This window comes from Empedobacter sp. UBA7620 (assembly GCF_002484185.1).
In the GTDB taxonomy this organism is placed as follows: Bacteria; Bacteroidota; Bacteroidia; order Flavobacteriales; family Weeksellaceae; genus Empedobacter; species Empedobacter falsenii_C.
In genome coordinates this window covers 58,419-112,132 of the sequence record NZ_DLJI01000022.1, presented here as the reverse complement: position 1 = coordinate 112,132, position 53,714 = coordinate 58,419, and the positions used below count along the sequence as shown (strand labels likewise).

Sequence of the window (53,714 nt, the reverse complement as noted above, 5' to 3'; positions counted from 1 at the left end):
GAAGGATAAACCAAGGTTAATTCCGATTAAATTAATACGAATTTTTCTTCCTTTTTATAAATTCCAAGATTGGAGATTTATGATGAAGTATTATTTGAAATATTTTAAGCGAAATTATTCTGCTTCTTGTTTACTGTTACAAAAGAAATAAAAAAAAGCCGTTTCGAAATATGAAACGGCTTGTATATAAAGATTGAGGATTCTTACTTAATCACTCCTAATTCTTTACCAACTTTTGTAAAAGCAGCAATTGTATGATCTAATTGCTCTTTTGTATGTGCAGCAGATAATTGTACACGAATACGTGCTTTATCACGAGGAACAACAGGGAAAAAGAATCCGATTACATAAACACCTTCATCTAATAATTTGTCAGCCATTACTTGAGATAATTTTGCATCATACAACATAACAGGTACAATTGCAGCATCACCTTCTGGAATATCAAAACCAGCAGCAACCATCTCTTTGCGGAAATATTCAGCATTCCACATTACTTTATCACGTAAAGTTGTATCATTTTCTAACATTTCTAACACTTGTAAAGCAGCACCAACAATTCCAGGAGCTAAAGAGTTAGAGAATAAATATGGACGAGATTTTTGACGTAACATTTCGATTACTTCTTTTTTACCAGAAGTAAATCCACCCATTGCACCACCTAAAGCTTTTCCTAAAGTAGATGTAATGATGTCTACACGTCCCATTACTTCGTTGTGCTCATGTGTTCCACGTCCAGTTTTTCCAATAAAACCAGTTGCGTGAGAATCATCAACCATTACCAAAGCATCGTATTTATCAGCTAAATCACAAACACCTTTTAAGTCTGCAACGATACCATCCATAGAGAAAACTCCGTCTGTTACAATAATTTTGAAACGATGATTTTTTTCTGAAGCTACAATTAATTGAGCCTCTAAATCAGCCATATTATTGTTTTTATAACGATAACGAGCAACTTTACATAAACGAACACCATCAATAATAGAAGCGTGGTTTAATTCATCAGAAATAATAGCATCTTCTTCTGTAAACAAAGGCTCAAAAACACCACCATTTGCGTCAAAAGCAGCAGCATATAAAATCGTATCTTCCATTCCTAAGAAATTAGCGATTTTTTTCTCTAATTGTTTGTGTACATCTTGCGTACCACAAATAAAACGAACCGAAGACATTCCGTATCCGCGGTCATCTAACATTTTTTGAGAAGCTGAGATAACGTCTTTATTATCAGATAATCCTAAATAGTTGTTCGCACAAAAATTAAGTAATGTTTTACCATTTTCTAATGTAATTTCTGCACTTTGAGGAGAAGCAATGATGCGTTCTTTTTTGAATAATCCTTGTTCTTCTAAATCATTCAATTGCGTTTGTAAGTAGTTTTGAAATTTATCGCTATACATAATAAATCACTTTTTGTTTTGATATGTTTCATACAAATATAAATGTTTGCGGGCATATTTTTCGTATTTTTGTGAGACATAAAAAATAATAAACAGTGTTTCTAATCATCATATTTAGTTTTCAGTTCTATTTCTTAGCAAAATTTTTCAAAAAGGATAAATTAAAAACGGTTTTATCAGCAGTAGGATTATACATAGCGGGTGAGATTGCTTTTTCTTTTGTATTTGTTTTATTGTTTGCTTCAGGAATTATTGATATCGGTGTTAATTTTAATAGTTCATCTATGGATAATTTGATGGAAAATAGCCTTAAAATGAATAAATTTTTGGCCGAAAATTATGTGTCAATTGCTGTACAAGTCTTTTTATACATTGGTATCGGAATGTTTTATTACAATTCATTAAAGCGTAAATGGACATTGCAAATGTTAGAAGTCGAAATTGATAAACGTAAAGATGAAATTCTACAAAATTTAGAAGTTAATCAAAAAATAAATCCAGTAAAATTGGACGTTTATCCTCATTTTCACACTATTAATGAGAAAAACATTCATTTAGTTCAACCTTTGGCAAATGAGATTTGGAACGAATGTTACAAAGATTTATTATCCCAAGATCAAATCAATTATATGATTGATATGATGTATAATACTGACAAAGTAAACGAAGGAATTGCAAATGGAGATGTTTGGGAAATCCTGAAAATTGATAATGTTCCGTCTGGTTATTTGCATTACAAATTAGATGAAAATAATACTGTTTTCTTATCCAAAATTTACTTGAAAGAGTCTAATCAAACCAAAGGAATTGGACAATTGATGTTGAATAGAGTTGTAGATTATGCGAGAGAAAAAGGTGCAAAAGCTGTTCATTTAACAGTGAATAAACACAATGCGAAAGCAATTCGTTTTTATGAGAAAAATGGTTTCAAGAATATGGAATCAAAAACATTTGATATCGGAAATGGATATATTATGGATGATTATATTTATCAGAAATCCATTTAAAAATAAGGTTTTAATCAAAATATAAAGTCATTACGGTTTGTAATGGCTTTTTTTATGTTGTAAACAAAGTGTCTAGAACCAAGCTGACTTAATTCGTAATGTCGTGAGGTTGATTTAGTTTTTAAAGTGATGAGAAGCTGAATTCAATTCAGCTTGACATTTTCCGCTAATTTATTATTGAAAATAGATCTTAATTTATCGGAGTCATATTGAACTTGTTTCAATATCGCATCCAGAGCTTAGAACTGTTAATTCTTAATGTAAAACAAAAAGGACTTCAATTAGAAGTCCTTTTGTTATTTTTCTCTTTCGATAACGTATTTCACCATTGTTTCCAATGAATTTCGAAATTCACTTTCTGGGAATTCGTATAGTATATCTAAAGCCTCTTGGCTATATTGTTTCATCATTTTTTGCGTGTACTCAATTCCGCCGTGATCTTTTACATACTGAATAATTTCTCGTACACGTTTTTTGTCATTGTTGTAACGTTTTACCGAATTAATCAACCATTTTTTGTCTTTTTCATTCGCTGTATTGATTGAATAAATCAACGGTAACGTCATTTTTTGTTCTTTGATGTCAATTCCGACAGGCTTTCCAATTGCATTAGAAGTGGTATAATCAAACAAATCATCTTTAATCTGAAAGGCAATTCCAACCAATTCACCAAAACGATGCATTTTTTTCGCTACTTCTTCCGAACAACCAACAGAACGTGCTCCAGCCTCACAACAAGCTGCGATAAGCGTTGCCGTTTTCATTCGAATAATCTCGAAGTATACATCTTCTGTAATATCAAGTTTTCGCGCTTTTTCGATTTGCAATAATTCACCTTCCGAAATTTCCTGTATCGCAACCGAAACAACTTCAAGTAAATCAAAATCTTTGTTTTTAGTCGAAATAATTAAGGTCTTTGACAAAAAATAATCTCCCACCAAAATAGCTACTTTGTTCTTCCAAATCGCATTAAGTGAAAAGAAACCACGACGCAATGTACTATCATCCACTACATCATCGTGTACTAAAGTTGCGGTGTGAATAAGCTCGATAAAAGAAGCTGCACGATAGGTACGTTCTTGTACTTCGCCATTTAATTTTGCAGTTAAAAATACAAACATCGGACGCATTTGTTTTCCTTTTCTGCGCACGATATAATTGGAAATACGGTCAAGAAGCGAAACATTACTCTTCATCGATTCGAAGAATTTCTGTTCAAACAATTTCATTTCCTCCGCGATCGGAGCTTTAATCAAATCTACCGTGTTACCCAAAATTTATTTTTTTAATTCGTAAAATTATTGATGCAATGTACAACCTGTTTTGCATAGAATCCTTTATAGTTAAATTCCTCTCCGCTAAAACAAATTTTGTTTTCGGTTGGCAAAACTGAAATACCTTCCAATTGTCCCAACTGTGTCGTGAAGCCCAAAGGTAAACTTATTTTTTTAACTTGAGAAGTGAAGAATAACTGATTGTTATCTTTTGGCAAATCGAACCAATTGATAAAAGTTAACGCTTCTTTTGTGTAGCCCAATAGATAAATTCCTTTGGTAGAACTATTTACATCAGCATCGATATAAGCAGCAGCTACAGCGTAATTTGTAGGAAAAGTTTCTAACTTTTTGGCTGCGTGTTTTTTAGAAGAGTCAATAGGAACAACATAATGAGACGTTGACATATTTGACCATTCTTTTGTAAAAATATGCAATTGATTTTGGTAGACAAAAAATGCTTCTGCGTCCCAATTTGTCGTCATATTTTTGAACTGAAAAGTTTCTTGTTCTGGATAATAAAATTCTATTTTTTCAGCTTTTAATTGCTGATAAGATTTTGAATAATCGATGTTTGATTTCTGGATAAAATAAATGGCTAAATCTTTTCGTTTGCCCAAATTATTTCCAAAATCTGCAAAATAAATTCGATTATCATCCGAAGACATTTCTTCCCAATCGATATTTGGAGCATTTGTGATGAAAATAGTATTGATAATTTTACCTGTTTTTGCATCAAAACGATACAATTCTGGTTTGGAATCAGAATCGTTTAAACCCCAAAAAGAAGCCACATTTTTATCTTCTTTTTCATATTCTAAAGTCGAAATTTCGTTCAAAGTAGGCGGTAAGTTGATACTTTCCATTTTATAATCATCAATAGAAATTGTATCGATGTTTTCTACTATTTGCGCGAAAGAGAATTTAGTCAGAATCAAAAATAAAAATATGGCTAAATATTTCATTTGATTATGTTTTAATCATTTCCAGTTTTATTGGCTAATTGTCCGCAAGCTGCATCAATATCTTTTCCGCGACTACGACGTACATTTACCACAATATTGTTGGATTCTAAAGCTTTGATATAATTGTTAACTGCTTCTTCTGATGCTTGTTTGTAGATTCCGTCATCAATCGAATTATATTCGATAATATTCACTTTAGAAGGAATTTTTCGACAGAATTTTACCAATGCATCGATATCTTCTTTTTTATCATTAACACCGCCCCAAACAATATATTCGAACGTAATTCGTAAACCTGTTTGTTGGTACCAATATTGAAGACTATCCATTAAATCCGTCAACGGAAATTTAACAGAAAAAGGCATAATCACATTACGAACTTCTTCTCGAGCCGAATGTAAAGATACCGCAAGGTTAACACGTAAATCTTCGTCAGCCAGTTTTTCAATCATTTTAGGAATTCCCGAAGTAGAAACTGTAATTCGTCTTGGAGCCATTCCTAGTCCTTCTGGCAATGTGATTTTTTTGATGGCAGAAATTACTTCGTTATAATTTAACAAAGGTTCTCCCATTCCCATAAATACGATATTGCTTAAAGGACGATTGAAATAACGTTTACTTTCTTCATCGATAATCACAACTTGATCGACGATTTCGGCAGCTGTTAAGTTACGCATACGTTTTAATTGCGCTGTTGCACAAAAAGTACAATCCAAGCTACAACCAACTTGCGAAGAAACGCATGCAGTTGTGCGAGAATCAGTCGGAATTAAAACAGATTCCACAACGTTACCATCATGAAGTTTAACCGCATTCTTGATGGTTCCGTCGTTAGATTTTTGTAGAAGATCAACTTCAACAGGTTGAATTTGGAAAGATTCTCCCAATTGCTCACGTAGAGCTTTTGAGATATTCGTCATGTCATCAAATTGATGCGCATTCTTTTTCCATAACCATTCGTACACTTGTTTTGCGCGGAATGATTTTTCTCCAATCTCTTTGAAATAATCTTCAATCTCAGCTTGTGAAAGCTTTCGTATATCTTTTTTTGTTGTACTCAAACTTGTCTTATAAGATTAACATTGCATCTCCGTAAGAGTAGAATTTGTATCCTTCTTTTACAGCTTCGTTGTATGCTTTCATTGTTAAATCGTGTCCAGCAAACGCAGAAATCATCATGATTAATGTAGATTTTGGTGTGTGGAAGTTTGTAATCATACAATTTGCAATAGAGAAATCGTATGGTGGGTGAATAAATTTGTTCGTCCAACCATCAAATGCATTTAAATGACCATCTGCAGAAACAGAAGATTCGATAGAACGCATAGAAGTTGTACCAATAGCACAAACTTTTTTCTTCTCGTCAATTGCACGATTTACAAGATCAGCAGATTCTTGAGGAATAATAACTTGCTCAGACTCCATTTTGTGTTTAGATAAATCTTCAACCTCTACAGCTTGAAAAGTTCCTAAACCAATGTGTAATGTTAATTCAGCAAAATCAACACCTTTAATTTCTAAACGTTTTAATAAGTGTTTAGAAAAGTGTAAACCAGCTGTTGGTGCAGCAACAGCTCCTTCGTGTTTTGCATAAATTGTTTGGTAACGCTCTGCATCTTCTGGTTCAACATCACGTAAAATATATTTTGGAAGTGGAGTTTCTCCTAATTCTTTCAATTTTGCACGGAATTCTTCGTAAGATCCATCAAATAAGAAACGTAAAGTACGTCCACGAGAAGTTGTATTGTCAACAACCTCTGCAACTAATGTATCATCATTATCGAAGAATAATTTATTTCCGATACGAATTTTACGCGCAGGATCAACCAAAACATCCCATAAACGAGTCTCAGCATCTAATTCTCTTAGCAAGAAAACTTCGATTTGAGCACCAGTTTTCTCTTTGTTACCCATCAAACGAGCAGGGAAAACTTTCGTATTGTTACGAATCATTACATCTCCTTCGTCGAAATACTCGATAAGATCTTTAAATTGTCTATGTTCAATTTCTCCGGTGTCACGGTGAACAACCATTAAGCGAGCTTCGTCTCTGTTTTCAGAAGGGCGATCTGCTAAAAGTTCTTCAGGTAAAGTAAAGTCGAAATCGGAGGTTTTCATTTTCATAATTGTACAATTTTTTGCAAATATACGATGTCAGATACCCCTTTGTCAAGTGAATTGAGGTATTTTATGAAATTGCTAACGTTTAAATGTTTATTTTTGACGAAAGACTTATAGATATTATCAAGTTTTTTAATACTTATTTGAAAAATAAAATGAAAACGAAACTACTATTACTATCAATGTTTTTTACATTTTTTAGTTGTAATAAATCCGAACAAAAAATTGAAGAATCTGCTGAAATAGAAAAGATTGATTCTGTTGCAAAAAAAGAATCACCAGAATCAGAAATTCCGAAAGAATTGATAAAAGCACCAGATTTTTCTTTGGCTGATATCAATGGAAAACGATTTGACTTATCAGATTTCAAAGGAAAATATGTCTACATGGATATTTGGGCAACATGGTGTGGACCTTGCAAAGTTCAAATTCCTTTTATGAAAGAATTGGAAAAACAATTTCATAATGCACCAATTCATTTTGTAAGTGTTTCTTTGGATAAATTAGAAGATAAGCCAATTTGGGAAAAAATGGTGAGAGAAAATCAGATGTCTGGTGTACAGTTATTTGCAGGAAGAGAAGATAACTTTGGCTTTGATTATAAGATAGAATATATCCCGACTTTTATTATTTTAGACAAAGAAGGAAATATTATGATTGATCGCGCGCCTGCACCGATGGATTATCAAACAGGAGAAATCAATCAGCAATTGGTTGATATTCTCAAAATAATGAAATAAAAAAAAGTTTTAAAAAATGTCTCTAAAATTATACTTTTTAGAGACATTTTTTATGAAAAAAACCGAATGTAGTTTGTTGAATTCTTTTTATTTATTTTTAATAAATATAGATTTATTTTCTTAAATAGTGTTTAATAATTAATTAAAATAATGTTTTTATTGATTATTTATTAAATAATTTCGTTTATTTTTTTTTGTATTGATATTAAAAATGTATATTTGTATTACTAATATTTAATGAATTAATACATGAAGAAAATTTTACTATTATGTGGTATAGCGCTAGGTATTGGCGCGAATGCACAAGTCTCAGTTAAAGAGGGGTTCGAAGGAACAGCGCTTCCGACGACTTGGGTTGGAGCTGGAGGTTATACACCAGCTAGCTATACAGGAGTGTATAATAATGCGGGGTGTACTGGAGCTGACAGAGCTTGGGGAGCTGCTTTAGTGGGAACTGCTGCCTCTGGAAAAACAGCTACTCTTACTTATACTAAGCCTGCTGCGATGGTGACTAATGGAAAGCAAGTTGACATTAGCTTTGATTATGTCATAGAGGATTTCTTACAAAATAATGTAGGGGAACTTAAAGGAGATATTCTTGTACAATATTCTACTGCTTCAATAGGGACTACTTTTACAACAGTTTCTACGATTCCATATAGTGGAACAACAGGTGAATGTGTACATGTTACAGCCTCTATAGCTGATGGAATTGTTAATGGAGCAAATTTTAGGTTTAGAATTTCAGTAACAAGTTCAAGTGCGAATAATACTAACGGAGCATTAGTATTTTTAGATAATATTTCTATTTTACAAAAGGTTGATGCTCTTCCAAGTTGTACTACTCTTTCTACTCCAGTAGATGGTGCGACAGGTGTTTTTGTTAGACCAACTTTTACATGGGGAATTGCTGCAAATGCACATGCTTACAAATTGTATTTAGGAAGTGTGTCAGCTAATTACAATGCAATAAATGGAGAAGAACTATCTTCAGGTTATATGTTACCTGCAGCTCAAGCGTTGGCGGCTAATACGAAATATTTTGCTAAAATTGTTGCAACTAATAGTTTAGGAGATGCTGTAGGTTGTGTGGAAACTACATTTACAACAGGTGAAAATGCGCTTGCTCCATATTGTGGACCGATCATTACTACTATTCCTGCTCAGATGTTCCCAATCAAATCATTCAAATTTGGAGATATTGAAAAAATATCTGATGAAGCGGCTACTACTTTTGGAACGTTTGAAGCTCATCAAAATTTTACAACAACAAAATTCGAAATGAATGATGATGTAACGTCAGTGCCATTTACTTTATCAGGAATAGGATCGGGAAGTAATAATTTTGCTGCTGCGATATACGTCGACTGGAATGAAGATGGTGATTTTGATGATGCGGGAGAAGCTTATTTCAATACAACAACAACAATGTTGGTGTCAAATGTTGTAACAGGTGGTGTAATTAATTTAAAAGGAGATTTAGCTATTCCAACAGGTGTTAAAGCCGGAGAGAAGAGAATGAGAGTGAAGTATAATTTCACAAATACTTCTGTTATTCATAATGCTCTTTCTACAGCTTGTTCAGATATTGGAAATGGTCAAGTAGAAGAGTATACAATTAATGTAAAATCTACTGCACTTACATATTGTGATGCTCAAGCGACTTCTACAAGTAATAGTTTTGCAAGAATTGTTAATGTTAAATTCGCGGATATAGATAATGCTTCGACAGCTTTATATAATAATAACGGATACGAAGATTTCACTAACATTGTAGGGAATGTTCAAACTAATAATAAATACCCAATTGAGGTTAAGATTTCTAATTTCTATGGTGATAAAACAAGTGTTTGGATAGATTATAACCAAGATGGAGTGTTTACAGATAACGAAAAAACAAATATGACTGTAAACGCAGCTACATCAACTGGTGTTGTTAAAATTCCTTCTGATGCAAAATTAGGAAAAACTCGTATGAGAGTTAGAACGACTTATTCTACAGATCCTCAACCATGTGGAAATACTACATTTGGTCAAGTCGAAGATTATACAATTGATATAAAAGAAGGGGTAGCAACACTTCCTGATTGTGTTACAATTACAGCTCCAACAAAAGATGCAGTTAATGTAGCAACAACTACTAAAATTACTTGGAATACTGTTGATAATGCAGATAAGTATAAAGTTTATATAGGGACTTCTTCTGGAGTTTATGATATAGTAGATGGAAAAGAAGTTACAGAAACAAGTTATGCTACTTCTATGGCTGCTAATACGAAATATTTTGTAAAAGTGGTAGCTTCAAATGAAACAGGTGATGCAACAGGATGTGAAGAGATTTCATTTACAACAGCTGCTAACTATACTTATTGTAACAACGGAATTAATATGATTTGTAGTGATGGTGATGTTATTGAAAATGTAACATTTGCAGGAGTTAATAAAGATTCTAGTTGTAGTGGAGCAACAGGTTATTCTGATTTCACATCATTGGTTGCAGAAGTGTCTACTGGAGGAACTTATCCTATTTCTGTAAAAGTTGGACCTTCAGGTGATGGTTGGTTATATGAATCTGTAGGTGTGTGGATTGATTTTAACCAGAATGGTACTTTTGAAGAAAATGAGTATACTTACGTAGGAACAGGACTTGCAGAAGTTCTTACTAAAGATATAATTATTCCTTCTGATGCAAAATTAGGAAAAACAAGAATGAGAGTTGTATTATCTGCATCAAAAGCAGATGCTTTTGGTCATCATTTCGCTTGCGGACCAAATAATGCAAATGAGGCATATGGTGAGATGGAAGATTACACTGTTAATGTAGGAAAATTAGGTGTGTCAGATATGAGTAAAACTACGATATCAATATATCCTAATCCATTCAAAGATGTGTTAAGAATCTCTGATGTTAAAGATGCTGTTTCTATTGTTGTTACTGATCTTTCTGGAAGAACATTAGCAAATATGAAACCAGCTACAGAGCTTAATTTATCAGCACTTAGCAAAGGTGTTTATATTGTAACAATTAAATATGCTGATGGAAGTACTAAGACAACAAAAGTTGTTAAAAACTAACTTTAGATATTAATTTTAATAACAAGCGCCACCCAATTTGGGTGGCGTTTTTTTTGATATAATTCTAATCGTTTATAAATTAATGAAACTCTGAATCTTAATGATAAACCTAAATTGTAAAGCTAAAACATATATACATCATATAATTCAGCTTAAAACCTAAGCTTTAAAATGAAAAAGGATATCATCGTTATTTATTTTTTTTTATTAATCTAATTTAGTAAGTTAAGTGTTGATTTTTAAGTGTCTGTTGGTGTGTCTAGTAAATGTGGAAGATTTATAAATGAGATAATGAAAGTTTGTTAAATTAGGATTTGATTAGTTTAAATAATTAAATGTTTTCTAAAACGATGAAATAAAAAAAGCTTCCTTCTGGAAGCTTTTTTATTGAGATTATTATGCTCTAACTTTTGTTTTCAAATTAATTCGTTGTCCAACTCTTGGCTGCTCACCTGGTTCCATACGATTTAGCTTGTATAGATTGTTAACTCTCACACCAAAACGTTGCGAGATCGTGTACATATCGTCACCTTCTTGCACTTTGTACGAATAATCAGAACCTTTTGTTTTCTTTTTTCCGAAGAATACAATTTGTCCATCTTTCAATTTAGAACCCATTTGTATTTCATTGAAATTCGCAATATCCGAAGGAACTTTGTTGTACGTTTTAGAAATTGTCGCAATTGTTTCTCCTGCTTGTGCAACGATATAAGGAATATTATTTTTATGATTTTTGATGCGCGTTGTCGGAGTTTGCGTACGAGTTTCGTAGGTAATCGTTTTAGTATTATTTACGATTGGCTCACTTTCTATAACATTATTTTTTGGTTGATAAGACGCTAATGCAACTTCTTCTTTGATGGTTTTTGGCTCTTTTTTCGTTTTAGATTTTGACGAATTATTTGCCAGCATCATATCATCTTGATTGTTGTATAACGTGTACAATTTTGCATAAACTTCTTCTGGAGAAATCTTATCAAATTGATCTAAATTATATTTCTCAATTCTTGAAATTAATTTTGACGCATATTTTGGATCAGTTGCATAACCAGATTTTTTAAGACCATTAGCCCAAGCATTATAATCTGTCGGATCTAAAATAAACAAAGCTTTGTAATATGGTCTTAACGCCAAAAATTTAGAATGATCTCTATAACTTTCTTCAACTGAAGAATATTTTCTGAAACATTCGCCTTTTGCATCATCATCGTGATAAATTCGAGGTTTATCCAACGACCATTCTTCAGGACCTTTACATTTTATTCCGAAGTGATTATTGGCTTGATCGGCTAATTTACTTTGTCCGCCGCCAGTTTCCAATAAACCTTGAGCCAACGTAATACTTGCCGGAACTTTGTAAAGTTGCATTTCTTCAACAGCTAAAATAGCGTGTTTTCGAATGTAAGTTATGTCTCTACTTTCTTGTGCTTGCGCCGAAATTGTCAACACTAAGCTAAAAACGTATAACAATTTTTTCATTCTATAATATTTTTGTTCTTCTTCTTTAAAAGTTTGTTCATTCCTTCAATTCCTTGCAATCCGCCTGTATGAACCAAAAGAATTTTAGAATTATCACTAAAATAATGATTTTTAATTAATTGAAAAATTCCAAAAACCATTTTTCCAGTGTAAATAGGATCCAATTGAATATGGTTAATTCGCTTGAAATCATTTACAAAAGTAATTAATTCATCCGAAACTTTCCCATATCCGCCAAAATGATAATCATTAAAAATAGTGAAATTCGTTTTATTTGTCAATTTTTCGATTTCATTTTGGATAAAATCTCCCTTTAAACTCGGAAAACCTAAAACTTTTTGATGAGGTTTCGAGCTTTCAATCAATCCAGCAATTGTTCCACAAGTTCCGATTGCCGAAGCAATAAAATCATATTCGAAACAATCATCGTACAGAATTTCTTCACAACCTTTTATTGCAAAATCATTTGTACCTCCTTCTGGAATAACGTAAGTGTTTGGATATTTAGTGTTTAAATGATTAATAAATTCTACTTCATCCTTTTTTCGGTATTCTTCCCTCGAAATAAAATGCAATTGCATTCCACATTCTTTTGCAAAACGTAATGTAGGATTTTCATCGATTTTATCCTTCAATTCTTCTCCGCGAATAAAACCGATAGTTTCGAAATGATGTAATAGTCCAGCTGCTGCCGTTGCCGCAATATGATTAGAAAAAGCACCTCCAAATGTTATCAATTTTTTGAAACCTTGTTTTTCAGCTTCAATAAAATTATATTTCAGTTTTCGGTATTTATTTCCAGAAATTTCGGGATGAATCAAATCTTCTCTTAATATAGAAAGTTGAATATTAAGAGAAGTTAAATGTTTGATGTCAATGTTTTGAATTTGAGCTTTATAATCGTTCCAAATCATTTAGATATATTTTAGAAAACTATAAAATTTTCGTTTTTTCAAATAATTCAAATTGTGTTCGTTTGCATAAGCTTCACGCTCAAAACTAATATTGCGATATGCTTTATGTTGATCGCGATATTGAATTAATCGAATCGCATATTCAATCAAGTAAAAAGGATAAAAGAACACAACCAAAAGTTCGAGTTGCTGAATGATATGAATGGTTTCGTGATTGATTAAAACTTCATCATTTTTCAGTTTTTTATCTCTCAAAAAAATGAAAGGAAAAATGGTAATTCCAATAAAATTCTTTCGGAATAAATGACTCAAAACAACTACAAACATGATTTAGGTAATTCGATTTTGTTGCAAAATTAATCAATCTGTGAAGATATTGATTTAAAAAGCATTAAAAATCGTAAATTTAGAGGAAGTTTCACAAATAATTATCATACCAAAATTAATGATAGTTTATAGATAAAAGTTGTAATTTCACAGCATTAGAAATGAAAAAGTTTGAAGAAGGAGATTATTATTTATCTCCAGAAGGTTTCAGAATATTTACTGAACAATATCTAAAAAGAAGAGGATATTGTTGCAAAAGTGGATGCAAACATTGTCCGTATGGATACGACAAAAAAACAGATAAAATAAAGAATAAGAAATAATTATATGAAAATAACATCAACAGTTTTAGCTTTGTTAATAGGAAGTTGTGCTTTTGCGCAAATGAAATTTCCTGCGGTAAGTTCTCATGCTGAAGTTGAGCAAAAAGTAGGTTTGACAGAATTTGAAATTGAATACAATCGACCAAATGTAAACGGAAGAAAAGTGTTTGGAAAATTGGTTCTGAATGGAGAAGTTTGGCGAACTGGAGCGAATGAAAATACGGTCATCAAATTTGATAAACCAATCAAAGTGAATGGACAAGAGTTGGCTGCTGGCGAATATGCGTTGTATAGCATTCCGAACAAAGAGGAGTGGGAGGTAATTTTTTATAAAGACACGAAAAACTGGGGGAATCCGAAAGAGTGGAAAGAATCGAATATAGCGTTGAAAGTGAAAGCTCCGTCGACAAAATCGATGAATAATAAGACAGAAACGTTTGAGATTCGTTTTACAAATGTGACGCAAAAATCGGCGAATTTGGTTTTAGCATGGGATAACACAACGGTTGTTTTGGATATTGAAACGAATACAATTAATGAAGTTTTAAAAATGATTGGAGATCAATTGAATGAAAATTCTTCTGCAAAAGATTTTTACAATTCAGCAAACTTCTATTATTCGAATAAATTGGATCGAAATCAAGCGTTGAAATGGGTTAATACAGCTTTAGAAAAAGATGCAAATGCGCCAGATTATTACAAAGAATTGAAAGTTAATTTGGAAAAAAATAAATATTAATTAAAAATCCCTTCAAAAATTTTTGAAGGGATTTTTTTATTGAGTAATATTCTTCTTTAAGATAATTTGTAGGTAAGAAAACATCAACGCAGTTGACCAGCCTACCATCATAATTCCGTTTATAGCTTCTAATCCAGCCATAATTTTCCATTCGCTATCAATCACAACATCACCGTAACCAACGGTTGTAAAAGTGATTAATGAAAAATAGATTGCTTCTTGAAAACTATATAAATTGTCAATATTTGGATTGAAATAAAAAGTAGCCGCCCAAATTGTACATTGTGCACCGTGCAATAAAGTCAAGAAAGATACTGAAATTGCCATTTGCCAAAGCACTTCACTAAACGTTAATCGTTGTTTTCTGAGATTAAATTTATGTAGATATTTTAGCGAATAAACCGTAACAGTTGATTGTAAAATAACATTTACACAAATAATCAATACACCAAAACATATAATTAGAAACATATTTTTATCAATTATAGATGAGTACAAAAATGTAAAGAATAAAATTTATAAAACACTTTTTGAAGCGAAAAATTTTGTAAATTTAATAGAGAAGGAAAATCTAGATATCCTAAATATTTGATAAAATCTGGATTAATAAAGCTTTATTACTAATTTTGTAACGCTAAAAATACATATTTCAACGAATGAAAATTAATTTTAAATATATTTTGATGTGTTTCGGAGTAGCTACAATTGGCTTAACTTCGTGTGCTTCAAATAAAAGTTCGAAAAAAATAGTTTATAAAAAAGTAGAATCTAAACAGCCTACAAAACCTGTAGAATCTACGCAAACAACTATTCCTACTACACCAAAAACTGAAATTCCGAACAAGAAAGAAGAAGTTTTTACAGTGAAATTACCAGAAGTAAATCGTGAATTCCGCGCGGCTTGGGTGGCTTCTGTTGCAAATATTAACTGGCCTTCTAAAAAAGATTTAACGACAACGCAACAAAAAGATGAAGCGATAAAGTTGTTGGATATGTTAGAAGCAAACAATTTCAATGCAGTTATTTTTCAGGTTCGTCCAGCAGCAGATGCTTTGTACAAAAGTAATTTCGAACCTTGGTCTTACTTCTTAACTGGAGAAGAAGGAAAAGCGCCTTCTCCATATTATGACCCGTTAGAGTTTTGGGTGGAAGAAGCGCACAAACGTGGAATTGAGTTGCATGTTTGGTTAAATCCTTACAGAGCGCATCACAGTAGTGGAGGACCGGTGACAAGTGAGTCGATGGTGAAAAGATCGCCAAGTAATGTGGTGAGACTGAAGAACGGTATGTATTGGTTTGATCCTGCTGACAAAAAAACGCAAGATCACGTTTCGGAAGTTGTTCGTGATATCGTTTCGCGTTATGATATTGATGGTGTTCATTTTGATGATTATTTCTATCCATATGCATCTTACAATGGTGGAGCAGATTTTCCAGATAATTCAACATGGAATGTTTACAAAAACAATGGAGGGACATTATCGAGAGCTGATTGGCGTCGTCAAAATGTGAATACAATTATCGAAAGAATTTATAAAGAAATCAAAGCAGAAAAGCCTTTCGTTAAATTTGGAATTAGTCCATTTGGAATTTGGAAACCAGGTTATCCTTCTGGAATTACAGGTTCTTCGCAATATGATGAATTGTATGCAGATGCAAAATTATGGTTGAACAAAGGTTGGGTTGATTATTTTTCACCACAATTATATTGGCCAATTAATTCGACAGGACAAAGTTTTCCTAAATTATTAGAATGGTGGAAATCAGAAAATACACATAACCGTCATCTTTGGCCAGGTTTGAATACTGTAGAAGTTAAGGTTTCGGATAGAACAACTGAGATTACAAATCAAGTAAAAATGGCTGGAGAGATTTTGCAAAATAATGTAGGTGTTATTCACTGGAGTATTGCTGGATTAACGAAAAATCCTTCGATGTTAAGTTATCTAAAAGAAGGTCCATACAAAGCTAAAGCTTTAGTGCCAACTATGAATTGGATTAAGGCAGATCGTTTGGCAAAACCAAGTTTGTCTGTAAATGCAAAAGCATCAGAAGTTGTGATGAATTGGAATGACTATAAAATGAATTCAAATGTTTCGAAATGGATTTTGTACACACGTTACAACAACGATTGGGAAACATCTATTTTGGATAAAACCAAAACAAACCAAACAATTTTGAAACATAAAGATGGTAAAAGCTTAACGGCAGTTGCCCTAAAAGCTGTTGATCGTTTAGGAAACGAGAGTGATTATGTTGCTCAAAAAATTAATTAAAAACAGAATTTCTTTAAATATAAATCCTCAACGAAAGTTGGGGATTTTTTTGTTTTTACAACTTTGTTGTTTTTGTATATTTGATTATTCACTAATAGTTTAACACATATTTAAATAACCATAATTATATGAAAAATAAAATAGGTTTCAATATTATTTTTGCGCTTATTGCATTTCCAATAGGACTAGCTTTGTTAAGAGAGTTTAATTTTCAAGATTTTACGTTTAGAAATACAGCATTAGGTATTATTTATTTAGTAACCTTTATATTCTGTATATTTTTTATGTTGAAGAAAAAGAAAGTTGAAAATTAGAATTTAATATAAAACATAAATCCTCAACATAAGTTGAGGAGTTGTTTATTTTTTTCTCTTTAAAATATAATAAAGCGCATCGTCATNNCATTCTCTTTTGAGGTATACGCAAACTGAAATTCATATCCATTTGCAGACATAAAATTTAACGCATCAATCATCGAATTAAATTTTACTGCAATTCCGCGTTCATCTTTTATTTTCAAACCATTTTTCAGTGAAAAAGATTTGGTTTCTTGTCCAAAATCCAATCGAATATTCATTTTTGTACTCAAACCTCGCCCAGTTCCAATAATCTGTACATAATCAACATTGATATCTTTAATCGGAACATCATTTACAGTTTGCGCAACCGAAAAATTACCGATGAATAATCCCAAAATAAGTGCTAATTTTTTCATAAGTTTTAAATTTTGATAAAGATATTTATTTTCGAATGAAAGAAAAAAGCTGTTTCAAAAGACTAAAATTAGTCATGTCATTTCGACGCATGGAGAAATCTGTAATTTAGATTTCTCATTTCACTACGTTTCATTCGAAATGACATTTTTGAAACAACTTTCTTAATTATATTATTTCAATCCCCAATCAACAGCAAAAACAGCTTGTAAAGCTGCAGTTTCAGTACGGAAACGTTGATGTCCAAGACTAATTCCTGTAAAATTATGATCTTCTGCAGCGAAAATTTCATCTCTCGAAAAATCACCTTCAGGACCAATCATAATCAAAATTTTCTGCGGATTATTTTCCAAAACTGTTCGTAAAGGCGTACGTTCAATATCCGCTTCGCAATGCGCAATACATTTCGTGAAACCTTCAAAATCCTGTTTGATAAATTCATTGAATTTTGTCAAATCATTTACTTTTGGCAAATACGCTTTCAACGATTGTTTGGTTGCAGATTGTACAATTTTTTCAATTCGCTCGATTTTAATATTTTTTCGTTCCGAATGAAAAGTCTGTAAAAAAGTAATTTCGTCAATACCAATTTCAGTTGCTTTTTCTAAGAAAAATTCCAAACGTTCCATTGTTTTTGTTGGTGCAATTGCAACATGTAAATAGTAATTTTTCTGCTCGAAATTTACTTTTAAGTCAACAACTTTTCCTTCAACTGCTTTTTTAGAAATTGATGTAATTTCAACTTCAGCCAAATTTCCTTTTCCATCTGTCACGTGCACCAAATCGCCTTCATTTCCGCGTAAAACTTTTGCAAAATGATGACTTTCTTCTTCGTTGAGAATAGCTGTGTCATGATGAATTTCTCCAAAAAATAATTTCATTAAATATGGTATTTAGCTACAGATTTCGCTGTGTTTTCTGTAAATAACTCTTGATCAAATTTTAAACTTCCAACCATTGCAATCATCGCTGCATTGTCTGTTGTATAAGCAAATTTTGGTATAAAAGTTTTCCAACCAAATTCAGTTTCTCCATCTTTTAATCGTTGACGAATTTCAGAATTTGCAGAAACTCCACCTGCAATTGCAATTTGTTTAATTCCAGTTTCGTCCGATGCTTTTTTTACTTTTTCCATCAAAATATTTACGATAGAACGTTGAATAGAAGCGCACAAATCATCAATATTTTCTTCTATAAAATTTGGATTTGCTTTGACTTCTTTCTGAATAAAATATAAAATTGACGTTTTGAAACCGCTAAAACTAAAGTTTACACCTTCAATTTTTGGTTTTGCAAATTTGAATTTTGTAGGATCTCCAATCTTAGATTTTTTGTCGATAATTGGACCTGCAGGATAAGGTAAATTTAAAATTTTACCCGCTTTATCAAATGCTTCACCAGCCGCATCATCAATCGTTTCTCCTAAAATTTCCATCTCAAAATAATTATTGATTTTCACGATTTGAGTATGTCCACCAGAAACTGTTAAACATAAAAATGGAAAAGTTGGTTTTTCGTCATTGGCATCTTCAATAAAATTTGCCAAAATATGTGCTTGCATGTGATTGACTTCAATCAACGGAATATCCAATGATTGACTGAAAGATTTCGCAAAACTTCCGCCAACCAAAAGCGATCCCATCAATCCTGGACCACGCGTATACGCAATTGCTTTAAGTTCTTCTTTGTTAATATTTGCCTGTTTTAGGGCTTGATCTACGACGGGAACAATATTTTGTTGATGTGCTCTCGAAGCTAATTCTGGTACTACGCCACCATATATTTCGTGAATTTTTTGGCTTGCCACTACATTAGAAATAATTTTATTTCCGTCAATAATTGCTGCGCCTGTATCATCACAAGAAGATTCTATGGCTAAAATGTAGTTTTTATCGCTCATAATTCCTTGTAGAATAAAATTTATAACTTATTTTTACCCTGCAAATATCGTAAATTTAAACCATTGAAAATAGTCAGACGAATAGGAAGATTTTTATTGTCGTTGATTATACTCGTTTTAACCCTTGTTTTAACAGTAGCAATCGCAATACAAATCCCTGCGGTACAGACAAAAATAGCTCACTTTGCCTTAGAAAAATTAAATAAATCGTTGAACACACAAATGTATGTAGATGCGGTTGATATTGATTTTTTTGGACGTATTTATTTCTATGGTGTACACATTAAAGACGATCACAAATATGATTTTTTGAAGTCGAAGACTTTAGAAACAACAATAAATGTCTGGTCACTTATACCAGGAATCAAAAAAGATCACATTGATTTGAGTGAAGTGAAATTGATTCAGCCCGAAATTCGTGTGATTACGTACAAAGGCGATTCGATTTCCAATTTTATCAAATTTGTGAACGGTTTTAGTTCTGATAAACCAAAAGATCCGAAAAAGATTTTCAAATTGGATGGAGATTTTATTTTGGAAGACGGTAAAGTTTCAATTGTTAATCAAAATTCTGGGAATATCTGGTTGGATTCAAAACAGTTGAACATGACTGTAAAAAAGTTTCGATTAGTTGATTCTGATATTACGGCTGATTTAGAAAACTTCTGCTTTGTTGCGACAAAAAATAAAGAAACGTATAACGTACAAAACTTTACAGGAAAAGTTCATTATTCGAAAAAAGAAATTCGAGTTGGGAATTTGAATTTGAGAACGGATACGTCTGTTTTGAATGGAAATTTATTGTTGAGTTACGATGAACCCTCGGATATGAGTGACTTTGAAAATAAAGTTCGTTGGGATGTTTTTTTTGATCGAGGTTCTAAGATTAACTTTAAAGAAATTCGTTATTTCACACCTTTATTTGATAAAAATTCGTCAGTAGATTTATATGGAAAGGTAAATGGAACGCTGAATAATTTGACTTTTTCTGATTTCGAATTAAAAGGTGAAGATAATTATGTTGGAGCTTCTCGCTTACAATTGCAAGATGTTTTGCATGGTTCTTTGTTAAATTTTTCGACAAGAAATGTAAAAATTAATACATCATATCAAAAAATAACAAAATTACTTCCAACCTTTGTTTCGAAGAAAATTCCAAATATGTTGACACGTTTTGGAAACCTAAATTATCGTGGAGATATTTTGTTAAATCCAAATGAAATTCATGCGAATGGTTACGCCATTTCTGGACTTGGAGATGCTGATATTAAAGCGCAAATCAAGAATTATAAAAATGTAAAAGCCTTAATTTATAAAGGTACTTTAGATGCGAAAAACTTAAATCTTCGTCAATTAACTAATGCAAAAGATTTGGGTTATGTAAGCGGGAAGTTTAGATTTGATGGAAGAGGAACAGATTTGAAAAATATCAATTTAAATCTGGATGGAACACTTCGTTATATGGATTTGATGGGCAAACGTTATCAAAATATTACGGTTGACGGTTTGGTTAAAAATTATCAATTCAATGGCTTGTTCGATATCAAAGATCCAAATCTAAATGCGCAATTGAAAGGTAAAATTAACTTTAGTGGAAAACCTTATGATTTTGATTTTACTTCGAATATTCGTCAAATTAATTTAGATTTTCTTGGAGTTACAAAAAATCTAAATGCAATTGTACGCGGTGATGTAGAAGGGAATTTTAAGTTGACAAATATTAATGATTTTAGAGGAAATATTGATGTCAAAAATCTTTACTTCCGTTCGAAAAAAGATACGTTAGAATTGTCACATGTCATGTTGAATTCTCAAATAGATGGTTCGCATAAAATCATGACTTTGGATGTTCCTAATTATATGCGCGCTACAGTAGATGGTCGCTATAATATTACGGAAGTTGCCAATGTCATCAATAATTCGCTTGTAGATTTAGTTCCATCTTTCCGTCATAAAAAAGTTTCGCCAAATCAGGCTTTTTCGTTTGATGTTTATGTGCAAGAAAATTTATTACAATATATCGATTCATCTATTTCGATTGAACCTGATACGCATGTAAAAGGTTATATTGATGGTACGAAAAATCAGTTGGAAGCGACTTTGGATACGCCTGGAATAAAATATGCAGGAATTCAATTGTTCCAATCTAATGTTAATCTAAACACAATTGCGGAGTTGCCAACGTTGAATGCGAAGATTGATAGTTTGAAAGTAAGTGGTGTAACGATTAATGCAATTAACGTAAATTCGATTCCGAAGAATGATACGATGATTGTGAAAACAGATTTTAATATTGGTCGAAAAAATCCAATTTTATTTAATCTGAATCTTTTTCATACAGTTCAGAATAATAATGATTTGATTTTTGGATTTTCTCCTTCAACAATACAAATTGATTCGACACAATGGACAATTAATCATTTGAATGATGCAAATTCGAATCGTGTAATTTTTAATCGAATTAATAAATCATTAAAAGTTGAAGATTTATCATTAGAATCAGAAGAACAATATTTAAAAGTAAGTGGTTTATTTAATAACAACGTAGATTACAATTTCAATGCTGATTTTAAAGATTTGCATTTAGAAAAAATCATTCCTAAAACATTATTGAATAATCTAAAAATTGTCGGTATAGCAAATGGTAAAGTAGATATTATTCGTACAAAAGAAAAATTAGAACCAACACTTGAAGCTGAAATTGATAAGTTAGGTTTAAATGATTTTGAGCTTGGTAATTTGACTTTACAAGGAGGTTATAATGTAGCGGATAAACAATTTAATTTTGAAACAAGTTTACAGAAAGAGCAAATTCAATCGTTGGTTGCTTATGGTAATATTATTAATAAACCGACAGGTCCTGAGGTTGATGTAGATGTCAATTTTGACGAGTTTCACATCGATTTCTTAGAAGGATTCTTAAAATCTGTTTTCTCTAATATGCGTGGAACGTTATCTGGTGATTTAAAAATTACTGGACCAATTGATTTGCCAAATCTTAGTGGAAATATGATTGCAAAAGATCTTGGTTTGAAAGTGAATTTCTTAGGAACAGATTATTTATTTGAAGGAGAAAATGAATTGCTTGTTTCGAAACAAGGAAAAGGACAAGGTATTATCATGTTGAATGATATTGCATTTAAAGACACTGCGTACAATACAAAAGGAAAAGTTGACGGAGCAATTCTTTTCCGCAACTTATCTAAATGGGGTCTCAACTTAGATTTCGATACGCAAAATTTATTAGTGATGAACACGTCTATTAAAGACAATGAATTGTTTTATGGAAAAGTATTTGCGAAAGGAAATGTAACCATGTTTGGTGCGGTAGAAGAGTTGGAGATTGCTGGAGATGCGACAGTTGTTGGAAATTCTGAGTTAACGATAAATACAGGTAGTACAACAATTGAGTCAGAAAATAATTTGGTACGTTTTGTTCCTAATCAACATCTGGACGAAAAATCTAAAAATAATGAACCGCATGCGCCAAAAGGAATGTCGATAGATGTCAACATTAATGCGTATCCAAATGCAATGGTGAATTTGATTTTTGATGCAGCTACAAACGATAAAGCGACAGCGCGTGGTACAGCAGAAAATCTTAGATTCTTAATGAATAAAGCAGGATTGAGTATTACGGGTGTATATAATATAGAAAGTGGAACGTATGAGTTTAGACAATTTCCTCTTATTCCGAAAGATTTTAAAATCAAAAAAGGATCTTCGGTACAATTTGCAGGAAATCCGCTCGATGCAACGCTTAATATTACAGCTGAATATCAACGTTCGGTGTCAAATGTTGGAGACTATTTAGGTGTAGGATATTCACAAATTTATGATGCTCTCTTATCAATTAATATTTCCGAAACGTTGAAGAAACCTATTATCGATTTTGGATTAACAATTCCTAATGCAGGTTCGGATATCAATTCGCAGTTACAGTCAAAATTCCGTTCAAATACAGAAGAACAGATGCTTCAGTTTAGTTATATCTTATTGACAGGTAAATTTGGTGATGCTTCGGCTGTTCAGTCTGGTGTAACGAGTACAGCTGCCGATATTGGTTTATCGACAATTGCGGGCATGTTATCATCTATTGCAAATAATGTAGATATACAAATGGAGTACGTAGGTGGTAGTGCACAATCAGAGACAAATGATAAAATTAGAACTTCGGTTTCATATCGCGTTAATAATCGTTTAAGTTTGCGTGGTTCGTATGGAATTGCGGTTACAAATAATAGAAATGTACAAGAGAACTTCGATGGAAATTTTGATGTTTCTTATGATATCTCGAAATTGAATAATGGATCTTTGGTCTTAAAAGCATTTACAAAACCTACAACTTTCGGTTTATTGCCAGGAATGGAAAATAACTTGAATCAAAGTTTCGGAGTTGGAATTCAATACAACAAAAGTTTCGAAACGTTTAGAGGTTTCTTAGGTTTAGATGAAAATAAACGAAAAGCAAAAGCTAAAAAAGAGGAGCAAACGCAAGAAAGATTTGATTCGATTGTCCTTCCGAAACAGTTTAAAAGTGAGGAAAGAAGAATAGATTCTACTCGTCAAACTACAAAAGATACGGTCAAAGTTACGTATCAAAAAATTACTCAACCTAAAGTGGAACAAAAACGTCGTGGTTTAGTCAAAATTAAATAAAAAAAAATGAGTTTATTGTGGTTAGACAATAAACTCGCGCAAACAAACAAAAGTGATTAGTTCTTTCTTTTTCGAACTATTATTATAACAAAAGTAAAATATTAAATAAATCATTAAAAAATATTTTGAAGTTTGTTTGTTTTATTTATAATTTTGCTAAAAATTAATTCGATTTTTTATTAAAATAATAATAATAATCAAAAATTAGGAAAATGAATAACATAATTGATGATGTTGATAAGAAAATTTTGATGTATTTGATTGACAATACAAGAATGCCATTTACAGAAATTGCAAAGAAAATGAATGTTTCTGCTGGTACTATTCACGTACGTGTCAAGAAATTAGAGGAGGCTGGAATCATCAAAGGAACTACACTAATTACAGATTATGATAAAATGGGTTATCAGTTTGTTGCGTATGTAGGATTGTTACTTACAAAAACAAACAAAACTCAGAAAGTGATAGATGAATTATATAAAATTCCTAACGTAACAGTGGTTCACGTTGTGTCTGGGAAATATAATATTTTCTGTAAAATTCGTGCAAGAGATACTTCTGATGCGAAAGATGTTATCTACAAAATTGATCAAATTGATGATGTATTGAGAACAGAATCTATGATTTCGTTAGAAGAATCTTTTAACGATAAAAATAGATTGATGCATTCAATTTTTCATTAAAAATAAATTTCAATTTATTAATCATCCCACAAAATGACAGACGAAGAAAAAGAAAAATATTTTCAGGTCGCTCTATGTTCAAGTCTCGTACTTTTCGGGTTTGATGGAGAAGATCTCAAAATATTGGTGTACAAAAAACTAAACGATCCTTTCAAAGGAGCATTGGTTTTGCCAGGAAAATATATTGCGCCAACGGTAAGTAACGATCAAGCAATTCACGAATTGTTGATTGAGAAAATTGCTTACGATGAGCATCAAACATATATTGAACAATTGAAAGCTTTTACAAAAGTTTTTCGTAATCCATTAGGACGTGTTGTAAATGTTGCTTATTACGCTTTGGTTAAATTGACACCTCAAATAGAGGAAAAAGTGAAAACACAAGGTGGAGAATGGTATGCTTACGACCGTGTTCCGGATTTGGCTTTTGATCACAATGAGATTGTAAAATATGCAAAAGAGCGTGTGAAACGTCGTGTAAAACGTCGTCCAGTAGGATTTAACTTACTTGGAGATGAGTTTACAATTGCGCAATTGCAAAGTTTGTATGAAAAAGCCTTGAATCGTGAGTTGGATAAACGTAACTTTAGAAAGAAAATCTTTAACTCAAATTTAATTATCGAAACAGGTAATACAACAGATCCTAAACAACATCGTAAAGTATCTAAATTGTATCGTTTTGATGAAGAAAAATACGAAAAATTGAGTTTGAAAGGATATGATTTCTTATTTTAAAATAAAGCTATGACAGATCAAAAAGTAGAACAAAATCAAGAACGTGACGATATTTTTGACACAAAAGTTTTAATGTCGGATAATACCAAAACAAAAGATTTGAAACACGAAGGAAACAAAACATCATTCCTTTTCAAGTCAATGATCTTTATAATGGTTTTCTTGATTTTGAGTATTCTTTATCGTGGTTATCAATTATTGGTGACAAATGATTATTTGTTCCGCCAAATGATGAACGAAGATGCGCCAGAAATGCCAAAATGGTATCCAATTTCGACTCTTGTTTTAGGAGTTATTGCATTGATAGGTATCTTTTTAGTGAAATCTTATAAAAGAATTGGTGTATATATGGTTGTGACATCATTATTTGTGTCAGCAGCAATGCAGCCCGAATTTATGGCAGATGGAACACTTTTTACCATGTTTACATTATTTGTGTTTATAGGTTATGGTTTAGCGATTATCTATCCATATTGGCACAAGTTTAAATAAAAACTTAATAAAGTCTAGAAAAGAGGTTACAATTAGTTGTGACCTCTTTTTTTGATGCTGAATTATTTGTATTAATATCATTCAATATGAATATTTTAAGCATGTTAATTGTTTAAGTTGATAAAAAAACTGCTTAAATAAAGTGAATATGAGAATTTAACGGCTATATTTGTCTTGTGTGGAAAAAATATAAATTAAAAGTACAAAATGGATTGTATTTCAGTATTTGATATGCTCAAAATTGGCGTTGGTCCTTCAAGTTCGCATACTTTAGGTCCTTGGCGCGCTGCAGAAGCTTTTCTGAAAGAATTGGATGCTGCATCTATCTTTAATAAAATTACAAAAGTTCGTGTAGATTTGTACGGCTCTTTATCGCTTACGGGTAAAGGACATGCAACTGATTATGCAGTAATGTTAGGGTTAAGCGGTGCTGATCCTGAATATATTCCTGTTGATGATATTTCGAATATTATTAATACAATCAATACAAATAAACAATTAAATTTTGGAAATAAATTTTTAATTGATTTTAATCCCGAAACTGATATCGTTTTCAATCGTGAGTTTTTATCTTTTCACGCTAATGGAATGATGTTTACAGCTTTCTATGAGAACGAAGAATTATCTTCTACGTTTTATTCGATAGGGGGAGGATTTATTACAAAAGAGGATGATAGTGCTACCAATACAGATGTCACTTGTGCTTTTCCATATTTATTTAATACATCAACAGAATTATTAGAATTTTGTTCGAAAGAAAATAAATCGATTTCTGAAATTATGTTCGAGAATGAAAAAACAATTCGAACTGAAGATGAAATTCACCACGAATTAATGCGTGTTTGGAATACCATGTTAGAGTGTATGTATATTGGTTGTCATACAGAAGGTATTTTACCAGGCGGATTGAACGTGAAACGTCGTGCTTACGATATGCACAAGAATTTGGTTGGAGCAACACCTTATTTTAATCCACAAGAATGGATTGCTTCAATCCGAAAAACCAAAGTATATTTTCGTCAAATCTTGAAATGGGTAAGTTGTTTTGCTCTTGCTGTTAATGAAGTAAATGCTTCGTTAGGTAGAGTTGTAACAGCTCCTACAAATGGTAGTGCAGGAGTTATTCCAGCAGTTTTGATGTATTATTTGGTAATCGAAAATCATAAAGCTGGTCAAAAAGAGATTGAACAATTCTTAACAACAGCAGGAGTTATTGGTTCTATTTTTAAGAAAGGAGCAACTATTTCTGCGGCAATGGGAGGTTGTCAAGCTGAGATTGGTGTATCTTCGGCTATGGCTGCAGCTGCATTATGCGAATTAATGGGAGGAACTCCTGCGCAAGTAACGATGGCTGCCGAAATTGCAATGGAACATCATTTAGGTTTAACCTGTGATCCGATTGGAGGTTTAGTTCAAATTCCTTGTATCGAGCGTAACACAATGGGAGCGATTAAAGCGATAAATGCGGCAGAATTAGCACTAGATACAGATCCATTGACTGCGAAAGTTCCGTTAGATAAAGTTGTGAATACGATGTGGGAAACTGCAAAAGATATGAATAATAAATACAAAGAAACTTCCGAAGGAGGTTTGGCAGTTGCTGTAAATATTGCAGACTGTTAGTAATTTATTCATTATCAATAAAATAATATTATGTGTATTAATTGTAAGGATTATGAATGTGTGTTGTGTATTTCAAAAATAATCCTTACATTTGCACAGCCTTTTAGAGTTAAGGTACGGATGTTAAAGAATATTCATTTAGGGATTTTTTAGGCTGCTCAGCCATTTAATTTTATTCTTTCATATCTGTTGGTTAAATAATTTAAAATAAAACCGGTGATATGGAATATAAATGAATTTCATTATCTCGGTATCGTATCTAACATGATTACATTCAAAGAATTAGGACTTCAAGAAGAAATCCTAACTGCAATTGAGAAAATGGGCTTCGTTAACCCATCTCCAATTCAAGAAAAAGCTATTCCTCAAATCCTTTCATCAGATCAAGATGTTATTGCATTGGCGCAAACAGGTACAGGAAAAACTGCAGCATTCGGGCTTCCGGTTTTAAATCAATTAGACAGCAATTCAAAATCAGTACAAGCAATTATTTTGTGTCCTACTCGTGAATTATGTTTACAAATTGCAAAAGAATTAGAATCTTTTTCTGCAGATATGCGTGGAGTACGTGTACAGGCAGTTTACGGTGGTGCTGACATCGTTAAACAAATTAGAGGATTAAAAGATAATCCGCAAATCGTTGTAGGAACGCCAGGTCGTACAATGGACTTAATCAAACGTGGCGCATTAAAAATTAATGACATCACTTGGACAGTTTTAGATGAGGCTGATGAGATGTTGAACATGGGATTCCGTGACGAAATTGATTCTATCTTAGAAACAACTCCAGAAGAAAAACAAACTTTATTATTCTCAGCTACAATGCCTTCAGAGGTTCGTCGTATCGCTTCAGAATATATGCACAATCCAGTTGAGATTGCTGTAAGTAAAGTAAATACTGCATCAAAAAATATCGAGCATCACGTTTACTTAGTACGTTCTTCTGATCGTTACTTAGCTTTAAAACGTTTGGCCGATTATTACCCAAATATTTATGGTATCGTTTTCTGTAGAACTCGTCGCGAAGCGAAAGACGTAGCAGATAAATTGATGCAAGATGGTTACAATGCAGACGCATTACATGGAGATTTATCACAATCACAACGTGATCACGTGATGGAGAAATTCCGTAACCAAAATATTCAAATCCTTGTTGCAACAGACGTTGCTGCTCGTGGTATTGACGTAAATGAGTTGACTCACGTAATCAACTTCAATTTACCAGATGATCCAGAAGTTTATGTACACCGTTCAGGACGTACAGGACGTGCGGGTAACAAAGGAATTTCTATCATTATTTCAGGAGGACGTGAAGCGCGTAAAATTAGAGATTTAGAAAAATTAATTGCTTCTAAAATCGAGCCTAAAAATGTACCAACTGGAGCCGAAATCTGTGAAAAACGTTTAATTTCTTTAATCGATAAAATCGAAAATATCGAAGTTGATGAAGAATTAATCGAGCCTTACATGGAAACTGTAAACGAAAAATTGGCAAACTTAGATCGTGACGATTTATTAAAACGTTTCATGACAGTTGAGTTCAATTCATTCTTAGAATATTACAAAAACACGAAAGATATTTCTTCTGAAGGAGATCGTGGTGATAGAGGAGATCGTTCTTCTAACCGTCGTGGTGGACGTGATTTCTCTCGTTTCTTTATTAATATTGGTCAAAAACACAATTTACGTGTTCCAAACTTAATTGGTTTAATTAACGAGCAAACACGTAATCGTAACATCGAAATCGGAAAAATTGAAATTTTACGTAATTTCTCTTTCTTCGAAGTTGATACACAATTCGAATCATTAGTGTTAGAATCTTTCAAAGATGCACAACGTGATGGAGCAGATTTAGATGTTCAAATCTCTAAACCAGAACCTAGACGTGGTGATGGTGAGCGTCGTGGTGGAGATCGTCGTCGTAATGACAGAGGAGATTCTCGCGGACGTGGTTTCAATAGCCGTCGTGATAATGACCGCGAAAGAAGTGGAGGTTATCGTGGTGGAGATCGTGATCGCGGAGGAGACAGAGGTGGATTCCGTGGAGGAGATCGTGACCGTGATTCTAGAGGTGGAGATCGTGGTGGTTACCGCGGAGGAGACCGTAATAGAACAGGAAACTCAAGAAGAGGTAGAGATTAATATATTCTCAATAAAAAATAACAAAAAGGATGATTTTATTAAATCATCCTTTTTTTATTGATAAAACTTCTGTTTGAATAAATAATTTTTCTATATTTATTCAAAACCACAAATAAATGACAGTACAAGAATTGTTTAGCTCTATTCGATTATCCATCGAAGAAGAGAATTATGCGCAATTAAAAGACATTAAAATTTTTAAACCTGAAAAATTCAATTGGGTAAAGGATATTTTCGAACCTTACAATGTAGCTCAATTAGGAACTCAAAAAGGTTTAATTTGGAAGTATAATGAACAACGAGAAGATTATACTTTTCAGGATTTAGCTGATAAATACAATCAATTCTTAAACTATTTAAGAAACAAAGGAATTGTACAAGGAGACAAAATGTTTTCTCAAGTTCCATTATTACCAATTACTTGGATTGGTTATTTGGCTTCTATCAAAGGTGGATTAATTATTATTCCAGCTGCAACAACTTTAGAAGCAAGAGATTTAACCTTTAGATTCGAATCTTCGTTTCCAGAAGTTGCTTTAGCAGATCAAGCAAATGCATCGAAAATAGATGAAGCAGAAACAAAATTTGATAAAAAGATTAAGGTAAAATTAATTACAGAAGGCGAGAGAGAAGGTTGGACAAATATCAATGAGTTATGGAAAGAATCTACACAAGCTGAGGCTGTAGATACAAAACCTGACGATGATTTATTCTATTTCTTTACTTCGGGAACGACAGGAATGCCGAAAGTTGTGGTGCATACGCATTACACTTATCCGCTTGGAGGTTTCACGACATCTTCTTGGGTAGGAATGAAAAAAGGCGATTTGCATTACAATATTTCTCAACCAGGTTGGGCGAAATTCTTTTGGAGTAGTTTCTTTGCTCCGTGGAATATGGGTGCGACAATTTTGGGTTATCATGCAGATAAATTTGTTCCGAAAGAACAATTACAAACTATTCAAGATTTGGGTGTAACAACCTTTTGCGCGCCGCCAACAGCTTTGCGTGTATTGATTTTAGAAGATTTGAAAAGTTATGATTTCAAACTTCGTCAATGTGTTTCAGCTGGTGAACCTCTTAATCCCGAAATTATTGATGTCTGGAAAGAAGGTACAGGAATTACGATTCGTGATGGTTACGGACAATCAGAGTCTACTGCCATGATAGCGAATTTGCCAAATGAAAAGATTAAATACGGATCGATGGGAAAACCTGCGTTTTTATATGATATTGTGATTGCAGATGATGATGGAAATATTGTGCAAGATTGCGAAGAAGGAAATATTTGTGTTGTGCATAATGAAGAAACCATCAATGGAATTTTCAAAACTTATTTGATTCAGAAAGATAAAATGATGAAAGTTTTCAAACATGGATTATATTATACTGGAGACAAAGCTTATAAGGACGAAGACGGCTATGTTTGGTTTGTTGGGCGTGATGATGATGTGATAAAAGCGTCTGATTTTCGTGTAGGACCATTTGAAGTAGAAAGTGCTTTGTTGGAGCATGATGCAATTATGGAAGCTGCTGTTGTGGCAAGTCCGCACGATTTACGCAGTAATGCTGTAAAAGCTTTCGTGATTTTAGCGCCTGGACATGAAGCGTCGGAAGAATTAGCAAAAGATATTTTTAGATATACAGAAGAGCATTTAGCACGTTATAAAATTCCGCGTATTGTACAGTTTGTAGAGAGTTTACCAAAAACAATTTCAGGAAAAATACGTCGTGTGGAATTGCGAAATCAAGAAGCTGTAGATAAAAAGAACAAAACGATTATACCAAACGAATATTTTCACGAAAAATATTAGTCGAGCTTAAAATTAACACACAAAAAAACCACTTCGTTTGAAGTGGTTTTTTAATATCAAATAATTTTATAATTTTTCTTCTATATATTCCTGAATTTTACTCGTAATAATTGGAACCGCTATCATAATCAATCCAGAAATTAGAATTTTTGTGACTCCCTTCATCGGATATTTTTTTGAAGCTTTATCTCCAGCCCAATTTAATGCGCTTTCAACTTTAGAAGAAGTGAAACTTGTATCAGATTTTAAATTTGTTACAAGATTAACTGCTTTGTTTACAAATGAATTTTCGTGCTTATTTTCAGCAACTTTCATTTGCAATTTTAGTTTACGTTTTGCCATTCGCAAATCGTCTAAATTTTTTATCGCAGACATTTGTTCTTTATTCTTCATCGTCGTCTTCGTCATCATCGTGGTTAGACATGGCTTCCATAGCGTTTTCTACGGCAATATTTGTCAAGAAAAGTTTTAATTTCTTTCTAAATAAAATAGAAAGAACCATCATCAAGAAATAAATTCCAGTTACAGCAAGAAAACCTAATCCTGTATCATTAAAATAACCTCCTAAAATAAATCCTAATGCTAAACTTCCTAATAATAATAGAAATAAAGAAAACACAGCAATAATTAATACATAAATACCGCTCGCCAACATATTACTCAGCGAATCTACGAGATCGTATTTAGCTAAAGTTATTCTATTATTAATATAAACTTTTAGTTCATTAAACATAAAAATGATTTATTTCAGACAAAGTTAATTATAAATTTTAAGGAATGTTGTATTTCGGAGAAATTAAACTCCTACGTTTTCTTGAAATTCGTCTTTTAAATCTTCTTTTGTTTGGTTTGCTTTAGATTTTAAATCTTTTCCAGCTTCTTTCGCTTTTGCTACAAACTCGTCTTTTTGTTCTGCTAATTTTGATTTTACTTCGTCTAATTTAGCTTCTAATTCTTTTTTAGTTTTTTTCGCTTTATCAGAAAAATCATTCGCGTATTTGTCTAACTCTTTTTTGTATTTGTCAGCTTCTTTTTTTAATTTTTTGCGAGTGTCTTTTCCTGATTCTGGTGCATATAATAAACCTACTACTGCTCCGATTGCTGTTCCGATTGCTAAACCTGCTAATAATTTAGTTGCATTATTTAATTTACTCATAATAAAGTTTTTTTTGAGATTAAACGTTTTTTATATTTACACTTTAAAATTACAAAAACAATACCAAAGAATTCAAATCAAATTTAAAAAATTACAATAAATGTTAATATTATCTGAAAAATCACAAAATATGCCAGCTTCTCCAATCAGAAAGTTGGTGCCTTACGCAGATGCAGCGAAAAAAAGAGGAACGAAAGTTTATCACTTAAATATTGGACAACCTGATATTGAGTCGCCAAAAGCTGTTTTAGAAGGATTGAAAAATTTTCCTTCAAACATTATTTCTTATACGCACTCAGAAGGTACGTTGGAATATCGTCAAGCTTTGGCAGATTATTTTACAAATCGTGGAATTGAATTAACGCCAGAAAATTTTATTGCAACGTTAGGAGGTTCGGAAGCTTTATTATTTATCTTCGGAATTATTGCAAATCCAGGTGATGAAATTATTATTCCAGAACCTTTTTATGCAAATTATAACGGATTTACATGTGAAAATGATGTAAATATTGTTCCTGTTCCATCTACAATCGAAAATAATTTTGCTTTACCATCTGTTGAGGAGTTTGCGAAAAAAATTACAGATAAAACACGTGCAATTTTAATTTGTAATCCTGGAAATCCAACTGGATATGTATATTCGAAAGAAGAATTAAATCAATTGAAAGAATTAGTTCTTAAACATGATATTTATTTAATTGCGGATGAAGTTTATGCAGAATATTTATATACAGAAGAAGAATTTACATCTGTTTTAAGTTTTCCAGAATTGAAAGATAATGCAATTGTAATTGATTCAGAATCGAAACGTTTTTCTTTATGTGGAGCACGTTCTGGAGCTTTGATTACACGTAACGAGAAATTCTTAAAAGCTGCAATGTTATATGCACAAGCGCGTTTAAGTCCTGTTGAAATTTCTCAATACATTGCAACTTTAGCCCACAGAAATGTTGGAACTTATTTCGAAGATTGTCGTACAGAATATTTAAAACGTCGCAATACATTAGTTGCAGGTTTACAGCAAATTCCGGGAGTGGTTTGCCCAAATCCAAAAGGGGCTTTCTACTGTATGATTCAATTACCAGTTGATAGCGCAGAGAAATTTGCAATTTGGTTATTAGAATCTTTCTCGTCAAATGGAGAAACAGTAATGTTGGCGCCAGGAGCAGGATTTTATTCAACTCCAAATTCAGGAATTCAAGAAGTTCGTTTGGCTTATGTTCTGAAAGAAGAAGATTTGGTTCGTTCTGTTGAAATCTTGAAAGAAGCTTTAGAACAATATCCAGGAACAATTAGATCATAAGAAAAATAAGAAGATGGAAATCATCGAAAATTATTCATTAAAATTATATAACACATTTGGAATAGAAGCAAAAGCAAAATATTTTGCTGATGTTGCGACTATTCAAGATTTGCGAAAAGTGTTGGTTTTTCGTCGTCAAAAAGATTTACCGATTTTATTTATTGGTGGAGGAAGTAATATGCTTTTTGTAGACGATTTTCCGGGAATTGTGTTAAAATTGAATTTGAAAGGAATCGAAATTATCAATGAAGATGATGATTTTGTGTACGTAAAAGCGCAAGGAAGCGAGAATTGGCACAATTTTGTTGAATGGACGTTGCAAAATGATTTTGGAGGATTAGAAAATCTTTCGTTGATTCCTGGAAATGTTGGTACGGCGCCGATGCAAAATATTGGTGCGTATGGCGTTGAGGTCAAAGATTATATCGAAGAAGTTCAAACATTAGTTTTGGAAACGGGTGATGAACGTACTTTTACAAATGAAGAATGTCATTTTGGTTACCGCGAATCTGTTTTCAAAAATGAATTGAGAGGACAATATGTTTTGGTAGCGGTTACATTTAAGTTGACGAAGAAGAATCACAAACTTCATGTGGAATATGGCGCAATAAAATCTGAATTGGAAAAGGAACAAATTTTTGATCCAACGATTCAAGAAATTAGTGCAGCTGTGATCAAAATTCGTCAAAGTAAATTACCAGATCCTTCACAAATAGGAAATTCAGGAAGTTTCTTTAAAAATCCTGTCATCTCGAATGAAGAATTTGCTGAAATAGAAAAACTTCATCCAGAAATTTCTCATTACAAAACTGATTCAGGTGTTAAGTTAGCTGCAGGTTGGTTAATAGAACATGCAGGTTGGAAAGGAAAACGTTTTGGTGATGCAGGAGTTCATGATAAACAAGCTTTGGTTTTGGTGAATTATGGAAATGCAACTGGACGTGAAATATATGATTTATCTGAACGAATTATAGAAGATGTGAAAGCCAAATATGGTGTAACATTGGTTCGAGAAGTCAATATTATACAATAAATTAAATCCCGCTGAAAGCGGGATTTTTTTTTGTTATATTTGATAAAAAAAGGATGAAGTATATATATTATTGTTTGTTAATGTTATTTTTATTTAGTTGCGGATCCTCTGTAAAAACAAAATTAATTAATCAGAGTACAAATGAATTAGAGAATAAAGAAGTTTTAGTGATTTATAATGAGGAGGATTTACCTTCGAAATCAATTTTATTAGGAAGTATTAAGATAGGTGATTCAGGTTTTTCAACTGAATGCTCTAAAGGAGAAGTTCTTAATAATGCTATTGAACAAACAAAAAAGAACAATGGAAATATTCTTTTAATAAGTGAGATTAAAGAACCAAGCTATGCTAGTTCTTGTTATAGACTTAAAGCAAATATTTATTATAATACAACTTCAGAAATGGAAACTTTTCATCAAGAATCTGATAATACATTTGATGCTACAGCAGATTACGCGATGGTTCATATACTTTGTACTTATATAGAAGGAAAAGCTGTAACATTTGAAGGAGAAAATAGGCTTTCTTCAGAACATAAAATCGTTATGGGAGACAAAACGGTTCGTATAAAAGAAAATCAGATGATTAGTATTCCTATTAAAAAAATTGGAAAATTAGTTTTATCTAGTGATGAATTATCTGAAAAAAGATATTTAGAAATTGATATAGAGAAAGGTAAAGAATATTTTATTAACGCATCTACTTATCGTCATAATAATGGAGCTGTACTTTTTAATGGGCAACGATTTGTTTTGAATAAATTAAATTCGACTGAGGGAAAAAATTTATATAATAGTTTAAAGTCTATTATTGATGAAAGAAAACGTTTGGAAAATGAGCAATAAATTAAATCCCGCTTTTAACGGGATTTTTTTATGAATTCATTGTGATTGTTGAAATAATTTTACAATGATCACATTTGTAATCATAAAAATTAAATAATTGACTTTTTAGTTTCCAGTTATTATTACAGTTAGGACAATTAGTTGTAAAATCGTTCTTAATTTTTCTGTAATTGTAAATATAATAATAAGTTGGTGTACCAGTTAATTTCTCTATTTCTTTACAAATTTTTAAGCCTTGCTTAGATAATTGTGAGTTAATATGCTGCATTTGATTAGTTGCCCAACGCTCGCCAACTTCGCAATTCATTTGTAAATTATCACAAGCTTGGTAATTTGTTTCCCAACTTAATATTGGTAAATATCCATAATCGTAATAAACAGGAAGTTTGTATAGTGGAACAGATTTATTACAATTTCCACATGTTATTGGAGATTCAATTGTAATTTTTAATAATATAATCAATTTTATCCAAACCATCGGTTAACGCAGCAGGACCAGGTTGTAAAATCAATTCAGATTTTATTTCGTAAAGATGATTTTGTTGTACAGCTTTTACATTTTCAAAACCAATTCGTTGTTTTACTTTTTCTGGTTTAAACATTTTTCCACACCAAGAACCGATAATAATTTCAGGATTTCGTTCTATTACTTGTTCGTCTAACAAAATTCTATCTTTTGCCAAAGCTTTATTTTTGAGTTCTGGAAAAGCTAATTTTCCACCAGCAATTTCTATCAAATCATTTACCCAAGCACTTCCCGAAATAATTGGTTCGTCCCATTCTTCAAAAAAAACAGTTGGATGATAGGAAAGGAGAGCAGCTTGTTGTTTTACTTCTTCGAGTTTTTTTTCGTAAGATTCGACTAATTTTAAACCTTTTTCTTGGCAACCAATCAATGACGTAAATTGCAAAATCATATTTAAAATTTCGTCAATTGTTCGGTGATTAAAAATAAAAACATTAATTCCTCTTCTAATTAATTCTGCTGCAATATCAGCTTGTAAATCCGAATATCCTACAACCAAATCTGGCTTCAAATTGATAATATCTTCAAATTTTGCATCTAAAAAAGTCGAAACTTTAGGTTTTTCTTTTCGCGCTTGTGGCGGACGATACGTAAAACCACTAATTCCTACTAAACGATGTTGTTCGTTAATGTTATATAGAATTTCGGTTCCTTCTTCGGTTAAACAAACAATGCGCTGAGGATATCGATTTGATGACATTTAATTATGTTTAATAATAACTAAAATTAAGATTAAAATATATAAAAAAAAAGACCACTTGTAAAAGTGGTCTTTAGATTAAATTTTCAGCTTAAATTATATATTTTTTGAATTTGCACAGCTGTAATCAACTGGACCATCGTTTGGAATATCTTTTAAAATATCTAATAAATAATCCCAGAATTTTTGAACTGAAGCAATTTCTACTTTTTCGTCAGGAGAGTGAGCGCCAGAGATATTTGGACCGAAAGAAATCATATCCAAACCAGGATAATTTGTTCCAATAATTCCACATTCTAGACCAGCGTGACATGCTACAACTTTTGGTTCTTCTCCGAATTTTGAAACATAAATACCTTTCATCAATTCTAAAATTTCTGAATGAGTATTTGCTTTCCAACCAGGGTAAGATCCTGAGAATTTAACCTCAAAACCACCTAATTCGAATCCAGCTTTTAATGTTTGCGCTAATGCTTCTTTACCTGATTCTATAGAAGAACGAGTTAAACATAAAACACGAGCATTACCATCAATAACTTCTACACGAGCCACATTGTTAGACGTTTCTACTAAACCTTCAACGTCTGGACTCATTCTGTAAACACCATTGAAAGCTGCCATAATTGTTTGAACAAAAACTTTAGAATCTTGTGCTGACATTGCATCAGTTGCATCAGTTGGTTCTAACGTAATCACCATTTTAGGTTCTTTCGTTTCGTATTCTTCAATAATTTCTGCGCGTAAAGTTTCGTAAGACGCTTTGAAAGCATCCACTTTGTCAGAAGGAATTACAATGTTAGCCCAAGACTCGCGAGGAATAGCGTTGCGTAAACTTCCACCTTCCATATGCACGATTTGTAAACCAAATTCAGTTGCAGCATTTAATAAACGAGCAATCAATTTGTTCGAATTTCCTAGACCTTCGTGAATTTGCATTCCAGAGTGTCCACCGTTCAAACCTTTTAATGTTAAGGTAAAAGCAGTTCCTTTAGTAGCTTCTTTAGTGTAAGTTTTTGTAGCCGTAACATCAACACCACCAGCGCAACCAATGTCTAATTCGTCATCTTCTTCTGTATCTAAATTCAACAAAATTTTTCCAGATAAAAATCCTGCTTTCAAACCTAAAGCACCAGTCATTCCAGTTTCTTCGTCAATTGTAAAGAAAGCTTCAATAGCTGGATGAGGAATATCTTTCGATTCTAAAATTGACATAATTGTTGCAACTCCAATTCCGTTATCAGCACCTAAAGTTGTTCCATTTGCCGTAACAAATTTTCCATCTTCAATCAACATTTCAATTCCTTGTGTCTCAAAATCGAATGTTACATCATTATTTTTTTGACAAACCATATCCAAATGCGATTGCATCACCACTTTTTTACGGTCTTCCATTCCTGGATACGCAGCTTTTTTGATCAAAACATTTCCTACTTCGTCTGTTTCGACAGGTAAACCTAAGTCTTCACCAAATTTGATGATAAACTGACGAACTTTTTCTTCTTTTTTAGAAGGTCTTGGAACTGAGTTCAATGCTGAGAAGTTTTTCCAGATTGCTTTTGGTTCCAAATTAAGAATATCGTTATTCATTGTTTGTTTTTTTATTGTTCCTCAAAGTTACGGAATTGCGACAATATAGTTTTTAAAAAAATGATGATATTAAACTGACCTATATAAGTAACTAAAGTTAATTACTTTTACTTTTCTCATTTTATAATAGATAAATCCGTTGTGCATTTTGAATTAAAATTCGTCAATTCGAGTGATTTTTAGAAATGAAATGAATAAAAATTGTATCGAGAATAGAATTTTATTTTCTAAAACCTTATTCTCAATGCAAAATTCTTACAGAATTTCACTCGAATTGACGGTTTAATTGCTAAAATTATCAAAATGCATGACGGGTATATAGATTACATATTTCTAATTAGATAAAAGATATTAAATAATACCTAATTTCAGGTAAAAGACTACTTTCTTTAGGTTCAGGAGTCAATTATTTTATTATTTAAGCCTATTAGTTTAGTCAAGAACTTAAAATTTGTGGTTAAAAACCTAAAAAAATAAGTAATAAAGCTAAAAATTTAAGTTTAGAACTATGAATTTATATTTCATAACCTAAATGAAGGAGTAAATAACTAAAAAATAGAAGTGAAAAATACAAACAATATAGTCTCTAAATCAAAAAGAAGAGTAAATCAATACAATTTACTCTTCTTTATTAAATAATAGATATTATTACATAGTATCTGGTGATGTTGAAGTAGAACCTCCTTTTTTCTTTGCAAAAAATTGACTTATTTCATTCCGTTTTGTTTCGTAACCAGAGACAGAAGTGCTTGCTTTATAGGTCGTATAAGCATAATCTGTAAGTGCAGCTTGATAATTATCAAAATCGTGCAAAATTTTAGCATTACGTAGTTGAGTCGTAATATTTTCTAACTGAGAAATTAAAACTTCTAGATTTTGTCGACTTGTATAATCTTTTGCAAATTCTATCCAATTTACTTCTGGAGAAGATAATTGTGGTTGATTTTGAAAATAATCATATACTTTATGAACGATTAATTTATTTTTCTCATTAATACTTCCATATTTTTGGCGTTCGTTTGACGTTAGGTTAATATCAATTTCTTTGACGGCTAAAGCGAGTTGTTCTATTGCTGTTTGTGCTTGTTTTATTTTATCAGTAGATAAGTGTTTGTTGTTTAAGTTTGTGATTGGCATAGTTTTTAGATTTATATTAATACCTAAATATATAAAACGAAATTTATTTTATCCGTTTATAATCAATTAATTACGTTAGTTGATTGTCTGCAAATAATTCGATATAAAAATTAACAATAAAAAAAAGCATTTACTTAAATGTAAATGCTTTTAGGAATGTATTATAATTCTCTCAACTATCTTGTCGAAGGCATTGGAGATTCTTTGTCTACAACTGGTCTATTTTCGGCGTTTGCTAAAATCCAAATTGTATTGAAAGCTAATTTTGTACGACGCGTCAATAAATCATATTCAATTTTATCTGGCGTATCGCCTGGTTTGTGGTAATCATCGTGAACACCGTTAAAAAAGAAAACAGATGGAATGTTATGTTTTGCAAAGTTGTAGTGGTCAGAACGATAATAAAAACGATTTGGATCATCTGGCGTATTGTAACGCATATCCAAATTAATTCCCAATCCATTGTTTGCAGCTAAAACAGCTTTGTGTAAGTCAGAAGACAACATTTCAGATCCAATAACATACACAAAATCTCTTGTTTTTTCGTTGTGCTCATAATCTACGCGCCCAATCATATCAATATTAACATTTGCAATTGTATTTGCTAAAGGAAAAATTGGATGCTCCGAATAATATTTAGAACCCAATAACCCTTTTTCTTCACCAGAAACATGTAACAATAAAACCGAACGTTTTGGACGGATTCCTTTCTTCTCAGCTTCGCGGAAAATACGACCAATTTCCATTACTGCAACAGTTCCAGAACCATCATCATCAGCACCAGGATACAATTTTCCATCTTTGATTCCGTCATGATCATAATGAGCAGAAATTACTACAATTTCTTCTGGTTTTTCTGAACCTTTGATGAATCCCATTACATTTCTCATTTGACCTTTTACTCGACTAAAAGTAGCAGCAGGAATAATTTGGAAATAATTATTATTTGGACCATTAATTCCTAATTCTTTGTAATAATTTGAAATGTAATTCCCCGCTTTTATTTCTCCTTCCGTACCAGCATTTCTACCTTCCATATCAGGCGCAGCAATAATATAAAGCTGTTTTTTTAATTCCGCTTCAGAAATTTTATCTGTATATTTTACAAGACTCTTTTGATATTTCTCCTGAGAAATTGGTTTTGTAGAATCACAACTTACTAAAGTAGCAGCTAAAGCAATTGCAAATAAAAATTGTTTCATGTTAATTTTTTGAATTAAATTTAAAATTAATCTAACCAAGCAGAATAAAAAAGAAAATTTGAATAAAAAACCAATATTTATACGGATTCTATCCGATTTTGGGATTGTCTTTTTTATATTTGCCCGTTTTTAAATAAATTATGTCACAATTATTCAGAAAAAAATCTGTCGAATCCATTTTAGCAGAGTCTGCAAAGAACACGTCTACAATGAAAAGAACCTTAGGTGTTCGAGATTTAACAGGTTTTGGTATCGCCGCAATTGTTGGAGCTGGTATTTTTAGTACCATTGGTCGAGCAAGTTTCGAGGGCGGTCCAGCAGTTATCTTCCTTTTTATTTTTACGGCAATTGCCTGTGGTTTTACAGCTTTTGCTTATGCAGAATTTGCTTCGTTAGTGCCTGTTTCGGGTAGTGCGTATACCTATAGCTATGTTGCATTTGGAGAATTATTTGCTTGGGTAATTGGTTGGGCATTGATTATGGAATATGCGATTGGGAATATTGTGCTCGCGATTTCGTGGAGTGATTATTTTACCACCTTGCTCTCCGGAATGGGATTACATCTGCCAGAATGGATGACAATGGATTATTTTACGGCGAGAGAAGGTTTTGAATTTGTTTCGAATGAATTAGCGAAAGGTAAAACATTAGAAGGAATTGCGAATTCGCCTTATGCACAAGAAATCCCAAAATATTTAGCTTTCAAAGATGCACCATATTTAGGATTCAATTTAGTGGTGGATATTCCTGCATTAATCATTACTTTTTTGATTACAGCTTTGGTTTATCGCGGTATTAATGAATCGAGAAAAGCAAGTAACGCAATGGTTGTGTTAAAATTAGCAGTGGTGCTTTTGGTAATTGTGGTTGGCGCTTTTTATGTGAATCCAGATAATTGGAATCCTTTTGCACCGAATGGAGTAGGAGGCGTTTTGGCTGGAGTTTCGTCTGTTTTTTACGCTTATATTGGGTTTGACGCGATTAGCACAACTGCGGAAGAATGTAAAGATCCGAAGCGAGATTTGCCTCGTGGAATTTTTGCGTCTATCATTATTTGTACTGTTTTATATGTGCTGATTGCTTTAGTAATTACGGGAATGGTTCATTATTCTGAATTGAATGTTGGAGATCCTTTGGCGTATGTTTTTGATAAAATTCAAGATTTAAAGTGGTTGGCAGGAATTATTGCTTTTTCGGCTGTAGTAGCGATGGCGAGTGTATTTATTGTTTTTCAAATTGGGCAACCTCGTATTTGGATGACAATGTCTCGCGATGGTTTATTACCAAAGAAATTTTCTACTATTCACCCAAAATTTAAAACACCATCTTTTGCGACTATTTTTACTGGATTTGTTGTAGGTATTCCTATTTTATTTACAGATTTAGAATTGGTTGTTGATGCTTGTTCTATCGGAACTTTGTTTGCTTTTGTGTTGGTTTGTGCGGCTGTACTTCGTATGGATGCTGATCCAAATGCGAAAAGAGGAAATTTTAAAACGCCTTTTATCAATGCAAAATACATTATGCCAATTGTAACTGCGGTGATTGTATTTTTATGCGCAACAACGTTTAAAGATGATTCGATTGATTTCTTTACGAATAAACCGCAACCTATGCCAGTTGAACATTTTGTAAGTTCGTTAACGCCAAAAGAACTAAAAGATTCTTATGCAACAATTAATGAATTAACAGGATCTGAAATTGAATTTTTGGATGATTATTTGGCTCAACTATCACCAGAACAATACAAATCTACTTTGAGCAAATTGCCAGTTTATGAGGATAAGAAGATGGAAAAAGGTTGGGATGTTTTCAAACACAAAATTCCAATGATTCTATTCTTAATGATTTATGTTTTTATGGTTGTTAGAACGTTTTTCAAAAGAACTTCTATTATTCCACTTGCAGGTATGTTATGTTGTTTTTATATGATGGCACAATTAGGATTAAAAAACTGGATGATTTTCTTGATTTGGATCGCAATTGGTTTGACAATTTATTTTACATACGGTTATAAACATAGTAAGTTGAGAAATCAAAATTCATAATAGTAAAAAAGCGATTCAATTTTGAATCGCTTTTTTCTTAAAATTATTTCATCAAAAAAGTTATATAACTTCTTTATTTCACCTCAAAACTCTACCTTTGTCTTATAAATTTGACGACAAATGTTTAGAACTCATACTTGTGGTGAATTAACACAAGCCAACATTAATGAAAAAGTAACGTTAAGCGGTTGGGTATCAACGCTACGTGACAAAGGTTTTATGATGTGGATCGATTTACGTGATCGCTACGGAATCACACAAATCATCTTAGATGAAGAACGTTCTTCGAAAGAATTATTTGAAACTGCTCGTCATTTAGGACGTGAGTTCGTAATTCAAGTTACAGGAACTGTAATCGAAAGAGCTTCAAAAAATCCAAACATTCCAACAGGAGATATCGAAATCTTAGCAGAAAACATTACAATTTTAAATGAATCTGCATTGCCTCCATTTACAATCGAAGATAATACAGATGGTGGAGAAGATATCCGTATGAAATATCGTTATTTAGATATTCGTCGTAATCCAGTAAAAGAAAAATTAATCTTCCGCTCTAAAGTTGCGCAGGAAGTTCGTAAATATTTAGATGCACAAGAATTTGTAGAAGTTGAAACTCCAGTTTTAATCAAGTCTACACCAGAAGGTGCACGTGATTTTGTGGTTCCATCTCGTATGAATCCAGGTGAATTTTATGCATTACCACAATCGCCACAAACATTCAAACAATTGTTAATGGTAGGAGGTCTTGACCGCTATTTCCAAATTGTAAAATGTTTCCGTGACGAAGATTTACGTGCAGACCGTCAACCAGAGTTTACACAAATTGACTGTGAAATGTCGTTTGTTGAACAAGAAGATATCATGAATGTTTTCGAAGGTTTAGCAAAACATTTATTACATACATTCAAAGGTTTAGAATTTGATCAATTTCCAAGGATGACATTTGCAGAAGCAATGCGTCGTTATGGAAATGATAAACCAGATATCCGTTTTGGAATGGAATTCGGTGAAATTACAGACTTAGCGAAAGGAAAAGATTTTAAAATATTTGATGAGCAAGAATTAATCGTCGGTATTGCTGCTGAAGGATGTAATTCTTACACGCGCAAAGATATTGATAAATTAATTGAGTGGGTTCAACGTCCTCAAATTGGGGCAACTGGACTTGTTTGGGCACGTTACAACGAAGACGGAACGTTTAAATCTTCTGTAGATAAATTTTATTCACAAGAAGATTTAGCTGCTTGGGCTGAGCGTATGGATGCAAAACCAGGTGATTTGATGTTAGTAATGTCTGGTAATACAAATAAAGTACGTGCGCAATTATCGGCTTTACGTATGGAAATTGCAGAACGTTTAGGTTTACGCAATCCAGAAGTTTTCGCACCTTTATGGGTTGTAGATTTTCCATTATTAGAATGGGATGAGGAATCTGAAAGATATCACGCAATGCATCACCCATTTACTTCTCCAAAACCAGAGGATATGGAATTAATTGCGACTAATCCAGGTGAAGTTCGTGCAAATGCATATGATTTAGTTTTAAATGGTAATGAAATCGGTGGAGGTTCTATTCGTATTTTCGATAAAGAAGTTCAAGCAAGAATGTTCGAATTATTAGGATTTACGCCAGAACAAGCAGAAGCGCAATTTGGTTTCTTAATGAACGCTTTCAAATACGGAGCGCCACCTCACGGAGGTTTAGCATTCGGTTTTGACCGTTTTGTATCGATTTTAGATGGTTCTGAAACAATTCGTGATTACATCGCGTTCCCTAAAAATAATTCAGGTCGTGATGTTATGATTGATGCGCCTTCTCCAATTGATCAAACACAAATGGATGAACTGAATATTGCGTCAACATTTGTTGCAAAATAAAAAGAAAAAATTTCTATAAATATTAAAGACTACTTAGATAAGTAGTCTTTTTTTGTTTCAAATTATAGATATATAAAAAGCCTAAAATGTATAACATTTTAGGCTTTTCTAATCTTTATTAAAGATAAATTAATTTAAATTAATGATATAATCCTCATGTAATATCGTTGATTTAACAAACTTAATTGACTTTGAAAAAGATAATATTTTGATTATAGTAAATTGTTGTGGTTCTTGATTTTCAGAATAAAATTCAATCATAAAAACTTATTTTACTTAAAACGCTAATAAGATAAGTTTATTTTTTAATCAACTGTTAAAATAATGTTATTATTTTCAATTACTTTTCTAAGATTGATAATAGCATATCGCATTCTTCCTAATGCTGTATTTATACTAACATCAGTTTCTTCTGCAATTTCCTTAAAACTTAATTCTTTAAATATTCTAAGTTCTAATACCTCTCTTTGATCTTCTGGTAACTGAGTGACTAAATTTCTTAAATCATTTTCAATTTGTGATTTAATGATTTTAGTTTCAGAACATTCATCACTGATACCAATAAAGTCAAAAATATTATATTCTTCATTGTAACCAACAGTTTCGCTAACCGTAGGCATTCTTTTGTTTGATCGAAAATAGTCAATAGTTAAATTGTGAGCAATACGCATAACCCAAGGCAAAAATTTACCTTCTTCGTTATATCGTCCACCTTTTAATGTAAGGATTACTTTGATAAAAGTGTCCTGAAATATATCTTCAGTTACGTCTTTATCTAAGACTTTAGAGTATATAAAACTATAGATTCTTCCTTTGTATTTCTCTATCAATGTTTCTAAAGCATTTTCATTACCTCTCAAATAATCTTGGATTAATAAAGAGTCGTCTTCATAGTTCATAGTAGCAATTGTTAATTTTTAAAGTAGAATTAAATCTATAGGCTGTATTTTTTTGTTTATTCAAATATAGGTAAACAAAAATTTCTTACAAGTTTTTTAACATAATTATTCATAATTTTTTTTAAAAATTTCTTAAAAAAATAAATAATTGTTAATTTTTGCTATTATGTATAATAATGTATTCACTTTATTGTGGATTTAATAAAGCTATAAATAAGAGTTGTATAGAATTAATTTAGATGAATTGTATTCTTAGAACTCATTTTTTGTATTTTAACATTTGATAAAGATTTAGAGAAGGATAAAATTTTATCTATGGTTGATTTTTTTGGACCTAAAGTTTTTAATTCTTTTTTCATGTAAGTGGTTTAAAAAATTAAAATCAAATATTAGTCCACAATATTAATTTATTGTAAAAAAGTCTTCTCAATCTGAGAAGACTTTCTAAAATAAACTATTTTTTAATCTAGGATTAAATCTTTGCGATGTGTTGAACTAAATCAACTACTTTGTTTGAGTAACCAATTTCGTTGTCATACCAAGCAACTAACTTAACGAAAGTAGGGTTTAGCATGATACCAGCTTCTGCATCGAAAATAGATGTTCTTGTATCACCTACGAAATCTTGAGATACAACAGCATCTTCTGTGTATCCTACAATTCCTTTCATATCTCCTTCAGCAGCTTCGCGCATTACTTTTTTGATTTCGTCGTAGTTTGTTTCTTTTGCTAATTTAACTGTTAAATCAACTACAGAAACGTCAACTGTTGGTACACGGAAAGACATTCCTGTTAATTTTCCGTTCAATTCTGGAATTACTTTTCCAACTGCTTTTGCAGCACCTGTAGATGATGGAATGATGTTTACCATTGCGCTACGTCCACCTCTCCAATCTTTCATTGATGGTCCGTCAACTGTTTTTTGAGTTGCAGTAGTTGCGTGAACTGTAGTCATTAAAGCTTCCACAATTCCGAAATTTTCGTGAATTACTTTTGCTAATGGTGCTAAACAGTTTGTTGTACAAGAAGCGTTAGAAACGATTGTATCTTCTGCTGTCACAGATTCGTGGTTAACCCCCATTACAAACATAGGAGTATCATCTTTAGAAGGACCTGTTAAAACAACTTTTTTCGCTCCAGCTTCGATGTGTTTTCCTGCAGTTTCTTTTGTTAAGAATAAACCTGTTGCTTCGATTACGATATCAGCTCCAACTTCGTCCCATTTCAAGTTTGCTGGGTCTCTTTCTGCTGTAACGCGAATTGTTTGTCCATTAACAATTAAGTTTCCGTTTTCTACTTTAACTTCTCCGTTAAATTTTCCGTGAACCGAATCATACTTTAGCATATAAGCTAAATAATCAACGTCTACTAAATCGTTAATACCTACGATTTCAATATCGTTTCTCTCAATAGCAACCCCGAAAACAAGGCTACCAATTCTTCCGAATCCGTTGATTCCAATTTTAATTTTTGACATAGTATATATAATTTCCCTTTATATTAAATGTTTAAATCGCTAAAATATTAGCTACTTTGATTAACTCTTCGTCAATCTCATTGTGTTTTTTGATGGCTTCATCTATCGCTGTAAATACAACTTTATTAGAGCGAATTCCAGCCATAAGATTTGTTTTTCCTTCTAATAAACCTTCTACAGCAGCAATTCCTAAACGACTTGCTAAAACGCGATCGTGACAAGATGGAGAACCACCACGTTGTATGTGTCCTAAAACAGTTACACGAATATCATATTCAGGATGACGATTTTGAACTTGTTTTGCTAATTCAAAAACTCCACCTAATTTTTCACCTTCTGCAACTACAACGATGCTTGATTTTTTTCCAGATTTTTCTGAACGTTCCAAAGAAGAACATAATTCTTCGACGCTATCACGCTGTTCTGGAATCAAAATATCTTGTGCACCTGAAGCAATTCCACTATTTAAAGCAATAAAACCTGCATCACGTCCCATAACTTCTACAAAAAATACACGATCATGTGAAGTTGCTGTATCTCTTAATTTATCAATTGCATCAATGACAGTATTCAAAGCTGTATCATATCCAATTGTAAAATCTGTTCCAAAAATATCATTGTCAATTGTTCCCGGAATTCCAATAAATGGAACACCAAACTCTTGATGAAAGATATTTGCTCCTGTAAAAGAACCATCTCCACCAATTACAACTAAAGCATCAATGTTATTTTGTTTTAGATGATCGTATGCTTTTTGACGACCTTCTGCAGTTTTGAATTCTAAAGAACGAGCTGTTTTAAGGATTGTACCACCTTGATTGATAATGTTTTTTACCGAACGAGGTCCAAGTTCAATCATATCATTGTTAATCAAACCTTCGTAACCTTGACGGATTCCTACTGATTTGATATCGTAGTACTTACATGCTCTTACAACGGCACGTAAGGCCGCATTCATTCCAGGCGCATCACCTCCAGAGGTTAATACACCAATTCTTTTTATATTGTTTCCCACGTTTTTCCCTTTATTAAATCAAATATAATAAAAAATCAGAATATTATTATAATTGGTAGTATGAAAGATAAATTAATCTTCGTCGACAGGTTTTAACGTTCCGTCTGCAAAATCTCGTTGAAGAATAACTGCAATATACAAATCTTCTCGAGTTCGCTTCGGATCATAAGTTTGTTTCAGATCAATATTAAATGCGCCACTTGCAGCTTGATAAAGAAAAGCATTCAATCCGCCACGTAATTCTTTTATAATATCGTATGTTGTTTTATCGGTTTCTTTATAGATTAATTTAGTAAGAATTTGTCCTCGAGAGCTTGACATATTTTTTAATTGATTCTCAAATTGATCAGCTAAATCCTTTTGACGAGATTTAATAAAACGTTTTTTGTCTCGTCTTTTATCCATAGTTTGAATCGTATCCGATACATAATTATATTCTCTAACAGCAGTTCTTACATAGGGCCAAACATCGCGAACACGCTTTCTTAACCATAAATAATACTTTTTTTCTAAATCAGTTTTTAAATGAACCGAATAACTATTCATTTCATTAAGATGTATTGTGTCTAAAGGATTAAAAGCAAATTCATCTAAATTAATTGAATCATTTTTAATTTCTTGTGCAGGATTTTTTCCACCTAAATCTAACCCAAAAATTTGAGCATTAACATTAGATAATCCAATAAAAGTAAGTAGTAAAGTTATATGATAGATATAAAATTTCATATCAGAATTAGTTCAAAAATTGTTCCTAAAATTAGTACATTTGTTAGATAAATAAACTAAAATGAGTACAAATAATTTGTTTGATCAACAATCTTTGGATTTTTTGACAAAATATTTAAATACAGCATCACCTACAGGTTTTGAAAGTGAAGGACAAAAAGTTTGGATGGATTATATCAAACCATATGTAGATGAAGTAAAAACAGATAATTACGGATCTGCTTATGGCGTGATTAATCCCGAAGCGAAGTATAAAGTTGTGATTGAAGCGCACGCTGATGAGATTTCTTGGTTTGTGAATTATATTTCTGATGACGGATTGATTTATGTGATTCGTAACGGAGGATCAGATCATATGATTGCGCCTTCTAAAGTGGTTAATATTCATACCAAAAAAGGAATTGTGAAAGGTGTTTTTGGTTGGCCAGCAATTCATTTGCGTCAAGCAGGAAAAGACGAAGCGCCAACTCCAGATAAAATTTGGATTGATACAGGTTGTACATCGAAAGAGGAAGTTTTAGAACTTGGAATTCATGTTGGTTGTGTGATTACTTATCCTGATGAATTTTTTACGTTGAATGACCGTTATTTTGTTTGTCGTGCGATAGACAATAGAATGGGAGGGTTTATGATTGCTGAGGTTGCACGTAAATTGGCAGAAAATAAAGATCAATTAGATTTTGGTTTATACGTTGTAAATGCGGTTCAGGAAGAAGTTGGATTGCGTGGTGCGGAAATGATTACGCAAACAATTAAACCAAATGTTGCAATTATTACGGACGTTACACACGATACAACGACGCCAATGATTACAAAATCGAAAGAAGGTGAGCAAAAATGTGGTGATGGTCCTGTTGTTTATTATGCGCCAGCTGTGCAAAATAATGTGCGTGAATTAATTATTGATGCAGCTGAGAAAAATAATATTCCTTTTCAGCGTGCGGCTAGTTCTCGTGTAACAGGAACGGATACAGATGCTTTTGCATACAGTAATGGTGGAGTACCTTCGGCTTTAATTTCGTTGCCGTTGCGTTATATGCACACAACTGTTGAAATGGTTCATCAAGCTGATGTAAAAAATGTCATCGAGTTGATTTACGAATCAGTGAAAACAATTAAAAACGAACAAAGTTTTAAATATCATACTGTTTAAAATATAAAGTGATTAAAAAAGAAAAGGCTGTTTTACGACAGCCTTTTCTTTTTTAATATAGATTAATTATTTATATAAAAAACGTCCCTACTACTTCACTTTATCTTTGATCCACTTCGCAACGGGTTTCTCAAAATATTCAAACGTTAATGCACTTAAAATTAAAGCAATTACGAAATAAATTCCAATTTTCTGAAAATCATTGATTTTCGGTAAATATTGATTTCCATATTTTATCACAATCATATGAATCATATAAAATGCAAAACTAATTTCACCTAAATAAACCAATGTTTTATGTTGAAGAATTCTCGAAAAGAAACCTTTTTGTAAAGCAAAAATTAGGACAATTCCAACCATCGGAATCCAATAATAAATTCCGTAACGAAAAGCTCTCGCAACATCATTGTGGAAGTAGAAAAAGATTGCCAAAACAGCAATTGCAGCGATTTCTATTAAAGTTCCTCTCGAAAAATTGATAGGCGTATCTTTTATCTTTTTATAGATTTGACAGGTAATAATTCCTAAAATAAAATCGAAACTGCGAACAATTGGATTGATGTAAAAAATCGCTTTTTCCAATTTCATATTTGTTCTGAAATAAGGTTCTGCAAAAATAATAATCGGAATAATTAGTAATAAAATATATTTCAGTTTCGGGAATTTATGCAACCAAATCACATAAAAAGGAAACATCAAATAGAAAAATAATTCGGTCGAAATACTCCAGGAAACGTTATTAATAGAGAAATAAAAATCTTTTACCGGAATATAAGATTGCAATAAAAATAAGTTCGCACCTGCAATATCCCAATGAAAATAACCTTGCCAAACATTGATGATAACAAATGGTAACATGACACAAAAGGTTAGGACATGAAGTGGATAAATTCGAGCAATTCGCGCGATATAAAACTTCTTTTTATCAAAATTTGGATTGTCGATGACTTTCTTTTCGTAATTAAGCGCTATAACAAATCCGCTTAAAATAAAGAAAAAACCAACACCAAGATAACCTTCGAAAAAGACGTTATTTTTTAGATAATTATACCAAGCTAAATCAGTTTTTACAAACGTTAAATGGCTTAAGAAAACGACAAAAGCAAAGAAAAAACGTAAAGAAGTTAAGCTATTTAGCATTAGTCAATAATTTTAATTTCCATTTGATAATATTCGTCAAACATGCGAATAAATTCTTCCAATTTACTTTCTCTTACTGAAATTGTAAACATACATTTATCAGAAAAATGTTTGTCTTTAATTTCTCCAGAAATCCGATAGACATTGCGTTCTACAATTCCTTGTTGATCATAGTTAAAAACCATTTTCACACGTTTTGAAACAAATTTTTCTACAATATTTGCTTCTTCTAACACAACTTGTGCCGCATATTTATAGGCTTTTACCAAACCAGGAATTCCTAATTTTGTTCCACCAAAATAACGTACAGAAACAATTAAAACATTGGTGATTTCGCTTGATAAAATTTGATTATAAATTGGTAAACCAGCCGAACCATTTGGCTCACCGTCATCATTTGCACGATGATTTTTACCATCTATACCAAGAGCGTACGCGTAACAATGATGATTTGCATCGGGATGAATTTCGCGTAATTGATCCAAATAAATTTTGATGTCATCTTCATTTTCAATTGGATAAGCAAAATTAATAAACTTACTACCCAATTCTTTGAAAATTACATCTTCCACCGCTTTCTCGATTGTACGATAATTGTCCGTCATGTTGTATTGAAAAGTAGCGCAAAGATAGTTTAAATAGTACTTTTAAAGAAAAAAGGTTTTATATTTATGAATGATGAAAAAATTTAATATAAATGAAAGCTTATTTATTTTTATTCATACTAATGTGTTCGAGTATTCTTTTTGCCAGAGTATTTCAAAGAAGGAATTTAAAAGGATCATTAATAATTCAATGATAGATTATAATTATAGAATTATTACAGATAATCAAGATAGTATGTTTTACAAAACTGAAAATCTGAAGATTTATAATAGTTCAATTGGAAAATCTAAATTTCAATTTCGTCGTACAATAGAATTTAGATTTTTGAAAAATAATAAAGTAAATTTAATTGATTGCCAAAATTGTAATGAACCATCATTTTGCTATGTAACAAAAAAACAAAATATTTTTAATTATAAAATTGATAATGTTGGTGGGAAATTAATATTTAAGCTACAAAATAAATTTTATAAAATGAGTTTTCTTGTTGAATCAATAAATAACATAGAATTTGAGAAGAATAAATTTTCTGAAATAATTATTAAACGAAAATTTTAATAAATTCAAATAAATCATAAATAAAAAAAGAACCTTAAAATCTAAGGCTCTTCAATTTCTATTCTATTTTCGAAAATATTTAATTCATCATTCAGAAAACGATGTTTTTCAGTTCGTGTTCCTTTCAGTCGAGGAGCTAAAATTCCTTCATTCCAAATAGTATCCGAGCTCAAAATTCGTGCTTCATCCCACAAATCAGCATCAATAAAATGTCGTATGGTATCACTTCCACCTTCAATAATTAAGGATTGAACATTGTTTTCGTATAAATAATCCATCACTTGTGGCAATATTTTTTGCGTAAAATCTAATTGAACAAGTTCTAAATTTTCTTCAGAACAATTTTCAATCGAATTGAAAATTACAGTAGGTTGTGTTTGATCAAACAAATGGAAACTTCTCGGAATCGCTAAGTTTTTGTCAATCGCAATTCTCAACGGATTATTTCCTTTCCATAATCGTGTGTTAAGTTGTGGATTATCAATCAAAGCGGTGTTTTTTCCAACCAAAATAGCTTGTTCTTCCGTTCGCCATTTATGTACTAACTGTTTTGTATATTGGTTTGTAATCCACAATTGTACATCATCACGCCCCATGTATCCGTCTTCTGTTTGCGCCCATTTTAAGATAATATATGGACGTTTTTTCTGATGAAATGTTATAAAACGCTTATTGAGTTTGATACATTCTTTTTCCAAAACACCAAGCGTTACATCAACACCATTTTTCAACAAACGTAAATAACCTTGCCCATTTACTTTCGCAAAAGGATCTAAAGTTCCAATTATGACTTTTGGAATTTCTTTTTCTATAATCAAATCCGCACAAGGAGGCGTTTTTCCGTGATGCGAACAAGGCTCTAACGTAACATATAACGTAGATTCTTTTAATAATTCTTGATTTTTAACCGAATTAATAGCGTTCACTTCGGCGTGCGGTCCGCCATATTCTGACGTAAAACCTTCGCCTATAATTTTGTTGTTATGTACAATAATAGAACCAACAAACGGATTAGGATATGTTGTTCCTAACCCGTTTGTTGCAATTTGTATACAACGAGCCATATATTGCTCATCGATAGATTGTTGTGTCATGCCTAAAAATTATGCATTAAAATCAATATTGAATAATGTTTTCAGTTTGATTTCTGCTTCAATTAATTTTTTACGTTTATCGTCAATTTGTTTGTAAACGTCTTTTAATAAAGGATTATTCTCATTTGCATTCGAAAAGAAATGTACATTATTATCCAATTGATTGATTTCTTTTTCTAAATCCTCAATTATTTTACGTGTTTTTCTAATCTCGTCATCCAATAAAT

The 53,714-nt window shown here is 32.0% G+C and carries 48 protein-coding genes (1 of these 48 only partly in view); 20 read left to right on the top strand and 28 right to left on the bottom strand.

What is annotated here, in order from left to right; genetic code table 11:
- Positions 1–203: 203 nt before the first annotated feature.
- Positions 204–1,403 carry a glycine C-acetyltransferase gene (gene kbl / locus B2217_RS04810; RefSeq protein ID WP_291122141.1) on the bottom strand — a complete coding sequence of 400 codons (1,200 nt, stop codon included), beginning with the start codon at positions 1,401–1,403 and terminating at the stop codon, positions 204–206.
- Between the two features lie 95 nt (positions 1,404–1,498).
- Between kbl and B2217_RS04805 the strand changes: the two genes are divergently transcribed.
- Positions 1,499–2,410, top strand: a complete 912-nt coding sequence (locus tag B2217_RS04805; RefSeq protein WP_291122140.1) for a GNAT family N-acetyltransferase — start codon at positions 1,499–1,501, stop codon at positions 2,408–2,410.
- Positions 2,411–2,706: 296 nt separating this feature from the next.
- Here the strand turns inward: B2217_RS04805 and B2217_RS04800 are convergent, their stop codons facing one another.
- Genes B2217_RS04800 through queA form a run of 4 tightly spaced genes read right to left on the bottom strand, consistent with a single transcriptional unit; the run spans position 2,707 to position 6,767 of the window.
- The gene (locus tag B2217_RS04800; RefSeq protein ID WP_180906365.1) at positions 2,707–3,639 is read right to left on the bottom strand and encodes a polyprenyl synthetase family protein; all 933 of its coding nucleotides are present in this window, start codon (positions 3,637–3,639) and stop codon (positions 2,707–2,709) included.
- Positions 3,640–3,695: 56 nt separating this feature from the next.
- Complete coding sequence (locus tag B2217_RS04795; RefSeq protein ID WP_125350211.1) at positions 3,696–4,649, bottom strand: hypothetical protein; 954 nt, start codon at positions 4,647–4,649, stop codon at positions 3,696–3,698.
- A gap of 11 nt (positions 4,650–4,660) precedes the next feature.
- Positions 4,661–5,710, bottom strand: a complete 1,050-nt coding sequence (gene rlmN, locus B2217_RS04790) for a 23S rRNA (adenine(2503)-C(2))-methyltransferase RlmN (protein ID WP_038336309.1) — start codon at positions 5,708–5,710, stop codon at positions 4,661–4,663.
- 7 nt (positions 5,711–5,717) lie between these two features.
- Positions 5,718–6,767: a tRNA preQ1(34) S-adenosylmethionine ribosyltransferase-isomerase QueA gene (queA, locus tag B2217_RS04785; protein WP_038336356.1), complete on the bottom strand. Its 1,050-nt coding sequence runs from the start codon at positions 6,765–6,767 to the stop codon at positions 5,718–5,720.
- A gap of 158 nt (positions 6,768–6,925) precedes the next feature.
- Between queA and B2217_RS04780 the strand changes: the two genes are divergently transcribed.
- Complete coding sequence (locus B2217_RS04780; protein ID WP_180906366.1) at positions 6,926–7,510, top strand: TlpA family protein disulfide reductase; 585 nt, start codon at positions 6,926–6,928, stop codon at positions 7,508–7,510.
- A gap of 249 nt (positions 7,511–7,759) precedes the next feature.
- A complete protein-coding gene (locus B2217_RS04775; RefSeq protein ID WP_291122139.1) occupies positions 7,760–10,585 on the top strand; it encodes a GEVED domain-containing protein in 2,826 nt (941 codons plus the stop codon).
- Positions 10,586–10,981: 396 nt separating this feature from the next.
- On the opposite strand, the gene B2217_RS04770 is transcribed toward B2217_RS04775, so the two are convergent.
- Genes B2217_RS04770 through B2217_RS04760 form a run of 3 tightly spaced genes read right to left on the bottom strand, consistent with a single transcriptional unit; the run spans position 10,982 to position 13,305 of the window.
- Entirely contained in the window at positions 10,982–12,064 is a 1,083-nt protein-coding gene (locus tag B2217_RS04770; protein ID WP_291122138.1) for a glucosaminidase domain-containing protein, read from the bottom strand.
- The gene (locus tag B2217_RS04765; RefSeq protein WP_180906369.1) at positions 12,061–12,978 is read right to left on the bottom strand and encodes a 1-aminocyclopropane-1-carboxylate deaminase/D-cysteine desulfhydrase; all 918 of its coding nucleotides are present in this window, start codon (positions 12,976–12,978) and stop codon (positions 12,061–12,063) included. The genes B2217_RS04770 and B2217_RS04765 overlap by 4 nt, the downstream gene beginning before the upstream one ends.
- Positions 12,979–13,305, bottom strand: a complete 327-nt coding sequence (locus tag B2217_RS04760) for a hypothetical protein (RefSeq protein ID WP_114999988.1) — start codon at positions 13,303–13,305, stop codon at positions 12,979–12,981. It lies immediately after the preceding gene.
- Between the two features lie 161 nt (positions 13,306–13,466).
- Between B2217_RS04760 and B2217_RS04755 the strand changes: the two genes are divergently transcribed.
- Together B2217_RS04755 and B2217_RS04750 are read left to right on the top strand one after the other, a co-directional pair.
- Positions 13,467–13,628 carry a DUF5522 domain-containing protein gene (locus tag B2217_RS04755; RefSeq protein ID WP_180906370.1) on the top strand — a complete coding sequence of 54 codons (162 nt, stop codon included), beginning with the start codon at positions 13,467–13,469 and terminating at the stop codon, positions 13,626–13,628.
- A gap of 4 nt (positions 13,629–13,632) precedes the next feature.
- Complete coding sequence (locus B2217_RS04750; protein WP_180906371.1) at positions 13,633–14,367, top strand: DUF2911 domain-containing protein; 735 nt, start codon at positions 13,633–13,635, stop codon at positions 14,365–14,367.
- A gap of 36 nt (positions 14,368–14,403) precedes the next feature.
- Here the strand turns inward: B2217_RS04750 and B2217_RS04745 are convergent, their stop codons facing one another.
- Positions 14,404–14,838, bottom strand: coding sequence for a potassium channel family protein (locus B2217_RS04745; protein WP_180906372.1), 435 nt, complete (start codon positions 14,836–14,838; stop codon positions 14,404–14,406).
- 185 nt (positions 14,839–15,023) lie between these two features.
- Between B2217_RS04745 and B2217_RS04740 the strand changes: the two genes are divergently transcribed.
- Positions 15,024–16,643, top strand: a complete 1,620-nt coding sequence (locus tag B2217_RS04740) for a glycoside hydrolase family 10 protein (protein ID WP_280045756.1) — start codon at positions 15,024–15,026, stop codon at positions 16,641–16,643.
- Positions 16,644–17,529: 886 nt separating this feature from the next.
- Here B2217_RS04740 and B2217_RS04735 read toward each other — a convergent pair.
- Both B2217_RS04735 and tsaD read right to left on the bottom strand, forming a co-directional pair.
- Positions 17,530–18,237, bottom strand: a complete 708-nt coding sequence (locus tag B2217_RS04735) for an RsmE family RNA methyltransferase (protein ID WP_125350218.1) — start codon at positions 18,235–18,237, stop codon at positions 17,530–17,532.
- Positions 18,237–19,256 carry a tRNA (adenosine(37)-N6)-threonylcarbamoyltransferase complex transferase subunit TsaD gene (tsaD, locus tag B2217_RS04730; RefSeq protein WP_291122137.1) on the bottom strand — a complete coding sequence of 340 codons (1,020 nt, stop codon included), beginning with the start codon at positions 19,254–19,256 and terminating at the stop codon, positions 18,237–18,239. Before tsaD ends, B2217_RS04735 begins: the two co-directional genes overlap by 1 nt.
- 63 nt (positions 19,257–19,319) lie before the next feature.
- Between tsaD and B2217_RS04725 the strand changes: the two genes are divergently transcribed.
- The 7 genes from B2217_RS04725 (at position 19,320) to B2217_RS04695 (ending at position 31,404) form a co-directional block, all read left to right on the top strand.
- Positions 19,320–23,915: a translocation/assembly module TamB domain-containing protein gene (locus tag B2217_RS04725; protein ID WP_291122136.1), complete on the top strand. Its 4,596-nt coding sequence runs from the start codon at positions 19,320–19,322 to the stop codon at positions 23,913–23,915.
- Between the two features lie 212 nt (positions 23,916–24,127).
- On the top strand, positions 24,128–24,598 hold the full coding sequence (locus tag B2217_RS04720; RefSeq protein ID WP_291122135.1) for an Lrp/AsnC family transcriptional regulator: 471 nt from the start codon (positions 24,128–24,130) through the stop codon (positions 24,596–24,598).
- Between the two features lie 33 nt (positions 24,599–24,631).
- Complete coding sequence (locus tag B2217_RS04715) at positions 24,632–25,333, top strand: NUDIX hydrolase (RefSeq protein WP_038336322.1); 702 nt, start codon at positions 24,632–24,634, stop codon at positions 25,331–25,333.
- A 9-nt stretch (positions 25,334–25,342) separates the two neighbouring features.
- Positions 25,343–25,825, top strand: a complete 483-nt coding sequence (locus tag B2217_RS04710) for a hypothetical protein (protein ID WP_219034200.1) — start codon at positions 25,343–25,345, stop codon at positions 25,823–25,825.
- Positions 25,826–26,032: 207 nt separating this feature from the next.
- Positions 26,033–27,448, top strand: a complete 1,416-nt coding sequence (locus tag B2217_RS04705) for an L-serine ammonia-lyase (RefSeq protein WP_280045761.1) — start codon at positions 26,033–26,035, stop codon at positions 27,446–27,448.
- Between the two features lie 264 nt (positions 27,449–27,712).
- A complete protein-coding gene (locus B2217_RS04700; protein ID WP_291122134.1) occupies positions 27,713–29,590 on the top strand; it encodes a DEAD/DEAH box helicase in 1,878 nt (625 codons plus the stop codon).
- Positions 29,591–29,706: 116 nt separating this feature from the next.
- Positions 29,707–31,404, top strand: coding sequence for an AMP-binding protein (locus B2217_RS04695; RefSeq protein ID WP_291122133.1), 1,698 nt, complete (start codon positions 29,707–29,709; stop codon positions 31,402–31,404).
- Between the two features lie 66 nt (positions 31,405–31,470).
- Here the strand turns inward: B2217_RS04695 and B2217_RS04690 are convergent, their stop codons facing one another.
- The 3 genes from B2217_RS04690 to B2217_RS04680 all read right to left on the bottom strand — a co-directional run bounded on the left by B2217_RS04690 (position 31,471) and on the right by B2217_RS04680 (position 32,560).
- The gene (locus B2217_RS04690; protein WP_280045763.1) at positions 31,471–31,797 is read right to left on the bottom strand and encodes a hypothetical protein; all 327 of its coding nucleotides are present in this window, start codon (positions 31,795–31,797) and stop codon (positions 31,471–31,473) included.
- The gene (locus B2217_RS04685) at positions 31,787–32,137 is read right to left on the bottom strand and encodes a phage holin family protein (RefSeq protein ID WP_280045764.1); all 351 of its coding nucleotides are present in this window, start codon (positions 32,135–32,137) and stop codon (positions 31,787–31,789) included. Before B2217_RS04685 ends, B2217_RS04690 begins: the two co-directional genes overlap by 11 nt.
- 63 nt (positions 32,138–32,200) lie before the next feature.
- Positions 32,201–32,560, bottom strand: coding sequence for a YtxH domain-containing protein (locus tag B2217_RS04680; protein WP_125350224.1), 360 nt, complete (start codon positions 32,558–32,560; stop codon positions 32,201–32,203).
- Between the two features lie 100 nt (positions 32,561–32,660).
- Between B2217_RS04680 and B2217_RS04675 the strand changes: the two genes are divergently transcribed.
- Genes B2217_RS04675 through B2217_RS04665 form a run of 3 tightly spaced genes read left to right on the top strand, consistent with a single transcriptional unit; the run spans position 32,661 to position 35,741 of the window.
- Positions 32,661–33,863 (top strand): pyridoxal phosphate-dependent aminotransferase, encoded by a 1,203-nt coding sequence (locus tag B2217_RS04675; protein WP_280045765.1) that lies wholly within the window; start codon positions 32,661–32,663, stop codon positions 33,861–33,863.
- Positions 33,864–33,876: 13 nt separating this feature from the next.
- Positions 33,877–34,896: a UDP-N-acetylmuramate dehydrogenase gene (murB, locus tag B2217_RS04670; protein ID WP_280045767.1), complete on the top strand. Its 1,020-nt coding sequence runs from the start codon at positions 33,877–33,879 to the stop codon at positions 34,894–34,896.
- Positions 34,897–34,949: 53 nt separating this feature from the next.
- Entirely contained in the window at positions 34,950–35,741 is a 792-nt protein-coding gene (locus tag B2217_RS04665; protein WP_180906379.1) for a hypothetical protein, read from the top strand.
- Between the two features lie 28 nt (positions 35,742–35,769).
- Here B2217_RS04665 and B2217_RS04660 read toward each other — a convergent pair whose 3' ends face one another.
- From B2217_RS04660 to B2217_RS04640, 5 genes are all read right to left on the bottom strand, one after another.
- Positions 35,770–36,204, bottom strand: coding sequence for a DUF2310 family Zn-ribbon-containing protein (locus tag B2217_RS04660; protein ID WP_221414074.1), 435 nt, complete (start codon positions 36,202–36,204; stop codon positions 35,770–35,772).
- Positions 36,176–36,967: a cobalamin-binding protein gene (locus B2217_RS04655; RefSeq protein ID WP_180906381.1), complete on the bottom strand. Its 792-nt coding sequence runs from the start codon at positions 36,965–36,967 to the stop codon at positions 36,176–36,178. Before B2217_RS04655 ends, B2217_RS04660 begins: the two co-directional genes overlap by 29 nt.
- Positions 36,968–37,063: 96 nt before the next feature.
- Complete coding sequence (locus tag B2217_RS04650; RefSeq protein ID WP_180906382.1) at positions 37,064–38,554, bottom strand: aminoacyl-histidine dipeptidase; 1,491 nt, start codon at positions 38,552–38,554, stop codon at positions 37,064–37,066.
- Between the two features lie 648 nt (positions 38,555–39,202).
- Positions 39,203–39,691: a hypothetical protein gene (locus B2217_RS04645; protein WP_180906383.1), complete on the bottom strand. Its 489-nt coding sequence runs from the start codon at positions 39,689–39,691 to the stop codon at positions 39,203–39,205.
- Positions 39,692–39,867: 176 nt separating this feature from the next.
- Positions 39,868–40,893 carry a M28 family peptidase gene (locus B2217_RS04640; protein WP_180906384.1) on the bottom strand — a complete coding sequence of 342 codons (1,026 nt, stop codon included), beginning with the start codon at positions 40,891–40,893 and terminating at the stop codon, positions 39,868–39,870.
- Between the two features lie 140 nt (positions 40,894–41,033).
- On the opposite strand from B2217_RS04640, the gene B2217_RS04635 reads away from it, so the two are divergent.
- Positions 41,034–42,941 (top strand): amino acid permease, encoded by a 1,908-nt coding sequence (locus B2217_RS04635; protein ID WP_180906385.1) that lies wholly within the window; start codon positions 41,034–41,036, stop codon positions 42,939–42,941.
- 120 nt (positions 42,942–43,061) lie between these two features.
- Positions 43,062–44,819 (top strand): aspartate--tRNA ligase, encoded by a 1,758-nt coding sequence (aspS, locus tag B2217_RS04630; RefSeq protein WP_180906386.1) that lies wholly within the window; start codon positions 43,062–43,064, stop codon positions 44,817–44,819.
- A gap of 305 nt (positions 44,820–45,124) precedes the next feature.
- Here aspS and B2217_RS04625 read toward each other — a convergent pair whose 3' ends face one another.
- From B2217_RS04625 to B2217_RS04605, 5 genes are all read right to left on the bottom strand, one after another.
- Positions 45,125–45,718 carry an RNA polymerase sigma factor gene (locus B2217_RS04625; protein ID WP_038336347.1) on the bottom strand — a complete coding sequence of 198 codons (594 nt, stop codon included), beginning with the start codon at positions 45,716–45,718 and terminating at the stop codon, positions 45,125–45,127.
- Positions 45,719–45,948: 230 nt separating this feature from the next.
- Complete coding sequence (locus B2217_RS04620; protein WP_260442848.1) at positions 45,949–46,077, bottom strand: hypothetical protein; 129 nt, start codon at positions 46,075–46,077, stop codon at positions 45,949–45,951.
- Between the two features lie 113 nt (positions 46,078–46,190).
- Complete coding sequence (gene gap / locus B2217_RS04615) at positions 46,191–47,195, bottom strand: type I glyceraldehyde-3-phosphate dehydrogenase (RefSeq protein ID WP_180906387.1); 1,005 nt, start codon at positions 47,193–47,195, stop codon at positions 46,191–46,193.
- 31 nt (positions 47,196–47,226) lie between these two features.
- Positions 47,227–48,210 carry a 6-phosphofructokinase gene (gene pfkA / locus B2217_RS04610; protein WP_038336350.1) on the bottom strand — a complete coding sequence of 328 codons (984 nt, stop codon included), beginning with the start codon at positions 48,208–48,210 and terminating at the stop codon, positions 47,227–47,229.
- A 72-nt stretch (positions 48,211–48,282) separates the two neighbouring features.
- On the bottom strand, positions 48,283–48,936 hold the full coding sequence (locus B2217_RS04605; protein WP_286501234.1) for a DUF4294 domain-containing protein: 654 nt from the start codon (positions 48,934–48,936) through the stop codon (positions 48,283–48,285).
- A gap of 61 nt (positions 48,937–48,997) precedes the next feature.
- Here B2217_RS04605 and B2217_RS04600 point away from each other — a divergent pair, with 61 nt between their 5' ends.
- Positions 48,998–50,089: a M42 family metallopeptidase gene (locus tag B2217_RS04600; RefSeq protein ID WP_219034484.1), complete on the top strand. Its 1,092-nt coding sequence runs from the start codon at positions 48,998–49,000 to the stop codon at positions 50,087–50,089.
- A 90-nt stretch (positions 50,090–50,179) separates the two neighbouring features.
- Here B2217_RS04600 and B2217_RS04595 read toward each other — a convergent pair whose 3' ends face one another.
- Together B2217_RS04595 and B2217_RS04590 are read right to left on the bottom strand one after the other, a co-directional pair.
- Positions 50,180–51,229: an acyltransferase family protein gene (locus B2217_RS04595; RefSeq protein WP_219034896.1), complete on the bottom strand. Its 1,050-nt coding sequence runs from the start codon at positions 51,227–51,229 to the stop codon at positions 50,180–50,182.
- Complete coding sequence (locus B2217_RS04590; RefSeq protein ID WP_219034897.1) at positions 51,229–51,834, bottom strand: IMPACT family protein; 606 nt, start codon at positions 51,832–51,834, stop codon at positions 51,229–51,231. Before B2217_RS04590 ends, B2217_RS04595 begins: the two co-directional genes overlap by 1 nt.
- A gap of 73 nt (positions 51,835–51,907) precedes the next feature.
- On the opposite strand from B2217_RS04590, the gene B2217_RS04585 reads away from it, so the two are divergent.
- A complete protein-coding gene (locus B2217_RS04585; RefSeq protein ID WP_291052412.1) occupies positions 51,908–52,393 on the top strand; it encodes a hypothetical protein in 486 nt (161 codons plus the stop codon).
- Positions 52,394–52,434: 41 nt separating this feature from the next.
- Here the strand turns inward: B2217_RS04585 and ribD are convergent, their stop codons facing one another.
- Together ribD and B2217_RS04575 are read right to left on the bottom strand one after the other, a co-directional pair.
- Positions 52,435–53,487, bottom strand: coding sequence for a bifunctional diaminohydroxyphosphoribosylaminopyrimidine deaminase/5-amino-6-(5-phosphoribosylamino)uracil reductase RibD (ribD, locus tag B2217_RS04580; protein WP_219034899.1), 1,053 nt, complete (start codon positions 53,485–53,487; stop codon positions 52,435–52,437).
- A gap of 9 nt (positions 53,488–53,496) precedes the next feature.
- On the bottom strand, positions 53,497–53,714 hold the 3' portion of the coding sequence (locus tag B2217_RS04575) for a DUF349 domain-containing protein (protein WP_286495758.1). Its footprint extends 1,645 nt past the window's final position; 218 of the gene's 1,863 nt are visible here — the last part of the coding sequence; its start codon lies off the right edge, out of view — the gene reads right to left on this strand; it ends in the stop codon at positions 53,497–53,499.

What these genes read in the sequence shown, in the direction of transcription:
- kbl (WP_291122141.1), bottom strand. Translation starts at nt 1,403, where the DNA reads ATGTATAGCGATAAATTTCAAAACTACTTACAAACGCAATTGAATGAT.
- B2217_RS04800 (WP_180906365.1), bottom strand. Translation starts at nt 3,639, where the DNA reads ATGAAATTGTTTGAACAGAAATTCTTCGAATCGATGAAGAGTAATGTT.
- B2217_RS04795 (WP_125350211.1), bottom strand. Translation starts at nt 4,649, where the DNA reads ATGAAATATTTAGCCATATTTTTATTTTTGATTCTGACTAAATTCTCT.
- queA (WP_038336356.1), bottom strand. Translation starts at nt 6,767, where the DNA reads ATGAAAACCTCCGATTTCGACTTTACTTTACCTGAAGAACTTTTAGCA.
- B2217_RS04780 (WP_180906366.1), top strand. Translation starts at nt 6,926, where the DNA reads ATGAAAACGAAACTACTATTACTATCAATGTTTTTTACATTTTTTAGT.
- B2217_RS04775 (WP_291122139.1), top strand. Translation starts at nt 7,760, where the DNA reads ATGAAGAAAATTTTACTATTATGTGGTATAGCGCTAGGTATTGGCGCG.
- B2217_RS04770 (WP_291122138.1), bottom strand. Translation starts at nt 12,064, where the DNA reads ATGAAAAAATTGTTATACGTTTTTAGCTTAGTGTTGACAATTTCGGCG.
- B2217_RS04765 (WP_180906369.1), bottom strand. Translation starts at nt 12,978, where the DNA reads ATGATTTGGAACGATTATAAAGCTCAAATTCAAAACATTGACATCAAA.
- B2217_RS04760 (WP_114999988.1), bottom strand. Translation starts at nt 13,305, where the DNA reads ATGTTTGTAGTTGTTTTGAGTCATTTATTCCGAAAGAATTTTATTGGA.
- B2217_RS04755 (WP_180906370.1), top strand. Translation starts at nt 13,467, where the DNA reads ATGAAAAAGTTTGAAGAAGGAGATTATTATTTATCTCCAGAAGGTTTC.
- B2217_RS04750 (WP_180906371.1), top strand. Translation starts at nt 13,633, where the DNA reads ATGAAAATAACATCAACAGTTTTAGCTTTGTTAATAGGAAGTTGTGCT.
- B2217_RS04745 (WP_180906372.1), bottom strand. Translation starts at nt 14,838, where the DNA reads ATGTTTCTAATTATATGTTTTGGTGTATTGATTATTTGTGTAAATGTT.
- B2217_RS04740 (WP_280045756.1), top strand. Translation starts at nt 15,024, where the DNA reads ATGAAAATTAATTTTAAATATATTTTGATGTGTTTCGGAGTAGCTACA.
- B2217_RS04735 (WP_125350218.1), bottom strand. Translation starts at nt 18,237, where the DNA reads ATGAAATTATTTTTTGGAGAAATTCATCATGACACAGCTATTCTCAAC.
- tsaD (WP_291122137.1), bottom strand. Translation starts at nt 19,256, where the DNA reads ATGAGCGATAAAAACTACATTTTAGCCATAGAATCTTCTTGTGATGAT.
- B2217_RS04720 (WP_291122135.1), top strand. Translation starts at nt 24,128, where the DNA reads ATGAATAACATAATTGATGATGTTGATAAGAAAATTTTGATGTATTTG.
- B2217_RS04715 (WP_038336322.1), top strand. Translation starts at nt 24,632, where the DNA reads ATGACAGACGAAGAAAAAGAAAAATATTTTCAGGTCGCTCTATGTTCA.
- B2217_RS04710 (WP_219034200.1), top strand. Translation starts at nt 25,343, where the DNA reads ATGACAGATCAAAAAGTAGAACAAAATCAAGAACGTGACGATATTTTT.
- B2217_RS04705 (WP_280045761.1), top strand. Translation starts at nt 26,033, where the DNA reads ATGGATTGTATTTCAGTATTTGATATGCTCAAAATTGGCGTTGGTCCT.
- B2217_RS04700 (WP_291122134.1), top strand. Translation starts at nt 27,713, where the DNA reads ATGATTACATTCAAAGAATTAGGACTTCAAGAAGAAATCCTAACTGCA.
- B2217_RS04695 (WP_291122133.1), top strand. Translation starts at nt 29,707, where the DNA reads ATGACAGTACAAGAATTGTTTAGCTCTATTCGATTATCCATCGAAGAA.
- B2217_RS04690 (WP_280045763.1), bottom strand. Translation starts at nt 31,797, where the DNA reads ATGAAGAATAAAGAACAAATGTCTGCGATAAAAAATTTAGACGATTTG.
- B2217_RS04685 (WP_280045764.1), bottom strand. Translation starts at nt 32,137, where the DNA reads ATGTTTAATGAACTAAAAGTTTATATTAATAATAGAATAACTTTAGCT.
- B2217_RS04680 (WP_125350224.1), bottom strand. Translation starts at nt 32,560, where the DNA reads ATGAGTAAATTAAATAATGCAACTAAATTATTAGCAGGTTTAGCAATC.
- B2217_RS04675 (WP_280045765.1), top strand. Translation starts at nt 32,661, where the DNA reads ATGTTAATATTATCTGAAAAATCACAAAATATGCCAGCTTCTCCAATC.
- murB (WP_280045767.1), top strand. Translation starts at nt 33,877, where the DNA reads ATGGAAATCATCGAAAATTATTCATTAAAATTATATAACACATTTGGA.
- B2217_RS04665 (WP_180906379.1), top strand. Translation starts at nt 34,950, where the DNA reads ATGAAGTATATATATTATTGTTTGTTAATGTTATTTTTATTTAGTTGC.
- B2217_RS04655 (WP_180906381.1), bottom strand. Translation starts at nt 36,967, where the DNA reads ATGTCATCAAATCGATATCCTCAGCGCATTGTTTGTTTAACCGAAGAA.
- B2217_RS04650 (WP_180906382.1), bottom strand. Translation starts at nt 38,554, where the DNA reads ATGAATAACGATATTCTTAATTTGGAACCAAAAGCAATCTGGAAAAAC.
- B2217_RS04645 (WP_180906383.1), bottom strand. Translation starts at nt 39,691, where the DNA reads ATGCCAATCACAAACTTAAACAACAAACACTTATCTACTGATAAAATA.
- B2217_RS04640 (WP_180906384.1), bottom strand. Translation starts at nt 40,893, where the DNA reads ATGAAACAATTTTTATTTGCAATTGCTTTAGCTGCTACTTTAGTAAGT.
- B2217_RS04635 (WP_180906385.1), top strand. Translation starts at nt 41,034, where the DNA reads ATGTCACAATTATTCAGAAAAAAATCTGTCGAATCCATTTTAGCAGAG.
- aspS (WP_180906386.1), top strand. Translation starts at nt 43,062, where the DNA reads ATGTTTAGAACTCATACTTGTGGTGAATTAACACAAGCCAACATTAAT.
- B2217_RS04625 (WP_038336347.1), bottom strand. Translation starts at nt 45,718, where the DNA reads ATGAACTATGAAGACGACTCTTTATTAATCCAAGATTATTTGAGAGGT.
- B2217_RS04620 (WP_260442848.1), bottom strand. Translation starts at nt 46,077, where the DNA reads ATGAAAAAAGAATTAAAAACTTTAGGTCCAAAAAAATCAACCATAGAT.
- gap (WP_180906387.1), bottom strand. Translation starts at nt 47,195, where the DNA reads ATGTCAAAAATTAAAATTGGAATCAACGGATTCGGAAGAATTGGTAGC.
- B2217_RS04605 (WP_286501234.1), bottom strand. Translation starts at nt 48,936, where the DNA reads ATGAAATTTTATATCTATCATATAACTTTACTACTTACTTTTATTGGA.
- B2217_RS04600 (WP_219034484.1), top strand. Translation starts at nt 48,998, where the DNA reads ATGAGTACAAATAATTTGTTTGATCAACAATCTTTGGATTTTTTGACA.
- B2217_RS04595 (WP_219034896.1), bottom strand. Translation starts at nt 51,229, where the DNA reads ATGCTAAATAGCTTAACTTCTTTACGTTTTTTCTTTGCTTTTGTCGTT.
- B2217_RS04590 (WP_219034897.1), bottom strand. Translation starts at nt 51,834, where the DNA reads ATGACGGACAATTATCGTACAATCGAGAAAGCGGTGGAAGATGTAATT.
- B2217_RS04585 (WP_291052412.1), top strand. Translation starts at nt 51,908, where the DNA reads ATGAAAAAATTTAATATAAATGAAAGCTTATTTATTTTTATTCATACT.
- ribD (WP_219034899.1), bottom strand. Translation starts at nt 53,487, where the DNA reads ATGACACAACAATCTATCGATGAGCAATATATGGCTCGTTGTATACAA.